The sequence below is a fragment of the Sandarakinorhabdus sp. genome (assembly GCF_051860625.1).
Taxonomy (GTDB): Bacteria; Pseudomonadota; Alphaproteobacteria; order Sphingomonadales; family Sphingomonadaceae; genus Sandarakinorhabdus.
The window spans coordinates 56,854-113,782 of record NZ_JBHYDQ010000007.1; the positions used below are offsets into that span (position 1 = coordinate 56,854).

Here is a 56,929-nt window from a genome sequence, read left to right on the forward strand (position 1 = left end):
GCGGCCGGGCACTTCGCGCACGAAGCGCGGCACGAGATAACCGGCGAGCATGGCCCGCAATTCGGCATCGATGGCACGGGCGCGGGGTTCGTCGACATCATAATGCGCAGCGCCAGCCACGGGATCGGTGAGGTGCATATAGTAAGGCAGCACGCCGCAAGCGAACAGCCGCCGGCAATGCGCGGCGATGGTGGCGGCGTCATCGTTGATGCCAGCCAGCAGGACCGATTGGTTGAGCAACGTCGCGCCCGCTGCACGCAGCCGGGCCATGGCAGCCGCAACGTCGGCAGACAGTTCGTGGGCGTGATTGCTGTGCAGCACGATCACGACGCTGAGCCGTGTGCTGGCAATCAGTTGCAGCAGCGCCTCGGTGACACGGGATGGGATCGCCACCAATGTGCGGCTGTGCAGGCGCAGGGTGGCTATGTGCGGGATGGCGGCAATGGCGGTGACGAGGGCGTCCAGCCGCGCGTCAGGCAGGCTGAGCGGGTCGCCACCCGACAGGATGACTTCCTCGATGGCCGGATCGGCGGCGATGGCCACCAGCGCCTCGGCTTCACGGGCGCGGGTGAGCATGGTGGCGCCATAATCGCTGTGGCGGCGGAAGCAATAACGGCAATGGATCGCGCAGGCACCGCTGGCGATCAGCAGCGCGCGGGAGCGATATTTGCGGAGCAGGCCGGGGGCAGCGCGATAATCGGCTTCCTCCAGCGGATCGGTGAGACGGCCGGGTTGCGGCCGGGCCTCCTGCCCCAGCGCCAGCACTTGCAGCAACAGCGGATCGGCCGGATCGCGCGGCCGGATTTGCGCCAGGAAATGCGGTGGTACCATCACCGGGAAATCGGGATCGGCAATCACGCCGGCCGGGAAATCGGCCGGCGTCAGCCCAAGGTGGGTGAGCAGGCCGGCGGTGCTGATCCGGGCGGCGCGTGCCTGTGCCTGCCAGTCATCGGGAACAGGCAAAAGGATCGTCATAAACTCGCCGGAAAAACGGCGGACGTGGTGGGCGCGACAGGGATTGAACCTGTGACCCCTGCCGTGTGAAAGCAGTGCTCTACCGCTGAGCTACGCGCCCCGACGTCCGCGGGTACACCCTGTCGGGAGCGGCGGATTAGGCGGTTTGGGGGAGACTGTAAAGCCCCCCCTCACCAGATTGATCAGTGCCGCACCGCCGGTTCGATGGCGCCGGCCGCCGGTGGCTGCACGGCCAACGCTTCGGCCTCGTTCCATTCGATGGCGACCAACGGCTTGGTCAACGCCAGCGCCAGCACTTCATCGACGTGGGACACCGGCACGATGGTCAACCCCTGCTTCACATTGTCGGGGATTTCGACCAGATCCTTCTCGTTCTCGGCCGGAATCAGCACGGTGGTGATGCCACCACGCAGGGCTGCCAGCAGCTTTTCCTTCAGGCCGCCAATCGGCAGCACGCGGCCACGCAATGTCACTTCGCCCGTCATCGCCACATCGGCCCGCACCGGCACGCCGGTCAGCGTCGAGATGATCGCTGTCACCATGGCGATGCCCGCTGACGGGCCATCCTTGGGCGTCGCGCCTTCCGGCACGTGGACGTGGATGTCCTTCTTCTCGAACAGGGTCGGGCGGATGCCATAAAGATGGGCGCCGGCGCGCACGAACGACAGTGCCGCCGAAATCGATTCGGTCATCACATCGCCGAGCTTGCCGGTCGTCTTGATCACGCCCTTGCCCGGCGCCGTCACCGCTTCGATGGTCAGCAGGTCGCCGCCCACTTCCGTCCAGGCGAGGCCCGTGACGGCGCCGATCTGGGCTTCCACATCAGCGAGGCCATAGCGGAACTTGCGCACACCGGCGAACTCGGCAAGGTTTTCGGCCGTCACCGTCACGCTGTCCGCTTTGCCTTCCAGGATGCGGCGCAGGGCCTTGCGGGCCAGCTTGGCAATCTCCCGCTCCAGCGTGCGAACACCGGCTTCCCGCGTGTAATAACGCATCAGGTCGCGCAGCGCACTTTCATCGACGCTGAACTCTTCCTTCTTCAGGCCATGGGCTTCGTACTGCTTCTCGATCAGGTGGCGCTGGGCGATTTCCACCTTCTCGTCTTCGGTATAGCCCGACAGGCTGATGATCTCCATGCGATCGAGCAGCGGCTGCGGCATGTTGTAACTGTTGGCCGTGGTGACGAACATCACGTCCGACAGGTCGTAATCGACCTCCAGATAATGGTCGCTGAACGCCTTGTTCTGTTCCGGATCGAGCACCTCAAGCAGCGCCGAGGCCGGATCGCCGCGGAAATCCTGGCCGAGCTTGTCGATTTCATCGAGCAGGAACAGTGGATTCGACGTGCCGGCCTTCTTCAGGCTCTGGATGATCTTGCCCGGCATCGAACCGATATAGGTGCGGCGATGGCCACGGATTTCGGCTTCATCGCGCACGCCGCCCAGGCTGATGCGGATGAATTCACGCCCCGTCGCCTTGGCGATGCTGCGACCCAGGCTGGTCTTTCCGACACCCGGCGGGCCGACGAGGCACAGGATCGGGCCTTTCAGCTTGTTTGTGCGCGCCTGCACGCCGAGATATTCGACGATGCGGTCCTTCACCTTCTCCAGGCCGAAATGGTCGCCATCCAGCACGGCCTGCGCCGCGATGATGTCCTTCTTGATCTTGGACTTCTTGCCCCACGGCAGGCCAAGCAGCGTGTCGAGATAATTGCGCACCACCGTGGCTTCGGCGGATTGCGGCGCCATCGCCTTGAATTTCTTCAGCTCGGCAATCGCCTTTTCGCGCGCATCCTTGGTCAGCTTGCCCTTGGCGATCCGCTCCTCGAACTCGGCGACTTCGTCTTTCTCGTCATCGCCTTCGCCCAGCTCGCGCTGAATCGCCTTCATCTGCTCGTTCAGATAATATTCGCGCTGGGTTTTTTCCATTTGCCGCTTCACGCGGTTGCGGATCTTCTTTTCGACCTGCAACACGCCCATCTCGCCTTCCATGAAGGCGAACAATTTCTCCAGCCGCGCCGCGACATCGGCTTCGGCGAGCAGGCCCTGCTTGTCGGCAATCTTCAGGCCGAGGTTGGCCGCAACCGTGTCGGCAAAGCGGCTGGCTTCCTCGATGGCAGCGATCTGGCCGGAGATTTCCGAGGCGATCTTGCGGTTCAACTTGATGAACTGTTCGAACTGGCCCTGCGCCGAACGCAGCAGCCCGGCGACTTCGGTTTCGCTGCGGATCACATCCTCCAGCTCGGCGATTTGAGCGACCAGATGCGGCCCGCTGGCGTCGAGATCGATCAACCTGGCGCGGCTCTGGCCTTCGACCAGCACCTTGACGGTGCCATCGGGCAGTTTCAGCAATTGCAGCACATTGGCCAGCGTGCCGACGTCATATAGTTCATCGGCGCCGGGATCTTCATCGCCGGGGTTCTTCTGGCTGAGCAGGAACACGGTGCGGCCGGCTTGCATCGCGGCTTCGAGCGCCGCCACGGATTTCTCGCGGCCGACAAACAGCGGCACGATCATCTGCGGGAACACCACGATGTCACGCAAGGGCAGCACAGGCAGGGTCTGGTTGGTCATGATCTCTCCGTTGGGCGGGCAATGGCCCGAACCCGTCTTGCCGTACTGATATGGGAAGCGCCCGCGGCGGGCGCAATGGCATAATCAGCGCAGCCCCATGCCGGGGATACTGCAAGAGCCGTGCCGAATGGGCCAGTGATTTTACGGTGTGTTTGTCGGCTCTGCCACCACACCAGCCGCCAGCAGCGCGGCAATGGCGGCATCATCATAGCCGATGGCGGCAAGAATCTGCCGGCTGTGCTGGCCCAGATGCGGCGCCGGGCCGGGGGTGGCCAAAGCTTCGCCAAAGCGCGCCGGCGGCCGTGCCTGGCGCACGCGGCCGACGCCGGAATCGTGATCGACCGTGATGCAAATGCCGTTGTGCTGCACCTGGTGGTCATCCGGCACGTCGGACAGAGCCACCACCGGGCCGCCGACCGCGCCTTCGCGCACGAAGCCGGCCATCAGTTCGGCCCGCGTGCGCGATGCGATTTCGGCAGCGACTTGCGGCGCCCATTCACGCTGATTCTGCTGGCGCCCGCCCAGCGACTGAAAGCGCGGATCGGTGGCCATATCGTCACGGTTCAGTGATCGGCACAGGGCAATGAACTCACTGGTTTGCAGCGCGCCGATCGCCACCTGGCCATCGGCAGCCTTCCACAGCCGCATCTGTGCGCCATATTCCGGGCTGCGCGGCGGCGCGTCATCCAGAAAGGCATGATTATACATGCCTTCCGGCCAGTTGAAGGCCACCGCCGCATCCAGCATGGCAACTTCGATCCGTTCGCCCGGCGCCCCTGCCCCGGCCAGCGCCCGGCGCAGCAAGGCGGCCGTGATGGCCTGCGCGGCGGTAAGCGCCGTCACCTTGTCTGCCACCAGGTGGCGGACAAGCCCGGGCGTGCCTTCCTTGTCGGTCTGGCTGGCGGCGATGCCGGATACGGCCTGGATCACCGGATCATAGACACGCACATTGCTGTAAGGCCCATCCGGGCCAAAGCCGGTGATGCTGCAATAGATCAGCCGCGGGTTGAGCAGCTGCAATCGCGCCCAATCCAGCCCCAGCCGCGCCAGCACACCGGGGCGGAAATTTTCAACCAGCACATCGGCAGTGCCGACCAGGCGTTCCAGAATCGCCAGCCCCTGCGGTGATTTCAGATCGAGGCACAGGCCCTGCTTGCCGCGGTTGACCGCGATGAACATGGACGACAGATCGGCCTTGCGCGGCCCCAGGGCGCGCACCGGATCGCCGCCGGGACTTTCGACCTTGATGACGTCAGCCCCCTGATCGGCCAGCATCTGGCAGGCCATCGGGCCTGACACGATCTGCGACAGATCTACGATGCGAATTCCGGCCAATGGTCCTGTCATTGGATGCCCTCAATCGTTGATGTCGATGTCGCGCGTGTCCTTCAGGAACAGCAGCATGACGATCAGGCCCATGGTGACCACCGCGATCGTGTACCACAGCCCGGCAAACACATCCCCTGTCGATACGACGATATATTGCGAGATGACCGGCAGGAACCCGCCGAAATAGCCGGTGCCGATATGGTAGGGCACCGACATCGAGGTGTAGCGCACCCGCGCCGGGAACATTTCCACCAGCAGCGCCGCAATGGGGGCATAGGTCCAGCCCGACAGCAGCCCGATCGCCATCACCGCGAGCAGCAATTGCCAGACGATGACCTGATCCGGATCGGCCTTTTCCGGCCAGCCGGCAGCGTTCAACGCATCATTCCACGCCGCCTTGTCGAAACCGGCCACCCGCGCGCCGCCGACATTCAGCGCCAGTTCCGGTGCTTCACGCTTGCTGTACGAAACCCCGCGCTTGGTCAGCCATTCCAGCGCCTGCCCGCAGGTCTGTTCCTGTTTCAGGAAGATGTTGTAATCGCAGGGCGGCAGTTCGACCATGGCCGGCGCCGTGGCCACGGCCTGCGCCAGCGCCGGATTGGCGCCGCGCGCCATCAGGTGAAAGATCGGGAACAGGAAGATCAACGTCAACACAAAGCCCGAGACCAGGATAGCCTTGCGGCCATATTTGTCGGACAAGGCACCGAAGATGACATAGGACGGCGCTGTCGCCAGCACCCCCGCCGCCAGATAGAGCAATGCATCGCGTTCCGGCAGGCGTGCCGTGTTCTGCAGGAAATACAGCGTGCCGAACTGGCTGGTGTAGAAAATCACCGTGAAGCCCGCCGAAATCGCCAGCGCCACCAGCAGCCGGCCCTTGTTGCCCGGCGCGGTCAGCGCATCCTTGAACGGGTTCTTCGATGTGGTGCCAGCCGCCTTCATCTTCTGAAACACCGGGCTTTCCGACAATTTCAGCCGCACCCACAAGGATATGGCCAGCAGGAAGATCGACACCAGGAACGGCACCCGCCAGCCCCAGGCGTTGAACTGTTCTTCCGGAATGATGGCGCGGGTGGACAGCACCACAGCCAGCGTCAGCATGAAGCCGCCGGCTGCCGCCGCCTGAATCCAGCTTGTATAGGCGCCGCGCTTGCCCTTGGGCGCATGTTCGGCGACGTAAATCGCCGCACCGCCATATTCGCCGCCCAGCGCCAGCCCCTGCAGCGTGCGCAGCACCAGCAGCAGGATCGGCGCCAAGATGCCGGCCTGTTCAAAGGTCGGCAGCAGGCCGATGCAGGCTGTCGCGCCGCCCATCATCGCGATGGTGATCAGGAACGTGTATTTACGCCCGACCCGATCGCCGAACCAGCCAAACAGGATCGCGCCCAAGGGCCGGAAGAAGAAGCCGATGGCAAAGGCGAACAAGCTGAACAGCAGTTCGGTGGTCGGGTTGCCGGTGGCAAAAAACAGCTTGCCGAGCAGGCTGGCGAGGATGCCGTAGAGGAAAAAATCATACCATTCGAACACGGTACCGAGCGAACTGGCGACAATCACCAACCGATCCCGTTTCGGATCGATCACGTCCTCAATCACTGCCGACCCTGCGCTCAAGTTCTGGCCTCCCCGCCGTTCCCCGGCTTTCCGCATAGCGGATGCGACGCCAGTTGCAACCGGGTGCGGCGGCAGGCAAGCCGGTGCCATGCGATACGATGCGATCATCATCGGTGGCGGCCACAATGGCCTGGTGACGGCCTGGTATCTGGCCCGCGCCGGCCAGAAGGTGCACATCTGCGAGGCGCGCGCCATCGTCGGCGGCGCCTGTGTCACCGAGGCATTCGCGCCGGGTTTCCGCAACAGCAGTGCCAGCTACACCGTGTCGCTGCTGCAGGAACGGGTGATGGCCGACATGCGCCTGGCCGATCATGGCCTGCGCATCGTGCCGCGGCCGCTTGGCAATTTCCTGCCACTGGCGGGCGATTATCTGAAAATTGGCGCCGGGCAGACGCAAGCCGAGGTGGCGCGCTTTTCCGCCCGCGATGCCGCCGCCCTGCCCGCCTATGAAGCGCGACTGGAACGGCTGGCCGACCAGTTGCGGCGCTTGGCGTTGATGATCCCACCGGGCCGCGGGTTGAAAGGGCTGGCGGCGCTGGCGGTGCAGGGCTGGCCGCTCACCGGGCTGGACGTGGCCGAGCAGCGCGATCTGCTGGCGCTGTTCACGCGGTCTGCCCGCGAATTTCTGGATGGCTGGTTTGAAAGTGACCCGATCAAGGCGGTACTTGGGTTCGACTCCATCGTCGGCCATTTCGCCAGTCCGGGCACGCCGGGATCGGCCTATGTGTTGCTGCACCATGTGTTCGGGCAGACGAACGGCGTGAAGGGCGCCTGGGGCCATGCCATCGGCGGCATGGGCGCGATCACCCAGGCCATGGCCAAGGCGTGTGCGGCGGCCGGCGTGTCCATCGGGCTGGAGCAGCCGGTGGCGAGCGTCAACATTGCCGGCGGTCGCGCTTGCGGTGTGACCTTGGCCGACGGCCGCGTGCTGGAGGCCAGGGTGGTGGCCAGCAATGTCGGCCCGGCGCTGCTGTTCGGGCGGCTGGTGGACCGGGCCGCCCTGCCCGCCGATTTTGCCCGCGCCATGGATGGCTACGCCACCGGATCGGGCACGTTCCGGATGAATGTCGCGCTGTCGAAATTGCCGGATTTTGCTGTGCTGCCGGGGCCGGGCGACCATCACGGCGCCGGCATCATCATGGCGCCATCGCTGGATTACATGGACCGCGCCTACACCGATGCCAAAGCCAACGGCTGGTCGCGCGCACCCATCGTGGAAATGCTGATCCCCTCCACGCTCGACGACACGCTGGCGCCGCCGGGCGCCCATGTCGCCAGCCTGTTCTGCCAGCAGTTCGCGCCGATATTGCCTGATGGCCAAAGCTGGGACGCTGTGCGTGAAACCGTCGCCGATCTGATCATCGACACGGTCACCGCCCATGCCCCCAATTTCAAGGCCAGCATCATCGCCCGGCAAATCCACTCGCCGCTCGATCTCGAACGCAAGTTCGGCCTGGTTGGCGGTGACATTTTCCACGGCCGCATGAGCCTCGATCAACTCTGGGCCGCGCGCCCGGTACTGGGGCACGGCGATCACCGCATGCCGATCCCCGGCCTCTATCTGTGCGGCAGCGGCGCGCATCCCGGCGGCGGCGTCACCGGCGCGCCCGGCCACAATGCGGCGCGGGCGATCCTGCGCGATCGACGCTTTGCACGCTTGCGGGTGTAGGGCAGGCCTCAACAAATGCCGCCGGAACGCCTACCTTGCGGCGATGACGAATCTGCACCCCACCATCGCCTGCGTGACCGCACGCATCATCGAACGCAGCCGCACCAGCCGCCGCCGCTATCTGGATCTGATCGACAGCCAGCGCGACGCCGGGATGAACCGGACCAACCTGTCCTGCTCCAACCTCGCCCACGGCTTTGCGGCAGCGCTTGATGACAAGGGCGTCATCAAGGCCGGCGCCCGCGTGAATATCGGCATCGTCACGGCGTTCAACGACATGCTGTCGGCCCATCAGCCCTATGGCCAATATCCGCCGCAACTGAAATTGTTCGCCCGCGAAGTCGGCGCCACCGCGCAGGTGGCCGGCGGCGTGCCGGCGATGTGCGACGGTGTCACCCAGGGCCAGGTCGGCATGGAATTGTCGTTGTTCAGCCGCGATGCGATCGCGCTGGCCACGGCGGTCGCGCTGTCGCACGGCATGTTCGAGGCGGTTGCCCTGCTCGGCATCTGCGACAAGATCGTGCCGGGCCAGTTGATTGGTGCGCTGCGGTTCGGCCACCTGCCGATGCTGTTCGTGCCGGGCGGGCCGATGCCAACCGGCTTGCCCAACAAGGAGAAACAGCGCATCCGCCAGCTCGCTGCCGAAGGCAAGGCCAGCAAGGCCGAACTGCTGGAGGCCGAAAGCGCCAGCTATCACAGCCCCGGCACCTGCACATTCTATGGCACCGCCAACAGCAACCAGATGATGATGGAGGTGATGGGCCTGCATGTGCCGGGCGCCGCCTTCGTCAATCCCGGCACGGGATTGCGCACCGCGCTCAATCGCGCGGCGATGCACCGGCTCGCGGCGCTGGGCGCATCCGGCGAGCGCGCGCTGGGCGTGTGTGTGGATGAACGCGCCATCGTCAATGCCATCGTCGGCCTGCTGGCGACGGGCGGGTCGACCAACCACGCCATCCATCTGCCGGCCATCGCTCGCGCCGCCGGCATCGCCATCGACTGGCAGGATTTCGACGAATTATCGGCCGCGGTGCCGTTGATCGCGCGCGTCTATCCGGGCGGGGCGGCAGATGTGAACCAGTTTCACGCGGCCGGCGGCATCGGCTTCACGATCCGCACATTGATCGAGGCCGGGCTGTTGCACGGCGAGATCCCGACCGTTGGCGGCGAGACGCTGGCTGACTATGCCCGCGAGCCGGTGCTGGATGGCGACGCGCTGGCCTGGCAGGACGTGCCGGCCAGTCGTGACGAGACGATCCTGCGGCCTGTGAGCGATCCGTTCCGCCCCGATGGCGGCATGCGGCTGGTGCAGGGCAATTTGGGGCGCGCCATCTTCAAGACCAGCGCGGTGGAGGAATCGCGCTGGACAGTCGAGGCGCCGGCGCGGGTGTTTGACGATCAGGACAGCGTGCTGGCCGCCTTCAAGGCTGGCGAACTTGATCGTGACGTGGTGGTGGTGGTGCGCGGCCAGGGTCCGCAAGCCAATGGCATGCCGGAACTGCACAAGCTGACGCCGGCACTGGGCGTGTTGCAGGATCGCGGGTTCAAGGTGGCGTTGGTGACGGATGGCCGCATGTCCGGCGCCTCGGGCAAGGTGCCAGCCGCCATCCATCTGGTGCCGGAGGCCATGGCCGGCGGACCGATCGCGCGGCTGCGCGACGGCGATGTGGTGCGGCTGTGTGCGCGCGATGGCGCGCTGGCGGTTCTGGTGGATGCGGCCGAGTTCGCGAACAGGCCGGCAGCGGTGATCGCACCGGCGGGGGACGGCACGGCACGTGAACTGTTCGCGTTTTTCCGTGCTGGCAGCGATGATGCAGAGGCAGGCGCTTCTGCCATGCTGGCGGCGGCGGGGTTGTAGGACGCAAGCCCCACTCCCAAAACGAAAACGGCCGGGGCGTCGCCGCCCCGGCCGTTCATCCAGCGGGAAAGAAACTTACTTGGCCTGCGCCAGATAGGCGGTCATGCGCTTGGTGGCCAGCGGCGGCAGCTTCACGGCCTTGGCTTCAGCCAGATTGGCCGACGGACCGTTGCCGGCCTGCACCACGGCGACCATGCCCATCGAGGCATGCGGCAGGCACTTGATGCCATAGATGCCGGGCTTGCCGACCTTCAGCACGAATTCCTTGCCCATCGCGCCCTTCTGCTCGGCTTCGCCAGCCGGCAGCATGCCCGGGATCGTCTGGGCATTGTGGCCCGGATTGGTGGCCAGGAACTTCACGGTGTCGCCCGGCGCAGCCTTGATGAAGGCCGGTTCGAACACCATGGCGCCTTCGGCACCCTTGTTCAGCATCTTGACCGTGATTTCCTTGGCGGCGGCCGGAGCAGCGATCACCATGGCGGCAGCAACAAAACCCAGAATCTTCACATCAAATCCCCTTGGTTCGGCGGCCAATTGAAAGGGCAACGCCAGTCTTGTCCAACACGCCGCGCCCAACATGAACGAGCGACGGCGCGGTCTTACGCGTGCTGCGGTTATTGCTCAAGAGGGAGACGATTGTGACACGTTGTCCATGTTCCCTTCTGTGCCAGTCCCGCAGTCAAGCGGGTGAATGCCACCACACAGCTTGCACGAAGCTGAACGGTTACAGGCTGGCAACAATCCCGACAGCCGGATCGATCTGCCCATGCACCAGGCGTGCCCAGGCCGCCGCGACATGATCGGCGTCGGTCACCCGTTCCACCTGCAACCAACCAAGCGTGTCGGCAAAGCCGGCCCAGGCCGCGTTCAACTTCGCTTCGTAACCAGCCTGGCCCCATTGTGCGACCCGTTCCTGACCGACCGTCGGCGCAAAGAATAGTTTCGGCACCGGGCCAGGCAATTTGGCGGCATTGGGCTGCTGCCAGTGGGTGTCGCCCACGATATGGCTTTCGGTCAGGCGGTCGGCCAACAAAGTGTGCACGTCGGTCCGCACGCCGCCATGGCCGGCAAAATCGACATAGGCGATGGCATCGCCAGGCACGCTGCTGATGTCATCATAGCTGAAGACCTCATCATAATAGCCGGTGCCAAGGCAAAAGGCGCGGTTGCTGGCCGACGTCAGGCCGACCACACGCTGGCGTCCCTTAGCGGCCTGGGCGACCCCAAGCGCGGTTTTGGACGACGCCGACGACAAGAGCAGCGTATCGACCGGCCGGGTGGCCAGCAGGCAATCAATCAGAAAGCTGGTGGCATAAAGCGGCCGGAACAGACACTGCAAGGCCTCATCGCCCCACGCCGGGCTGGCCGGGCTGTAGCGGTTGTAGATCGGCGGCAGGCCGGTGCGATGCGGCGCGCCGTCGGTAAAGCCATGGGCCGACATCTGCACGGGCGTGAGCACGGCTTCGCTTGCCATCGGCCAATAGCCGAACCAGCGGCTGCCCACCGCGATGCCATCGGCCTGGCTTTCCACAGCGCGGCCAAAGCCCCACACCGGCACGATGCCGTGCCCCTCGGGGGCCGGGAAGAAGCGCCAGTAACCGAAATCCTCGCCATGCACGGCGTAGGTGACATTGTTGGCGGTCAGCGCGAAATGCTCGATCACGAAGCGCGCCTCGCCAGCGTCGATCGGGCCGGGGTCGGGCAACGCGATGGTATCGGCAAGCGCACCGATGCGGGCGGCAAGTATCGTCATTTTCGGTCCTTACAGATCGGCAAACAACTGCTTGCGCGGCCCCAGATAGCCGAACAGATAGGCGGCCACCTTGCGCATCTGGATCTCCTCCGAACCTTCGGTGATGCGATAGCGGCGGTGGTGGCGATAGATATGCTCGAACGGCTTGTGCCGGCTGTAGCCGATGCCGCCGTGCACCTGCATGGCCCGGTCGGCTGCTTCACACACCAGCCGGTTCGCCCAATAATTGCACATGCTGATCTTGTCAGACAATTGGCTCTCGATGGCTTCGTGCGGCATGTGATCCATGTCCCACGCCGTCTTGTAGATCATCAGCCGCAGCATTTCGCACTGGGTCGCCAGTTCCACCAGCGGGAACTGGATGGCCTGGTTCTTCGACAGTGCCTCACCAAATGGCTTGCGCGTCCGGGCATAGCGCACGCTTTCCTCCACGCAGAAGGTGGCGGCGCCCAGCGATGATGCCGCCTGGCGAATGCGGTTCTGGTGGACGAAGCTCTGCGCCAGCGAAAGTCCCTGGTCAGGAAGTCCAAGCCGCGTGTCGTCCGGCACCCAGACATTGGTGAAGCTGACGCGCGGGTGATCGGTGGGCATGTTGAACGTCCACAGATATTCCTCGATCTTCAGCCCTGGCGTGGTGGTCGGCACCAGGAAACAACTGATGCCACGCGCCGCGCCATTGTTGCCACTGGTGCGGCAGAAGGTGGCGCAATGGGTGGCGACATGCATGCCGGTCGTCCACATCTTCTCGCCATTGATCAGCCAGCCATCCACGCCATCACGGGTTTCCGGCACGGCGCGGGTTTCCATGTGGGTGGCGTCCGATCCGTGGTCAGGCTCGGTCAGGCCAAAGGCGGTGATGCGCTGCCGCGCAAAGCCGCCCAGGATGAACTCCTCCTGCTGGGCCGGCGTGCCAAAGGCTTCGAACATGGCAACGAACGGGAAATTGCCGACGATCGAATGTTCATTCTGCAGATCATTATGCAGCCCCAGGCCCTTTGCAGCGAAATGATCGCGGATCACCGCCATCCACAAATTGCTGCCATCCTTGCCGCCATATTTCTTCGGCGCCGAAAAACGCCAATGCCCGGCCTTGTCGGCGCGGATCGTGGCTTCACGCAGCAGCAATTCCCATTCATGGCGCGGCAGGCCGCCATTTTCGAAATCGGTGCGCGCCCATTCGCGGCGATGATCGAAAAAGCGAATATTGTCGTCCTGGTTCTCCAGCGGCTTGATCTCGGCCGCGATGAACCCATCCAGCTCGGCCAGATAGGCCTTCAGATCTTCGGGCAGTGAAAAATCCATTGGCTTGTCCTCCGATTGCGCGGCTGCACTGTGGGCCCCGGCACCGGCATGCAAAACTGGCGTATTGGGAAGGATCGGCCAGCCGGCCCTTTGCGCCGGACGGCCTGTCCTACAACCATATTTTCGCGGTAAAGGCAGCCTCATGACCGCTTCAGTGCCTTGGCCGCTGCACCGACCGGGTCCGGCATCCGCCGGATATTTCAATGTAATCAAGCGCCAATCCCGCCGGATTCGGCAAATGTGTCAAAACTCGAACCCCCTTGCACCACGCCGCCACCTCGGCGACCATGGCCGCAAGGGGAACCAGCCATGATCATGGACACCAGCCGCCGCAGCGTCATCACCGCCGCCATGGCCGCCCCGCTGTGGGCCGGTTGGGCCGCCCGCGCCGCTGCGCAGGAACGCGATGCCGATACGATCCTCTACAATGGCCGGCTGATCACCATGGACGATTCCAGGCCGCGCGCCGCCGCCATGGCGATCAAGGCCGGGCGCATCATGGCGGTGGGCGATGACAGCGTGCGCGGCCTGGCGGGAAAGGCCACACGGCTGGTCGATCTGAAAGGCGCCTGCGTGGTGCCCGGCTTCATCGATTGCCATAATCACGCCCGCGGCGAGGTGCTGCTGTATGATGTGCTGGTCGGCAATCCGTTCGAGGTGGAGTTCGTCACCATTGCCTCGATCATCGAGAAATTGCGCGCCCGCGCCGCGCAGACCCCGCCCGGCCATTGGGTGGAAGGCTATTTCCACGATGACACCAAACTGAAGGACGGCCGCAGCCTGACCATCGATGATCTCGATCAGGTGAGCAAGGATCACCCGGTTGCCGTGCATCACCGCGGCGGCCACACCGATTTCTACAACAGCAAGGCGTTTGCGCTGGCCGGCATCACGGCAGCGGCGACCAACCCGCCGGGCGGCACCTTCGATCGCTTCCCGGACGGCCGCCTGAATGGCCGCGTGACCGATACCGCGATGCGCGTCGTCCGCAGCGCCGGCCCGGCCACGACCATCGCTGCCGCCGACCGCGCGCAGCGGGCGCGGGCCGGCATCGCCCATATCTCCGAATCCTTCGTGCGCTATGGCCTGACCGGCGTGCATCACCAGGGCGGCGATCTGGCGGCCATCCAGGATGTGCGCGCCGCCGGCAATCTCAAGCACCGGGTCAGCTATGAAGCGCAAGGCGCGTTTGTCGATCAGATGATCGCGGCGGGCCTGAAAACCGGCTTTGGCGATGATTGGGTGCGACTGGGCGCCACCGCCGAACACACCGCCGATGGCAGTTTTTCGGAACGCACCATGGCGCTTTCGACGCCCTATGAAGGCAGCAACCCGCCCTACAGCGGCAACATCACCGAGCCGCAGGATGTACTTGATGCCTGGGTGGACAAGGTGGTCGCCGCCGGCATCCAGCCCAATTGCCATGCCAACGGCGATGTCGCGATCGCCATGGTGCTCAGTGCGTTCGAAAAGGCCGTTGCCCGGCACAAGCCCCGCGATTTGCGGCCCAAGATCACCCATTGCACGCTGGTGAACCCGGATATCCTGAAACGCATGGCGGCGCTGGGCGCGGTGCCGGCGGGCTTTACGACCTATAATTATTACAACAGCGACAAGTTCAAATATTATGGCGAGGCGCGGATGCGCTGGTCGATGGCCTATCGCAGCTTCATCGATTCCGGCATCAAGGCCTGCGCCGGCAGCGATTTTTCGCCCGGCCCGTTCGCGCCGATGATGGGCATTCAGGGCATGGTGACCCGCACCGGCTGGAACGGCGAAACCTGGGGCGCCAACCAACAGGTGAGCGTGATGGAGGCGATCCGCATCAACACGCTGAACGGCGCCTGGGCAGCGAAGGAGGAGGCGATCAAGGGCAGCCTGACCGCCGGCAAATTGGCGGATTATGTCGTGCTGGCCGATGATCCAACCACAATCGCGGCTGACAGGATCAAGGATATCAATATCGTCGAAACCGTCGTGGATGGCCGCAGCCAGTATCGCGCCTGAGCCTCAGCGCACGATGCGCGAGGCTGCCGCCGTCGCGCCAAAGGCACAAAGCGCGGTGCCGGGCAATGTCGCGGAGGTGTTGAGCCGGTTGTTGTAGGTCGCGGTGCCGCCCAAATTGATGCGATTTGGCGGCACCGTCGGGCTGGACGATTGCACGCGAAAAACGATGTTCGTCGCATTTTGGCCCGGCAACGCCGGGTTCAATTGCACATTGGGGACCACAACCCAGAATTGGCCGGCAGCCGGAGCGGTGAATTCGAATGTGCCGGCATGCTGCGACGGCGACGTGATGCGGATGGTGATGGTCGTGACACCGGGGTTCCAGTTGTCGACGCGGACAATCGGATTGCCATCAGGGGTCGCCCAATAGCAAGTGCCGGTGTGACCCGAACCGGCCGAACAGGGGTTGCCCATGGTCACGACGGCCGTGCGCCCCGGAATATTGTTGCTGATCAACGACAAGGACGGATGCGACGGGCACAGGGCCGTCGCCGATGCCGACAGATCGATGCTGTTCATGCCAAGAATGCTGCCGAACACCAACCGGTGGGCATTCCCGTTTGCATCGGCCAGCCGGGTGGTGATGCGCACGGCGTTGCGGTTGCTGGTGCCCGCAGTGAAAGCCCCGGTGGTGGCATTCCAGGTGCCGCCCTGCACGTCGCTGCCAGCCAGCACCGTTCCATAACTGTCTGCCGGCAGATTGAGTCCGGCCACGCGCTGCGCTTCCACTGTGGGGTCGCTGCCGGGATCGAGCTTTCGCGCGCCGGCGGCAGCGGCGGCATCGGCCGCAACTTGCAGTTGCGCTTGCGCCAACCGGATTGACGCGCCGTCGACCGCAAAGCCGACGCCGGCGGTGAGAACCGGCAAGGCCAGGGCAAAGATCGGCGCAATGCTGCCGGCCTTGCCGCTGATGAACTGGCGGAAAGGGCTCATCATGCTTCCTTGACCATGGTGACAACCACCGAAACATTGTCCGGCATGGGTGCCAGCGGCAAGACTGTGGCGCGCTGCGAAGAAAATCTCAGTCTGGCAGTCACGTCTCCGCCGACAACGGCATCGATGGCTTCAGCATCGATGCCATTGCCCCCCGACGCGCCACAATCATCGTTGCCGCCACTGCCATTGCCATTGCCATTCCCGTTGCCGTTGCCATTCCCATTTCCGTTACCTGCCCCGCAGCCGCCCGGGCCATAGCCGCCGGTATCGGCGGAATCGCCATTGCCCTTGCCGCAATCGCGGTCGCCGTCATCGTCGCCTGGTGAAGCACTTGGCTGGGCTGTCACCCAGGGCGGCAAGGCTGCGATCATCATTGCTTCGGCGCCGGCTTCGTCGACACGGCCCACCGCCAGCGCTCTGGCGGCGTTGCGTGCGCCATTCAACGCCACGTTCCAAGTATAAAACAGCACGCCGTACTGCAGCGTGCCGCACATCATCAACAAGAACACCGGCAAAATCAGCGCGAACTCGAACGCTGCCGACGCGCGGCGGTCGCCTACCACGGTCCAGCCGGCTCTTAAGCTACGCAACTTGCTACGCATGGCGGAAACCGCAACCTTTCTGTAACGCCATTGACAGCGACCAGTGGCCGGGAGCCCGGCGAGTCGGGGATAGCTGAAATAGTTTTACAAAAGGTTCCGTTTATTTGACAGTTCACGTGCCAGCACTTGCATGAGATCACGAATTGAGCGTGACTACTCACGACGGCAAATGGAGACGAAATGACTGCTCTGATTACCATCCGCCCGGCACGCGCCAGTGAAGTGGCTGCGCTCGAGATATTGATAGCCGCATCGGCCCGCGCGCTGAGTCAGGGCTTTTATTCGCCCGCGCAAACCGAGGCGGCCATTGCGCATGTATTTGGTGTGGATAGCGAATTGGTAGCCGATGGCACCTACCTCGTTGCTGAAGGCACGGATGGCATCGCCGGCTGTGGCGGCTGGAGCCGACGCGCCACGCTGTTCGGCGGTGATCGTTATGCGGGACGCCAATCGGGTCTGCTCGACCAGGCCGTTGATGCGGCCAAGGTGCGCGCCTTTTTCGTGGCGCCACACGCGGCGCGGCGCGGCGTTGGCGCAGCGTTGCTGCAGGCGTGCGAAACTGCCGCGGCGGCGGCGGGCTTTGCCCGGACCGAGTTGATGGCCACACTGCCGGGGGTGCCGTTCTATGCGGCGCATGGCTATCACGCTGCGCCCACGGTCACGCTTGATTGCGGCAACATCGACGTGCCGTTCGTGCCGATGCACAAACCACTTTTGCTGCGCTGAGTGACGGTTTGACGCACAGACTATTGCGCGAACGCCGCGCCTGACACCTGTTACATTACGGCAACAGGCCAGCCGACAATTTTGCCGGTGCACAAATAGCGTATGTCGTGAAGCGACGGTTGAACGCTTGAAGAGGCAAGCCACAGTCTGGTGCAGGCTTTGGCGGCTGGGTGTGTTGCGTGAAATTCGGCGAATATTGCCAGCGGATGGGCTGCGTGCGTGCAGCCTGAGGCGGTCGGATTGGCTGGAGCGGATGCACCACGGCTTGAGGATCAATCGGCAAGCGAATTTGGAAACCAGGGGACTGACATGATGCAAAACAAAAAAATGGCCCGGACGGGCGACTTCAAGTTGGCTACCTCCGTGCTGGCCATGATGCTGGCTGGCATGGCCGTTCCGGCACTGGCCGCGCAAGCGGATGCCGATGATCAGTCGACCACGGCTGTCGCTGACGAAAACAAGGAAGATTCGACGATCATCGTCACCGGTACCCGCCGGACCGACCGCACCGTCGCCGAAAGCGCCGTGCCGATCGACGTGTTCACCGCCGACGATTTCAAGGCGCAACCCGCGCCGCAGTTGCAGACGATCCTGCAAACGCTGGTTCCGTCCTTCAACCAGCAGCGCAACCTGCTCGGCGACGCTTCGGCCTTCGTGCGTCCGCCGACCCTGCGCGGCCTGCCGGCCGACCAGATCCTGGTGCTGATCAACGGCAAGCGCATGCACCGCTCCGCGCTGGTGCAGGTCGCCGGTGGCGCGCTGAACGCCGGCGCCCAGGGCGCCGATCTTTCGCAGATTTCCAGCCCCGCCGTTGGCCGCATCGAAGTGCTGCGTGACGGTGCCGCCGCGCAATATGGTTCGGATGCCATCGCCGGCGTGATCAACATCGGCCTGCGCCGTGACACCGGTCTTGAATTGACGGCACGCTATGGCCAGTCCTACCGCGGCGACGGCCAGGACACGCAGCTTTCCGCCTTCTACGGCACCAAGCTGGGTGATGATGGCGGGTTCCTGAACGTCACCGGCGAATTCATTGATCAGAACGTGTTTGATCGTTCCGTGAACCGTCCGGCGATCGCGCCGCTGGCGGCGCTGGGCATCACGCCCGATCAGCCGACCGGCAACCGGCTGGGCGGCCCGGAAAACCGCGCCTACCGTGCCACCATCAATACCGAAATCCCGGCCGGTGACGTGACCTTCTATGCCTTTGCCAACTATGGCTGGCAGCGGCAGGGCAATGATTTCAACTATCGTGCCCCCGTCACCACCACCCACGATCCGATCGCGGGCCGTCCGGGTACGACTACCACTAGTCGCGCCATCCCGCCGGTGTTCCTGGATCGCATCGGCTTCGATGCGCAGGGGCGTCCGCAATGGGACGTGAACGGCGCCACCTTCAATCTGTTCAACGACACCCGCTTCCCGACGTTCGGCAACGGCTTCATCCCGTTCTTCGAAGCCACCAACGAAGACATCGGCATCGTCGGTGGTTTGAAGGGCGCGGAATTCGGCATCAAATATGATGTCTCCATGATGTATGGCACCAACCAGATCCGTTATTTCATGAGCGACACGGTGAACGCCTCGCTGGGCCCGGCCACGCCGACCAGCTTCTACATGGGCAAGTTCGTGCAGCGCGAATTCAACCTGAATGCCGATTTCAGCACTGAAGCCGAAATCGGTTTTGCCAAGCCGCTGTTCATTGCCTGGGGTTTTGAAGCTCGCCGCGAAGCCTTCGAAGTCGGCCTTGGCGACCGCGCGTCGTGGGAGGTCGGCCCGTTTGCCTCGCAGCGGCTGTTCCAGTGTACGCTCGCCGGCGCGCCCGTGCGCTGCGGAACCCCGGGCGCATCCGATCCGGCGTTCGTGCGCAACCAAACCGTGCTGCCCGGCTCCAACGGCTTCCAGGGCTTTGGCCCGGCATCGGTGACCGAAGGCGGCCGCAACAACTATTCGGCCTATCTCGATTTCGAAGCCACACCGGTGGAGGGCTTTGATGTCGGCGTTGCCGCGCGTTACGATTATTTCAACGACTTCGGCGACACGTTCAACGGCAAGATCAGTGCGCGCTATGCGTTCAACGAAGCAATCGCCATCCGCGGCGCCGCATCGACCGGCTTCCGCGCGCCGACCCCCGGTCAGCAGTTCACCCAGAACCTGACCACAGGTTTCCCGTTCGGCTCGACGGCGCCCTTGGGCGTGCAGACCGCACGGCCGGACAGCCCGATCGGCCAATTCTACCTTGCCCAGCCGCTGTCGCCGGAAAAGTCGACCAGCTTCTCGGGCGGCCTGGTCTTGCAGCCGGGTGGCGGCTTCAACGTCACCCTGGATTATTACAACGTCAGCGTGCGTGACCGCATCGGCATTTCGGGGCTGATCAACCCGAACATCGTCAATGCCAATGGCCAGACCGACGCACAGTTCCTGTTGTCGCAAGGCATTGCCGAAGCGGCGGAATTGGGTGCGGTGCGTTACTTCACCAACGCCTTCGACACCCGCACGCAGGGTGTCGATCTGGTGATCCAGCACAAGGCAGACACCGGCATCGGTCGTTTCAACACCAGCCTCGCGGTCAACTACAACCGCACCAAGGTGACTGACCGCACGGTGATCAACGGCACGCTGGCCAGCGGGCGGGTGCTCAACAACTTCCGGCCGGTTGACGATGTTCGTGTTGGCAACATCGAAGGCGGCGTGCCGCGCTGGCGCGGGGTGCTGTCCACCAACTATCGCAACGGGATCTTCGATGCGACGGGGCGGGTGAACTATTTCGGCAGCTTCACCAGCTTCTTCGATCCGATCACCGGCGGGATTGGTCCGACGCCGAGCGTGGGGGTAAACACGCTGGCCGAAGCCCAGGCCCTCTATCCCAACCCCTTCTCCAGGCGGTTTGGCGCTTAGGCCAGCATCGACCTTGAAGTGGGTGTGACCTTCCAGGAGCGCTTCCGCATCGCGGTGGGTGCGCAGAACCTGCTGGGCACCTTCCCGGCCCGTGAAACCCGCAACATCTTCCCGGCGACGGGCGGCGCGGCCAACGGTTCGATCTACAACGATTTTGCACCGATTGGTCAGTTGGGCGGCTTCTGGTACCTGCGCGGTTCGGCTCGCTTCTAACCACGCCAGGGCAGCATTATCGCTTGCCAAGCACGGGCGGCAGGGCAATCCTGCCGCCCGTTGCCGTTTCAACCAACCGGAGGATCACCCCATGAAATATTTCACCCTCGCTGCGGCCGGTCTGGCCCTGGCGTTGACCGCGCCCGCCGCTGCCCAGAATGTCGAGAAGATCGGCCCGCCCGGCGGCCGCATCCTCACCGCTGCCAAGGTGAAGGCCACTGCCGAAACCCTGTATCTGTCGGGCACGCTGGCATCGCCGACCACGGAAGGCGGCAAGGAATATGGTGACACCAAGACCCAGACCATCTCCACGCTGAAGAACATCAAGGCGCGACTGGAAGCCGCCGGTTACACGATGAAGGATATCGTGCGGATGGACGCCTATCTGGTGGCGGCGCCCGGCATGGACGGCAAGATGGACTTCGCCGGCTTCAACGCCGGCTTTGCCGAGTTCTTCGGCACCGCCGAAAACCCGACCACCGTCACCCGCACCACCATGCAAATCGCCGCGCTGGCCGGCCCGCAGTTCCTGGTCGAATTGACGGTAATCGCCGCCAAATAAGCAACAACCAACGGGGCTGCCGGCACCACCGGCGGCCCCGTTTCGTTACAGCAGCACGCGTTCCGGCTGGGGCAGTTCGGCCAGCACGGTATCGGCATCGATGCGCATCAACGGCTTGATATGGCCATCGCGCAGATCATACACCCAGCCGTGCAGCGTCAATGGCTTGCCGGCTGCAAAGGCCGACTGCACCGGTTCCGTGCCGGCCAGATGCAGCAACTGGTCGCGCACATTGACCTCCACGAGCCGGTTGACCCGCTCTTCACCCGGCGGCAGCGCCTCGATTTCGGCGCGGTGATCGTTCAGCACCTGATAGGCATGGTCCAGCCAATCGGCGATCGGGCCTTCCACCGTGCCATCCAGCGCGGCCTGGATCCCGCCACAGCCATAATGGCCACAGATCACCACATGGGCGATTTCCAGCACGTTCACCGCATAATGCAGCACGGCCATCAGGTTGCGATCGGTGGGATAGACCAGATTGGCGATATTGCGGTGCACGAACAGGCCGCCGGGCAGCGCCTGGGTCATCTGGTCCGGCGCCACCCGGCTGTCGGAACAGCCGATCCACAGGAACGCCGGGCGCTGCAGATTGACATTGCGTTGAAAAAACTCGGGGTTTTCATGCAGCATCTCGGCCGCCCACGCCCGGTTCGACAACAGAAGCTGATCAATTTCCTTCATGCCAAATAGTCCTCAGGTCGCGCGGGCGCGGGTGGTCGGGGCATTGATCAAACTGGCGGCGCGATGGCTGTGATCGGGGCGCACCCGCACTTCGATATTGCGGAAGGCGGCCCCGCGCACGAACCCGTTGATGATGTCGATGCAATCCAGATCGACATAGGATGTGGCGGAAAGATCGATCAGCACGGTGCTGCCATCCGGTACGCGCCCCAGCGCCTCCTGCAGCGCCGGCTTGTGCATGAAATACAGGTTGCGCCGCGCCCGCACCATTTCGGTGCCGCCATATTCGACATAGGTGACGATATTGCCGGTCGAGCGCCAGATCACGAAGCCCATGCCCACCGCCAGGCCGATGCCGATGCCGACCAACAGATCGGTGAGCAGGATGGCGACGACGGTGATCACGAACGGGATGAACTGGCTGATGCCCTGCTTGTAACGCTGCACGAACAGCGCCGGTTTGGCCAGTTTATAGCCGGTGGCGATCAGGATTGCCGCCAGCGCCGACAGCGGGATCAGATTGAGGATGCCCGGAATGATCGCCAGCCCCAGCAGCAGCCATATGCCGTGCAGGATCGTGGACAATTTCGAATCGGCACCGGATTCCACATTCGCCGAGGATCGCACGATCACCGAGGTGACTGGCAGGCCGCCGAGCAGCCCCGATGTCATGTTGCCGATCCCCTGTGCCATCAGTTCGCGGTTCTTGTCGGTAATGCGGCGCTTGGGATCGATCTCGTCGACGGCCTTGACCGACAGCAGGGATTCCAGGCTGGCCACGATCGCCAGTGTCAGCGCCGTTGTCCACACGGCACCATTGGTGATGGCGCCAAAATCCGGCAGACGAATCTGATCGACCAGATCGAACGGCGTCGCCGACACCGGCACCTGCACCAGATGGCTGGCCTCTATGGCAAAATCCGGCGCGAACTGGCGGAACAATTCATTGGCTGCGACCGAGAACAGCACCACGACCAGCGGGCCGGGGATCAGTTTCAGCGGGCCGTCCTTGGGCTTGGCCTTGTCCCACCAGAACAGGAAGGCCAGGCTGACGGCGGCGATGATCGCCGCGCCCCACAGAAAATCCTCGTTGATGACCCGGATCAGCGTTGTGAACGTGTTCTCCCCATCCGGCTGGAAGAAACGCATATCGCCTTCGGGATCACCATCATAGCCCAGGGCGTGCGGGACCTGTTTCAGGATCAGGATCAGGCCGATCGCCGCCAGCATGCCGGTGATCACGGCGCCGGGCACGAATTCGGCAATCACCCCGCCGCGGGTCACGGCAAACAGCAATTGCAACACCCCGGCAAGCACCACCGCCATCAGAAAGGCTTCGAAACTGGGCAGGTTGGTGATCGCGGCCAGCACGATCGTGGTCAGGCCGGCCGCCGGCCCGGATACGGACAGCGGTGAGCGACTGAGTGCGCCAACCACGATGCCGCCAACGATGCCGGCAACCATGCCCGACATCAGCGGCGCACCCGAAGCCAGCGCAACGCCCAGGCACAGGGGCAGCGCCACCAGCGCCACCACGATCGAGGCGGGCACGTCCTGCCGCCAACTGGCGAACATGCTGCTGGTCTGCTGCATCCGGGTGCATTCCTAATGTCTGATCATGTTCGCGCGGGCGAAGGAGAAATGTGACTAACATTGCAGGCTGGCGATGTCACGGCATCTCCTCCATGCTTTTGTGCGGCTTGCACTGGCCGGCGCCACACGGCACACAGGCAGGCATGACCAACGCTCCGCTTCAGGCCGTCATCATCCCCGTCACGCCGCTGCAGCAGAATTGCACCTTGTTGTGGTGCACCAAGACGATGCGCGGCGCCTTCACCGATCCGGGCGGCGATCTCGATCGGCTGATGCACGAAGCCACCAGCCGCGGCGTCACCATCGAAAAGCTGCTCGTCACCCACGGCCACATCGATCATTGCGGGCTGACCGCAGTGCTGGCGCGGCAATTGTCCGTGCCGATCGAAGGCCCACACCGCGACGACAAATTCTGGATCGACATGAACCCGGCGCAGGGCGCGGCCTATGGCGTGCCCGGTGCCGAAGCCTTCACGCCGGATCGCTGGCTGGACGATGGCGACCAGGTGACGGTGGGTGATCTGGTGTTCGATGTCTATCACTGCCCCGGCCATACGCCCGGCCATGTCGTGTTCCACCATGCCCCATCCAATCTGGCCATTGTCGGCGATGTGCTGTTCCAGGGCAGCATCGGCCGCACCGATTTTCCGCGTGGCAATTTCAATGATCTGGTCGCGTCGATCACCGGCAAATTATGGCCGCTGGGCAATGCCACGGCGTTCGTGCCCGGCCATGGCCCGATGAGCACCTTTGGCCGCGAGCGCCAGGCCAACGCCTTTGTTTCGGACCGGATGCTGGCCTGATTCCCAACAATTGTGCTTTACAAGGTGATCAAAGTTACCCTTTTGCAGATCTATTGGCACGTTTATCCGCCAATTCGTGCCAATAGTTTACCCGCCGCTGCCGCGTGCTGGCCAGTATAACGCCAATTTCGGCGTGTAGGACAGGCCGCGTCTCAGATGAAGTCGGTGGGGCCGGACCGTGGGGCGAGGCCGAGCCACAGCGCCCAGAGCGACAGCGCCAATATCAGCAGCCAGCTCGCCAGGGCGCCAACCGCGCGGAATGGATTGGGTGACGGCCGCATCATGCCGATGGCATGAGCGATGCGCGCCACCACCAACAGGCCGCCGGCGCCCCACAACAGCGGCGAGCCATGGCCGGAAGCCAGTTCGACCGCAGCCATCAGGATCAGGATCAGCGGGACATGTTCGGTGAAATTGGCATGGGCGCGGATGCGTTGCAGCATCTGCGCGTCGCCGCCGTCACCGATCATGATCTTGCCCGACACGCGGCGGGCGACCACCCCCCAGGTCAGCCCGAGGAAGATCAGCCCGCAACAGCCGGCGGTGATCATGGTGACCAGCAACATCAGGCCGCTTTCTTGGCCGCTTCGGGCACGAAACGCTGCACCAATTTATAGCTGCGATCATACCATTTCGAGGCGGGATAATTATTGCCCAGCACGGCGGCCGCCTTCACCGCTTCTTCCGGGATGCCCATCGCCAGATAGGATTCGACCAGCCGGTGCAGGGCTTCGGGCGTGTGACTGGTCGTGTCGAAATTGTCGATCACGTTGCGGAAACGGGTGATTGCCGCTAGCTGCAGGCCCTGGCCCTGATAGAAACGGCCGATTTCCATTTCCTTGCCGGCCAGGTGATCGCGGGCCAGATCGATCTTCAGCCGGGCATCGGCAGCGAAATCGGTGTTGGGATAGCGGCGGACCAGTTCGCCCAGCGCATCGAGCGCCTGCTGGGTGATCTTCTGATCCTTGTTCACCGGCATGATCTGATTGTAATAGCTCAAGGCGACCATGTAATAGGCATAGGGTGCCTCGCGGCTGCCGGGGTGCAGCGACAGGAAGCGCTGTGCGGCACCAATGGCTTCCTGATAGTCGCCTGACACATAATAGGAAAAGGATGACATCAACTGCGCGCGGCGCGCCCACACACTATAGGGGTGCTGCCGTTCGACTTCATCGAATTGCGCTGCCGCGAGCCGATACTGGCGCTTGTCCAGCGTCTGGCGGGCGGCGCTGTACAGGGTTTCGACATCCTGCGCGATATAGCGCTGGTCTTTCTTGGCCTTGCCGCCGCCGCCATTGGCACAGGCCGACAGCAGCGCCAGAGCGGAGAGCGACAGGAGAGCGGCGCGGGGGAAACGGGGCATGATGGCCTCCTAGCAGGATGGCCGGGCCGGGGAAAGATGGGAGCGGCGGCGCAGCGATGCGATCAGAAATCCTGTGGTCGCCGCCTGATCACCAGATTGCGGATTTCCGTCATGTCCTCCATCGCGAAGCGCACGCCTTCGCGGCCCAGGCCGCTGTCCTTCACGCCGCCATAGGGCATGTTGTCGACGCGGTAGCTCGGCACATCGTTGATCACGACGCCGCCGACATCGAGCGTGTCCCAGGCCTTGAGCATGTGGAACAGGTCGCGGGTGAAGATGCCGGCCTGCAGGCCGAACTTGCTGTCGTTGACCATGTCCAGCGCTTCGTCGAACGCGTGGAAACGCGCGAAGAACGCCACCGGGCCAAAGGCTTCCTCGGTGTTCAGCTTGGCGCTGCGTGGCACATCTTCCAGCAGCGTGGCGGCGAGCATGGCGCCTTCGCGCTGGCCGCCGCACAGCAGTTTGGCGCCGCCGGCCACCGCTTCCTGAATCCAGTTGTCCAGCCGGGTGGCTTCCTTCACGTCGATCATCGGGCCGACGAAGGTGGCTTCCTCGCGCGGGTCGCCGGCGATGAGTTTGGCAGTGCGCTCGACCAGCTTGGCCTTGAACGCGTCGTACACCGCATCATGCACCAGGATGCGCTGCACGCCGATGCACGACTGGCCGGACTGATAGAAGGCGCCGAACACGGTGCGATCGGCGGCATCATCGAGATCGGCATCGGGCATGATGATGACTGCGGCGTTCCCGCCAAGCTCCAGCACGACCTTCTTCTTGCCGGCGCGTGCCTTCAGATCCCAGCCGACATCGGGCGAGCCGGTGAAGCTGAGCAGTTTCAGCCGATCATCGGTGGTGAACAGGTCCGCGCCATCGCGGTGCGCCGGCAGGATGGCGAAGGCACCGGGCGGCAGATCGGTTTCGGCCAGCACTTCGCCGATGATGATGGCGCCCAGCGGCGTGCGGCTGGCCGGCTTCATCACGAACGGGCAGCCGACCGCAATCGCCGGCGCGATCTTGTGCGCGGCGAGGTTGAGCGGGAAGTTGAACGGCGACACGAAGCTGCACGGCCCGATCGGCACGCGTTTCCACATGCCCTGATACCCCTTCGCACGCGGCGAGATATCAAGCGGCTGCACTTCGCCGGTCATCCGCACGCTTTCTTCGGCGGCGATGCGGAACGTGTCGATCAGCCGGCCGACTTCGCCGCGCGCATCCCGGATCGGCTTGCCCGCCTCGATGCACAGCGCATAGGCCAGTTCCTCGAAGCGTTCGGTGAAGCGGGTGACGCAGTGGGCGAGCACGGCCTGGCGTTCATAGCTGGCCATGCGCGCCATCGGTTCGGCGGCGGCCACGGCCGCGGCAATGGCGCGATCGATGGTAGCAGCATCGGCCATGGCGACACGGGTGGCGGGCTTGCCGGTATATTTGTCGGTGACGACCAGATCGGTGTTGGGCTGTTCGGCGCGGTTGGCGACATACAGCGGATAAACATCTCTCAGCGTCATGGCCCGTTTCCCCCGATGTTGGCCGCCCACCCGGCCCTGAACATTTCAAACTGTCAGCACGACCTTGCCCAGCGCCTTGCGGTCCATCATCCAGCGGATGGCCTGGGCGCCTTCGGCCAGCGGGAAATGCCGCGAGACGTGCGGCCGCAATTTCCCTTCGGCGTACCAACGCAGCAATTCTTCCATGTTTTCGCGGTGCAGCGCCGGTTCGGCCTGGGTGAAGGCGCCCCAGAACACGCCGACGATGCTGGCGCCCTTGATCAGCGGCAGGTTGAGCGGCAGCGCCGGGATGGCGCCGGCGGCAAAGCCGACCACCAGATAGCGGCCGTTCCAGGCGATGCCGCGAAATGCCGGCTCGGCAAAGCGATCCCCGACCGGATCATAGATCACGTCCGCCCCGCGCCCGCCGGTCAATTGCTTGATGCGGTCCTTCAGGTCTTCGGTGGCGTAGTTGATGACCTCGTCAGCGCCCATCTGGCGGCACAGGTCCAGCTTTTCATCCGACGAGGCCGCCGCGATGACCTTGGCGCCCATCACCTTGCCGAGTTCCACCGCCGTCAGGCCGACGCCGCCGGCGGCGCCGAGCACCAGCAGCGTTTCGCCGGGCTGCAGATTGGCGCGCTGTTTCAGGGCGTGATGGCTGGTGCCATAGGTCATGGTGAAGCCGGCGGCGATGTCGAACGGCATGTCCGGCGCCATCTTCACCACCTGGCCGCGATTGGCGATCACGGCCTCGGCCATGGCGCCATGGCCGGTCATCGCGATCACGAATTCGCCGATCGCGATATCGGTGATGCCTTCGCCGATGGCACTGACGATGCCGGCACATTCACCACCCGGGCTGAATGGCAGGGATGGTTTGAACTGATAGAGATTCTGGATGATCAGCGTGTCCGGAAAATTGACGCCGACGGCCTTGACGCTGATCCGCACCTGGCCCTTGCCGGGTTCGGGCAGCGCGACATCGGCGACCACCAGTTTTTCCGGGAGCCCATGTTCCACGCACAATACAGCCTTCATTCCACTCTCCCCGTCATGTCTTGTCTTCAGCATAGCGGCGGCTCACGCCAGCGCCAATCCTGCCATTATCGATTCGCCCAGCAGCCGGAATTCGGCTTCGCGCGGGGAGCCCTGCCGCCAGACCAGGGCAAGCGTGCGCGAGGCATCGCCCGACACGGGCCGCGCAATCAGATTGGTGCCGGCCAGGATGCCGGCATCCAGCGCCAGTTTCGGCACCAATGTCTGCCCCAGCCCGCCGGCCACCATCTGGACCAGCGTGATCAGGCTGGTGCCGCGGTGGGCGGGATCGGCGCGCAGTTCAGGCCGGCCGCAGGCGGACAGCGCCTGGTCCTTCAGGCAATGCCCATCCTCCAGCAGCAGCAGGGAATCGGAATCGATCGAATCGGGCGCCACGGCCGGCGGCGGATCGGGCAGATCGCCCGGCGCAAACACCAGGAAGAACGGGTCTTCGAACAAGGGCATCACGGCAAGGCCCGGCGTGTCCCACGGCAGCGCCAGCAGCACGGCATCGAGCATGCCACGGCTGAGCGCCTCGGTGGCCGGGCCGCTCATGTCTTCGCGCAAATGCAGTTTCAGATCGGGATAATCGCTGCGGATATGTGCCGTCACGCGCGGCAGCAGATAGGGCGCGACAGTGGGAATCACGCCCAGCCGCAATGGCCCGGCCAGCGGCTTGTCCCCGCCCACCGTCAGCCCGACCAGTTCATCGGTTTCGCGCAGCACGGCATAGGCCTTGGCCACCACGCGTTCGCCCATCGGCGTGAAGCGCACGACGCGGCGGTTGCGCTCCACCAGCCGCACGCCGAGCAGCGATTCAAGCTCGGCCAGGCCAGCCGACAGGGTAGACTGGGTGACGAAGCAGGTTTCCGCCGCGCGGCCGAAGTGGCCGTGGATGTGCAGCGCGGTGAGATACTGCAATTGTTTCAAGGTGGGCTGATAGGCTGTCATTGATGTAATCGATTTGTAACAGAGATATTATCGATTGGATTTCTATCTCTTGACGGCGCATCTAGCAAGCCGTCGGCAGCGCTGCGGTGCTGCTGAAGCGATTTTCACCTCCGCAACCAAAGGATATATCTCATGGCGCTCACTGTTGGCGATACCGTTCCGTCGTTCGTTCTGCCGGTGCAGCAGGGCGTTGCTGCCCTGCCGGCTGGCGAAACCCTGGACATCACCACGGCCTATCCGGGCAAGTGGAAGATCCTGTTTTACTGGCCGAAGGATTTCACCTTCGTCTGCCCGACCGAGATCATCGGCTATGGCGATCTGCTTGGTGATTTTGCCGATCGCGATGCCGTGCTGATCGGCGCATCGACCGACACCGATTTCGTGCACTTCGCCTGGCGCAAGAGCGACGAGCGCCTGGCCGCCTGCGAATTCCCGTGGCTGGCCGACAACAACAAGCTGCTGGCCAATGCGCTGGGCATCGTGGTGCCGGACGCCGGTGTCGCCCTGCGCGCCACCTTCATCATCGATCCGGAAAATGTCATCCAGCACATCACGGTCAACGGCCTGAACGTCGGCCGCAACCCGGCCGAAACGCTGCGCATCCTGGACGCGCTGCAGACCGACGAGCTGTGCCCGTGCAACTGGACCGAAGGCCAGGACGTGCTGAAGCCGGCCGCGTGAACCGCAGCCGGGCGTGTGGATAGCGCAGCGCGCTATCCACACGCCCGGCAAGGTCGGCCGGGCGGGCGCGGCGCGCACTTGCGCCGCGAACCGCTACGACGTCAGCCGCGGCTTTGCCGCGGCCCCTTCCCCTTTTTCCACCGAAAGCCCTCGCCTGGACTGGCAGAGGGGAAAGGAAGAATGATGAACTTTTCCGAACTCGCCAAGACCTTGCCGGATTATGCCAAGGATCTGCGGCTGAACGTCTCCAGCTTGTTGACCGAGCAATTGCTCAGCGATCAGCAGAAGTGGGGCACCATCGTGGCCGTTGCCCATGCCTGCGCGCACAAGCCGTTGATCGAGGCGGCCGAAGCCGAAGCGGCGACCAAGCTGACGCCCGAAGCGCTGAACGCTGCCAAGGCCGCCGCCAGCATCATGGCGATGAACAATATCTATTATCGCTTCACCTACATGGCGTCGCGGCCGGATTACAAGACGATGCCGGCGAAGCTGCGCATGAACGTGATCGGCGCGCCGGGCATCGAGAAGGCCGATTTCGAGCTGTACAGCCTGGCGGTGTCGGCAGTGAACGGCTGCGGCATGTGCATCGACGCGCATGACAAGGTGCTGGCCCAGCATGGCGTGGGTGCTGACAAGATCCAGGCCGCCGTGCGCATCGCGGCGGTGGTGCATGCGGTGGCGAGGACACTTCAGGCGCTGTAACGCCGCCAGCAGGCAACGCAGGCGCTGTAACGCCGCCAGCAAACAACTCGGCGCTCTGAACGCATTGATGAAAAACATGTAAGGCCGGTCACCCGCACAGGGTGGCTGGCCTTTTCCTTCATTTGCGGCTAAGCGACGCTCAAATCCATGGCTTATCTGCAGCCATGGGGAGGTGCCCATGGGACTCATCGCCTTTCTCGACTCGGTGAAGCAGCGCGATCCGGCGCCGCGTTCGCGATGGGAGATCCTCACCTATCCCGGCGTCTGGGCGCTGGGCTTTCACCGCATTGCCCATGGCCTGTTCCGCGCGCGTTTCTTCTTCCTGGCGCGACTGGTCAATCATGTCAGCCGGCTGCTGACCGCCATCGATATCCATCCCGGCGCCCGCATCGGCCGCAACTTCTTCATCGATCACGGCTTTGTGGTGATCGGCGAGACGGCGGAGATCGGTGACAATGTCACCATCTATCAGTGCGTGACGCTGGGCGGCACCGATCCGGCCGGCGGTGCGGGCGGCAAGCGCCACCCGACCATCCTGGATGGCAGCATCATCGGGTCCGGCGCGCAGGTGCTGGGGCCGATCACAATTGGTGCCAATGCCCGTGTGGGGGCCAATGCCGTGGTGACGCGCGATGTGCCGGCGGGCGCGACGATGGTCGGCATCCCGGCGCGCCCGGTGGTGGTGGCGGCCGAGGATTATGTGAAGCCGTTCATGCCCTATGGAACGCCATGTGCGCAGAAATTCGATCCCGAAACCCAGAAGCTGGAACTGCTGCGTTGCGAGATCGAGGTGCTGAAATCGCGGCTGGACGAATTGACCCGCGAGGAAGCGCACCGGAAGGCCGGTTGACCTGCATCGCCCGTCGCGCCACATTTGCGGCGTGAGCAATATCATCCCGCTTCCGGCGACCCCCGGTGTTCGCCAGATTGCCTTCACCCGTATCGAGCTTGATCGCATCATGTCGCTGTATGGCCGCATGGTCGCGGCCGGGCTGTGGCGCGATTATGCGCTGGAACTGGGCGCCAAGCAGGCCAGTTTTTCCGCCTTCCGCCGTGCCGCCGAGAATCCCGAAGCGCGGCTGGTGAAGGACCCGGCGCTGCGCAATCGCCAGGGCGAATGGGTGCTGTATGGCGAAGGCGGCGTCGTGCTGAAGCGCGGCCATGAACTGGCTGGCGTGCTGGCGGTGCTGGAGCGCCGGCTGGTGAAAGCCATCGAAGCCTGAGCGTTCAGGTGACGACCAGCGGCAGCCGCGCCCGCCAATCCGCCGGCAATATCCGCAGCAACAACAGTCGCGCCGGTCGCCACGCGGCCGACAGCAGTACCAGCACCAGCCCGATGATCAGCAGCCCCAGGCTGGACCCGATCGAGAAATCGCCGCCCTGCCCCACCAGCGCCTGCACGGCATAGATCGCATAGCCCAACGCCGAAACGATCAGCGCCCGGCGATCGATGGCCAGCGCCACCAGCGTGAGCAGCGCAAAGGCCAGCACGGTGATGATCGCCGCCACCGGCCCGCCGGCGCTGTCGGCCAGGCCCGTGCCGCTGAACAGCGGGTGCACCAGCATCGGCGATGCCAGCAGGTGCAGCCAGAACGCCACATCGGACCGGCGGGTGACGCGGGCCGGATCGTGGCTGTCGAACCACATGGCCAGCGTGAACACAGCGGCGCCGCACAGCAGGAACAGGAACGGGGTCAGATCGACGCCGACCAGACCGAATGCCGGGCCGAACAGGCCGCCGCCGGTGCCGACCACGGCCAGAGACGCCGCCGCCGCGCCGGCCGCGACAGTGATCGGCACGCGGAACCGCCACCAATGCACAGCGGCCGCGCCAACCCCGCACAGGCAGGCCGCAACCAGCGCCGCGGTCGGCACGCCGGTGGTGACCATCGTCTGCACGCCGGCCAGGAGGGACAATGCCGCCGCCAGCACCGCGCCGACAAAGCTGAGCAACAACAGGATGCTGGGCAAGGCCATGCGCCGCCGCCGCGTGAAATATTCGGCCAGGCCCCAGCTGAGGGCGGCGATGGCCAGCGCTGCGACCAGTTGCGACGTCAGGCTGGCGATGGTGGCCACCGCCACCAGCAGCAAGCCGATCGCGATGGCGGCAAAGATATCGTTGAACCCGGTCAGCAGCCGGAATTGTTCCTCGTCCGCGCCGGCGGTGCCGCGCCGCAGATCGCGGGTGAACAGGACCAGGCGTTCGCGGGTGGCCGCATCCAATATGCCGGCGGCCACCGCTGCATCCAGGTCGCGTTCCTCGATCAGCGCGCGCCGCCGAGCGCCATCTGCGCCTGCGCGCTGCCATTGTCGGGCACGACTTCACCAGTGCGATCGCTGATTTCGGCAAAGCGCGCTGCCACGGTTTCGGCGGTCATTTCGTCCGCCGACAAATGGATGCCGCGAGTCAGCGTGACATAGGCGCGCTCGATACCGCCGCCGCCGGCATTGAGCACGACGTTGGTCGGTGCTTCTTCCGACACCAGATAGACCGACGCCGGCACCACGGTTTCCGGGCCCATCTTTTCCAGCATGGCCGGCGGCATCAGATCCTCGGTCATGCGGGTCGCGGCCAGCGGCGCGATGGTGTTGACGTGCACATTGTACTTGGCGCCTTCCAGCGCCAGCGTCTTCATCAGGCCGACCAGCGCCAGTTTCGCAGCGCCATAATTGGCCTGGCCGAAATTGCCATAGAGGCCAGTGGACGAGGTGGTCATCAGAATGCGGCCATAGCCCTGTTCGCGCATCAGTTCCCACACCGCCTTGGTGCAATTGACGCTGCCCATCAGGTGGACGTCGATCACGGTGCGGAATTCGTCCAGCGTCATCTTGATGAACGTCTTGTCGCGCAGGATGCCGGCATTGTTGATGAGGATATCGACCCGGCCCCAGCGTTCCTTGACGTTGGCGACCATCTTTTCGACCGCCGCCATGTCGGTGACGCTGGCGCCATTGGCCATGGCTTCGCCGCCCATGGCGGTGATTTCATCCACGACCGTCTGCGCGGCCGACAGCGACGCGCCGGAGCCATCACGGGCACCGCCCAGATCATTGACCACCACCTTGGCGCCGCGGCGCGCCAGATCGAGCGCATAAGCGCGGCCCAGGCCGCCACCCGCACCGGTGACAATGGCAACACGCCCTTCGAAGGAAAGCGACATCGGTTTCTTACCCCTGAAAATTCGGTTCGCCTGGTTTCGGCAAAGCCGCCATGCCAGGCCTGTTGTTCATACGGCCGGCGCACGCAAAGCGATGCCCGGCTGATCGCGCTTTAGCCGGGCCGGGGCGGCCTGCAAAGCGAAACCGGTTTGCGCCAGGTCAGGCGGCCTGCATCGCCGGGGCGCCGTCCAGCGAATAGCCGGCCGAACGCACGGTGCGAATCATGTCGGGCAGTTCCTCGCCGGTCGGCCCGGCATTGACCGCCTTGCGCAGCCGGCGGATGTGCACATCCACGGTGCGCTGTTCGACATAGACATCGCGGCCCCACACCGCATCGAGCAGCTGTTCGCGACTGAACACCCGGCCGGGATGTTCCAGAAAATGCCGCAGCAGGCGAAATTCGGTGGGGCCCAACTGCACGGTGCGGCCATCGCGCGTCACCCGGTGGGCAGTGGTGTCCATGGCGATGCCGGCAAATTCCAGTTGCCCGCCGGACAGCGCGGGCCGCAGGCGGCGCAGCACGGCACGGATGCGGGCGATGAGTTCGCGGGGGGAAAACGGCTTGGTCATGTAATCATCGGCGCCGGTTTCCAGACCGCGGATGCGATCGGCTTCGTCACCGCGCGCGGTGAGCATGACGATCGGCAGATTGGCGGTGGACGGCGCGCGACGCAGGCGGCGGCAAACCTCGATGCCCGAAAGATTGGCGATCATCCAATCGAGGATCACCAGATCGGGCTTTTCTTCCTCGGCCAGGGTCAGGGCTTCTTCGCCGTCGCCGGTGCGCACGACATCAAAGCCTTCTTTTTCGAGATTATAGGTCACCAGCTCGATCAGGCTGGCGTCATCTTCGACGAGGAGGATCTTGGCGCGCATCGGTCAGTCTCCCGGAGGGCAGGTTCAGGCAGGGTCTGGGCTGTAAACGGTGGCGGAAAAATCATTCTTCGGCCGTTCGGCGGGGCGTTGGCCGGTCACGGAAAAATGCACCATCTCGGCCACCGACGTGGCGTGATCGCCGATGCGTTCGAGGTTCTTGGCCACGAACAGCAGGTGCGTCGACGGGGTGATATAGTGCGGATTTTCCATCATGAAGGTGAGCAGCGAACGAAACAGCGAGTTGTAGAATTCGTCCACCTGCTGATCGCGGGACAGCATCGCCACCGCCTTCACTGCATCGCGATCCACGAACGCATCCAGCGTGTCGCGGATGATTTCGATGACGATGCGGGCCATTTCCGGGATGATCACGGCGGGGCCGACCGGCTGCGACTGCGCGACGACGGTGGTGCGCTTGGCGATATTCTTGGCATAATCGCCGATGCGTTCCAGCACGCCGGCGATCTTCAGCGCCGCCACGATCTCGCGCAAATCATCGGCCAGCGGCGCGCGCAAGGCGATGATGCGCACCGCCAGCACTTCCGCCTCGGCTTCCAGCTGATCGAGCCGCTTGTCGGCTTCGATCACCACGCGCGCCGCATCGATGTTGCGATTGACCAGCGCGTCGACGGCATCGGCGATCTGGGTTTCGCACAGGCCGCCCATGCGCGTGATCACCGCCCGCAACTGGGCGATGTCTTCGTCAAAGCTCTTGACGGTATGGGCGGTGACTTCAGGCATTATCGGTTCCTCATGGTCGGCTGGCGGGGCATCAGCCGTAACGACCGGTGATATAATCCTTGGTGCGGGTTTGCTGCGGGTTGGTGAAGATCGCCGGGGTGTCATCATACTCCACCAACGTTCCCAAATGGAAAAAAGCCGTCTTCTGGCTGACGCGGGCGGCCTGCTGCATGTTGTGGGTGACGATCACGATGGCATAACGACCGCGCAGTTCATCGATCAGTTCCTCGATGCGCGCGGTGGCAATCGGATCGAGCGCCGAGCAGGGCTCGTCCATCAGGATGACTTCGGGATCGACGGCGATGGCGCGGGCGATGCACAGGCGCTGCTGCTGCCCGCCCGACATGGCGGTGCCGCTGGTCTCCAGCCGGTCCTTCACTTCGTCCCACAGGCCGGCGCGGCGCAGGGCGCTTTCGACGATATTGTCCATATCGGCCTTGACGCGGGCGAGGCCATGGATGCGCGGGCCATAAGCGACATTTTCATAGATGGACTTGGGAAACGGATTGGGTTTCTGGAACACCATGCCGACGCGGGCGCGCAACTGCACGACATCCATGACCGGCGCATAGATATCCTGGCCATCCAGTTCGATCTGGCCTTCGACCCGCGCCGTGTCGACCGTGTCGTTCATGCGATTGAGGCAGCGCAGGAAGGTGGACTTGCCGCACCCCGATGGCCCGATGAAGGCGGTGACATGTTCGGCGGACACATCGATGGACACGCCTTTGATGGCGTGGGTCTGGCCATAATAGACGTGGACGTCGCGTGCCGTCATTTTCGGCACGCTGTTATGCCCGATTGCAGGATTCTGGTTCACCAGCGCCTCTCGAAACGGTTGCGAAGATAGATGGCCACGCTGTTCATCAGGATCAGGATGATCAGCAGCACCATGATGGCGGCGGACGTTTTCTCGACAAAGCCGCGCTGCACATCGTCCGACCACAGGAACACCTGCATCGGCAGCACGGTGGCCGGCGCGGCCAGGCCCTGCGGCGTGTCGGTGACGAAGGCGCGCATGCCGATCAGCAGCAGCGGCGCGGTTTCGCCCAGCGCGCGGGCGACGCCGATGATGGTGCCGGTCATGATGCCGGGCAGCGCCAGCGGCACGACATGCTGGAACACCACCTGGATCGGCGAAGCGCCGATGCCGAGCGCAGCATCGCGGATCGACGGCGGCACCGACTGGATGGCGACGCGCGAGGCGATGACGATGACCGGCATGATCATCAAGGCCAGGGTAATGCCACCAACCAGCGGCGAAGATCGCGGCATGCCGGCGTAATTCAGGAAAAACGCCAGGCCGAGCAGGCCGAAGATGATCGAGGGCACGGCAGCGAGATTGTTGATCGACAGTTCGATGATGTCGGCCAGGCGCCCGCGCGGGGCGAATTCCTCCAGCCAGGCGGCCGACAGCACGCCCAGCGGGAAGGCAATCGCAACGGTGACGAACAGCGTGAACAACGACCCCAGCGCCGCGCCGCCGATGCCGGCCAATTCCGGCTCGGTGGAATCGGCATTGCCGATGAAGGCCTGATTGAACACGGTGCGCAGCCGGCCATCCTTTTCCAGCCAGCGCCAATCCTCCACCTCGCGATCGGTGACGCCGCGGCTGTCGGCCGGGGCATCCAGATCATATTTGCCCTTGGCGAGCAGATCGATGCCGGAACGGACCGGCACCCAAAGTGTTTCCTTGCGGCCGAGCAGGGTCGGATCGGCCATCACCCGATCGCGCAGGGCCAGCCAGGCGGCATCGGACAGCGTGTCGGATGCGGGGCCAAGTTGTTCCGCGGCCTGATTCATCAGGGCGATATAGTCGGCGCGGGCCAGCACGGCCGGGCCATCGGGGCCGCGTGCCGTGGCCGGATCGACCCCCAGCGTGGCGGCGTCGAACATCACTTCCACGCGGGCTTCCGTGCGCAGGAAACCGGTCCAGCCGTCGCGGACGATGGTGAACAGCAGGAACGCCAGGAAGGAGAAGGCAACCAGCAGCGCGCCGGCGCCGAGGCGGCGGAAATTGCGCTCGGCACGATAGCGCGCGGCGATGCGGCCCTGCATTTCGCGCGAGGTCCAGTCGGTCGGCTGCCGTTCCAGCGGCACGGCTCCGCCAGACGCATTGGGGGGGGCGGCAAGCGTCGCCATTATTCGTAAGCCTCCCGATAGCGTTTCACGACGGCCAGCGCGTAGATGTTGAGCACCAGGGTCATGCAGAACAGCACAAGGCCGAGCGCGAACGCGGACAATGTCTTGGCACTGTCGAATTCCTGGTCACCGGTCAGCAGCGCGACGATCTGCGTGGTGACAGTGGTGACGCTGCTGAACGGATTGGCGGTGAGGTTGGCAGCCAGACCCGCCGCCATCACCACGATCATGGTTTCACCAATGGCGCGCGACACCGCCAGCAGCACACCGCCGACGATGCCGGGCAGTGCGGCCGGCACCAGCACCTTCTTGACGGTTTCCGACATGGTGGCGCCCATCGCCAGGCTGCCGTCGCGCATCGCCCGCGGCACCGCGGTGAGCGCATCGTCGGCCATCGAAGAGACGAACGGGATGATCATGATGCCCATCACCAGGCCGGCAGCGAGCGCGCTGTCGGCCGACGCATCGGTCATGCCGATCGCCACGGCGAACTGGCGCACCAGCGGCGCGATGGTGAGCGCGGCGAAGAAGCCATAGACCACGGTCGGCACCCCGGCGAGCAGCTCCAGCACTGGCTTCAGCCAGCGGCGCAAGCCCGGTGCGGCATATTGGGTGAGATAGATGGCCGACAACAGCCCCAACGGGATCGCCACCAGCATCGCGATGATCGCGCCGATGAAGATCGTGCCCCAGAACAATGGCACCGCGCCGAACGACCCCGTCGAGCCAACCTGATCGGCGCGCAGTGCGGTCTGTGGGCTCCATTGCAGGCCGGTGAGGAATTCGACCGGGGAGACCATGCCGAAAAAGCGGATGGATTCAAAGATCAACGACAACACGATGCCGAAGGTGGTGAGAATGGCCACCACCGATGCCAGCAGCAGCACGCCCTGCACCTGCGCCTCGACAGCAGTGCGGGCGCGGAAATCCGGGCGGATCCGGCTGTAACCCCACAGGCCGCCAGCGCACAGCAGCGCCACTGCCAGCGCGCCGGCCAGCAGTTCGCCATTGGCCACGGCATTGGCATAAATCGGCGCCAGTTTCGGCGCGACCGGGTTGAAGGCCTGCGGCAGATCGCCGGTCACCAGGCCACGCACCTCGTTCATCAGCGCGGATTGCGCCAATTTGTCCGCCGGCTGCTGATCGACCGGCAAGGCCGCAATCACCTGCGCAACCACGACGCGGTCCCCGAAAATGCCCCAGCCGGCCAGCACGATCAGCGCTGGCGCCAGTGCCAGCACTGCCACATAAGCCCCATGATAGACCGGGCGGCTGTGCACGGCGCCGAACTTGCCGCCGGTTGCAACGACCATCTTCCCGGCCCGCGCCCGCGCCGCCAGATAGGCGAGACCGGCCAGCCCGAGCACCAGCAACAGGGCAATCAGCAGCCTCATGACACGCTGGCCTCATCCATGTGGGTCAAATCGCGCGCCACGGCTTCGCCTTCGCGGCGCACGGCTTCCGGTGCCGCCACAAGCCCCTTGCGCGCCAGATAGCCCTTGCGGCCCCAGGTCGATTCCCGCGCATATTCGGCCAGGAATTCACGCATGCCACGCACCGCCGGCACATGCTGCGCCTTGACGTAAAGATAAAGCGGGCGGGCGGCGGGGAACACGCCGTTGGCGATATTTTCGTAGGTGGCGTGCACGCCGTTCAGCGGCACATCCTTCACCCGGTCGCTGTTTTCCTCCACGAACGAGAAGCCGAACACGCCGAGCGCCTTGGGATTGGCGGCGATTTTCTGGACGATCAGATTGTCATTCTCGCCGCCTTCGATGAAGGCACCATCCTCGCGCACCCGCTCACAAATTTGCTTGTGGGCGTTTTCGTCGGTCTTCTTCAGCGCCTGCATCGCCGGTTCGGTGTCACAGCCTTTCAGCATGTAGAGTTCGTTGAAACTGTCGCGCGTGCCCGATGTCGGCGGCGGGCCGATCACTTCGATGCGCAAATCGGGCAAGGCCGGATTGACATCAGACCAGAGCCTGGCCTGATTGGGGCCCTTGCCGAACGGATCGGCAGCAAGCGCCAGATAGACATCGCGCTCGGTCAAACCCGGAAAATTGGCGCGGCGGGCCTGCGCCACCACCAGGCCATCGATGCCGACCTGCAATTCGATGATGCCTTCCACGCCATGCTTGCGGCAGTCCGCGATCTCGCTGGGCTTGATGCGGCGTGAGGCGTTGGCCGCATCGGGGAATTGCACACCCAGCCCGGCGCACATCAGTTTCAGGCCGCCGCCGGTGCCGGTCGATTCCACGATCGGCGCTGGAAATTGCGGCCATTTGCGCTTGAACTGTTCGGCAACTGCCGTGGTGAACGGATAGACGGTGGACGAGCCGACGACGCGGATCTGCGTGCGGCTGCCGCCCGAGCAGGCCGCCAGGCCCACAGCCACCAGCCCGGCCAGCCCAAGGGCGGCGGCGTGGAAAGCGCGGCGACGATGCAGCAAGTTCAACCTCATCATGGCGCTGGCACGAATCACCGACATGATGATCCCCCGATATCCAGTGTCGCCTAGCCGGCGCTGGTGAGGGACTTATGACGTTATCATGACAAAATTGTTACGCCGCAGGCTTGGCTCACGCGGGTCACGCCAGCGGCAGCGTGAAACTCACCCGGGTCCCCTCGCCCAGCCGGCTGTCGATCTCCAGCCGGCCGCGGTGGCGTTCGACGATATGCTTGACGATGGCCAGCCCCAGCCCGGTGCCGCCCAGGGTGCGGCTGCGCTGCGAATCGACGCGATAAAAACGCTCGGTCAGCCGCGGCAAATGTTCGGGCGCGATGCCGTCGCCTTCATCGGACACGCTGATCCTGACGCCCGGATCGCGCCCGGCGGCACCCGGATCAGCGCTGAGGGCGACGCGGATCGGCGTGCCACGGCGGCCATATTTCAGTGCGTTCGACACGAGATTGTGCAGCACCTGCAGCACCTGGTCGCGATCGGCGATCACGCGCGGCAGTTCCGGCGGCTCCGCGATGAGCAACTGGCGCTGATCGGTATCGAGCCGGATCGCCAGCGTGCGGCCGACTTCGGCGGCGATGCCGCGCAGCTCCAGCGCCTGGGTGGGGCGGATGAACTTGTCGAGCTCGATACGCGACAGGCTCATGAGGTCGTCGATCAGGCGGCGCATGCGGTCGGCTTCCTGCGCCATGATCGCCAGAAAGCGTTGCCGCGCCGGTTCATCCTCGGCCGCCGGGCCTTGCAGGGTTTCGATGAAGCCGGTCAGCGTGGCCAGCGGCGTGCGCAGTTCGTGGCTGGCATTGGCGACGAAATCGACGCGCATCCGCTCGGTCACCTTGGCCTGGGTGACATCATCGAGCAGCACCAGGCAGCGACCATTTTGGCCATCGGCGCCATCGCCGACCACCCGCAACCGAAAGCTGCGGTTGGCATTGCCGATACCGCTGATTTCAGTGTCATTCACGACATTGCCGGCCGTCACGGCTTCGACCGCATCGAGCAGCACCGGATGGCGGACCGTCAAGCGCAGATCGCTGCCCACGACGCGTTCACCCAGCAACGCCCGCGCCGGGCCGTTGGCGGCGGCCACCCACGCGCCTTGGGTGATCAGCACGGCATCGTTCAGGCTGTCGATGTGGATACGGTCCGGCGGCGGCGGCGGCGGGGGTGGCGGCGGCGGGGGCTCGGCCTTCGGCTTTGGCACGGCATCGGGATCGGGCCGTGTCAGGCGCCCAAGCACCAGGCCGACCAGCAGCGCTGCCAGGGCCAGCAGCAGCATCTCGCCGGTCGGGCTCATGCAGCCAACTCCGCCATCCCCGCCAGCACCGGCAGCAGCGCATCATAATGATCGATCACCGCATCGGCACCCAGATCGCGCGCCGGCGTGTCGCTGAAACCGAAGCTGACCAGGATGATCGGCAGGCCGGCATTGCGCGCGGCCCCCACATCGGTGGCCGAATCGCCGACAAACACCGCGCTGGCGACATCGCCGCCACAGGCGGCCAGCGTGGCATGCACATGCCCGGCATCAGGTTTCGGTTTGGGCACCGAATCAAATCCGACGATGGCAGCAAAGCGCGCGCGCCAGCCCAGCGCATCGATCAGGGCGGTGGCCAGCGCCACCGGCTTGTTGGTGCAGATCGCCAGCCGGCAGCCCGCCGCCGCCAGCGCATCGAGCGCGGCCTCAACGCCATCGAAGGGCCGCGAGGCATCGGCGATATGCGCCGCATAATATTCAAGGAACAGCGGCACACCGGATTCGACCAGTTCGGGCGGGGCGGGGCCGGTCGCGGCCAGGCCGCGGCTGATCAGTGCGCGGGCGCCATGGCCGACCAGATGGCGCACGTCGTCGATGGGCAACGGCGGGCGGCCGAGCGAGGACAGCACATGGTTCATCGCCGCCGCCAGATCAGGCGCGGTGTCGACCAATGTGCCGTCCAGATCGAACAGGATGGTGCGGGGCAAAATCACGAAGGGTGAGCCGTGCCAGATAATCGTTGCGGATATGCGACACCGGGATGCGCTTCACCCTGGGGCTTGGCAAGCCAGCCGAACGGCCGTTCCGTCACTTTTCAAGCCGGGATGCCTGTGGCAGGGCAGCGCACGTGACTGCCGAACCGCCTTCGCCCGCCCAAGCGCCTTTCGCTGCTGTCATCCTGGCGGCCGGGATGGGCACGCGCATGAAATCGGCGCGGCACAAGGTGCTGCACGCCATCGCCGGCAAGCCGATGCTGCGCCACCTGATGGACAGTCTGGCGACGCTGGCGCCGGCGCGCACCGTGGTGGTGGTTGGCGCGTTGAAGGAACAGGTTGCGGCCGAAGTGCAGGGCCGCGCCGATGTGGTGGAACAATCGCCGCAGCGCGGCACCGGCCATGCCGTGCAGCAGGCGCAGGCCGCCCTGGCGGGGTTCGATGGCAAGATACTGGTGCTGTATGGCGATGCGCCGCTGGTGCCGGCAGCGACGATGGCGCGGTTGCTCGCGGCGCTGCGGGATGATGTGGCGGTGGCGGTGCTCGGCTTTCGGCCACCGGATGCGGGCGCCTATGGCCGCATCATCGCGGCGGGCGGCCGCATTGCGAAAATGGTCGAATATAAGGACGCCACGCCGGCCGAACGGGCCGAGACACTGTGCAATTCCGGCCTCATGGCGGTGCATGCCCGCGATCTGTTCGCGCTGCTGGCGCGCGTGACCAACGACAATGCGGCAGGCGAATATTATCTGCCCGATGTGGTTGGCCTGGCGCTGGTCGATGGCCGGGCCTGCACGGTGATCGAAACCCACGCCGACGAGGTGGCCGGGGCCAACAGCCGGGCGGAACTGGCGCAATTGGAGGCGATTTTCCAACGCCGCCGCCGCGCCGAACTGATGGCGGCCGGCGTGTCGATGCAGGCACCCGAAACCGTGTTCCTGTGTGCCGACACGCAGATTGCCGCCGATGTCGAGATCGAGCCGTTCGTGGTGTTCGGCCCCGGCGTGACCATCGCGGGCGGCAGCCGCATCCGCGCCCACAGCCATATCGAAGGGGCAAGCATCGGCGCCGATTGCGAGATCGGCCCGTTTGCGCGGCTGCGGCCCGGCACGAAGCTGGGCGATGGCGTGAAGATCGGCAATTTCGTCGAGACCAAGAATGCAGTCATGGGGGACGGCGCCAAGGCCAGCCATCTGAGCTACCTTGGTGATGCCAGCATCGGCGCGGCGGCGAACATTGGCGCCGGCACCATCACCTGCAATTATGATGGTTTCTTCAAATATCGCACCAATATTGGCGCCGGCGCGTTCATCGGATCGAACAGCGCGCTGGTGGCGCCGGTGACGATCGGCGATGGCGCCATCGTGGCGGCCGGCAGCACCATCACCCGCGATGTCGCTGGCGATGCGCTGGCGCTGGTGCGGCCGGCGCAGGTCGAAAAATCCGGCTGGGCCGTGCGCTTCCGCGCTGCTGCGGCTGCAAAGAAGGGCAAGAACTGATGTGCGGCATCATCGGCATCGTGTCTGCAGAGCCCGTCGCCGACCGGCTGGTCGATGGCCTGAAACGGCTGGAATATCGCGGGTATGACAGCGCCGGCATTGCCACCATCCACGACAATGTGATGGACCGCCGCCGCAGCCCCGGCAAATTGGTCAATCTGGCGCGCGAACTGGCCCTCAACCCCCTGCCCGGCCAGGTCGGCATCGCCCACACGCGCTGGGCCACCCACGGCGCGCCGACCACCGACAATGCCCACCCGCATGCCACCGAGCATGTCTGCCTGGTGCACAATGGCATCATCGAGAATTTCAAGCAGTTGCGCAGCGAGGTGATGGCCGCGGGCTGCACGCTCACCTCCGATACCGATACCGAAGTGGTGGCGCATCTGCTGGAACTGGCGCTGGCGCGTGGAGCTTCGCCCGATGCGGCGGTGGCCGAGACGCTGAAGCGCCTGCACGGCGCCTTCAGCTTTGCGATCCTGTTCAAGGATCATCCCGGCACCATCTATGGCGCGCGGCGCGGTTCGCCGCTGGTGGTGGGCTTGGGCGCGGGCGAGATGTTCCTGGGTTCGGACGCGCTCGGGCTGGCGCCGTTCACCAACCGCATTGCCTATCTGGAGGAAGGCGACTGGCTGCGCATGTCGGCCGATGGCGTGACGATTTTCGATGCCAGCGACCAGCCGGTGGAACGCGCGTTCATCACCTCGTCAGCCAGCGCCGCGGTGATCGAGAAGGGCAACCACCGCCATTATATGGAAAAGGAAATCCACGAGCAGCCGATCGTGGTCGCGCAGACGTTGGGCGCCTATCTCGATCCGCTCGCCGAAACCGTGGCGCTGCCCGATCTGCCGTTCGATCTCGCCGGCGTGAAGCGCGTGCAGATCGTGGCCTGCGGCACGGCGTTGCTGGCGGGCCATGTGGCCAGTTACTGGATCGAAGCCCAAGCGCGCGTGCCGGTGAGCATCGAGAATGCATCGGAATATCGCTATCGCGACCCGGTCTACGAAGACGGCGGCCTGTGCCTGTTCATCAGCCAATCGGGCGAAACCGCCGACACGCTGGCCGCGCTGCGCCATGCCCTGGCCGGCGGGCAGATGGTGGCGGCGGTCGTCAATGTCGCCACATCGACGATGGCGCGCGAGACGCAGTTGTTGCTGCCCACCCATGCCGGGCCGGAAGTGGGCGTGGCCAGCACCAAGGCCTTCACCTGCCAGCTGGCGGTGCTCGCGGCCTTTGCCATCGCGCTGGGCAAGGCCAAGGGCCGCGTTTCGGCCGCCGAGGAGGCCCGGCTGGTGCAATTGCTGACCGAAGTGCCGGCGGCGATGAACGCGGCGCTGCAATCGGAAGATGCCATCGCCGCGTTGGCGCCCAGCTTGGCCAAGGCGCGCGACATTCTTTATATCGGGCGCGGCCCGGATTATCCGATGGCGCTGGAAGGCGCGCTGAAGCTGAAGGAAATCAGCTATATCCATGCCGAGGGCTATGCCGCCGGCGAGCTGAAGCACGGCCCGATCGCGCTGATCGATGAACATGTGCCGGTGATCGTCATCGCGCCGTCCGGGCCGCGGTTCGAAAAGACCGTGTCGAATATGCAGGAGGTGATGGCGCGCGGCGGCCAGGTCGTGTTGCTCAGTGATGCCGACGGGATCGCCGCCCACGGCCAGGGCACAGCGGCAGCGATCACCATGCCAACGGTCGACCCGTTCATCAGCCCGCTGATCAGCGCCATTCCGGTGCAGTTGCTGGCCTATCATGTCGCGGTGGCCAAGGGCACGGATGTGGATCAGCCGCGCAACCTCGCCAAATCGGTGACGGTCGAATAGGGTCAGGCGTTTGGCAAGGACCTTTGTGGACCGACCATGAAGATGGGGAATTGCGCCGCCTGCCCGGCGCTGATCGCATTGTTCCGCGGTCTGGTTGGACGTCACACGGCGCGCTGCGGGGCCGTGTGGGAAGCGCTGACCCGCACTGGCACCGCCTTGTACGCGGGCGTGTGCGCGTGGAGATCATGGTGGCCCAGCGGCACCAGCGGCGTGGCTTCGGGGAAATAGGCGGCGCAACTGCCACGCGGGATATCATAGGGGATCACCCGCAGGCCGCGCACCACGCGGCTGTGGCCGTCGTCGATCGCCGTGGTCAGATCGACCAGATCATCCGCCGCCACGCCCAGTGCCGTCGCATCCGCGCCGTTCATGAACACCACCATGCGGGTGCCGTTCACGCCGCGAAAGCGATCATGATAGCCATAGATGCTGGTGTTGAACTGATCGTTGCTGCGCACGGTGGTGAGCTGCAAGACGCCCGCCTCGCCATAGCTTTCGCCGGTGCCGCCGAACATGGCGGTGGGCAGCAGAAAATTCGCCTTGCCGCTGCGGGTGTTCCACTTGCGCTCCCGCGCGGCCACCGGCCGTTCGATGCCGCCGGGGGTGAACATGCGGTCGTTGAGGCCGGCAAAGGTCGCCGGCCAAGTCCGTTCGATGGCCTTTCTGATCAGCGCATAGTCGCCGGTCCAATCCGTCCACGGCACCTTGGGATTTTCGGGCAGGGCCGCGGTGGCGATGGCGGCGATGATCGCCGGTTCGGACATCAGCTCGGGTGACGCCGGCGCCACCCGGCCGCGAGAACCGTGGAACTGCGCCAGGCTGCTTTCGATCGACACGGCCTGGGGGCCTGTCGCCTGCTCGTCGATCTCGATGCGGCCGAGGCAGGGCAGCAGATAGGCAATCTCGCCATGGACGATGTGGCTGCGGTTGAGCTTGGTGGCGATGGCCACGGTCAGCCGCAGCTTGCGCCAGGCATCCTCCACGCGCGGAATATCGGGCGCGGCACGGGTGAAATTGCCGCCAAGCGCGATGAAGGCTTTCACACGGCCATCGATCATCGCTTCGCACCCCGTTACCGTGGTGTAGCCTTCGTGGCGCGGTGGCTCGAAATCATACAGCTCCTTGAGTTTGTCGAGCGGCGCCAGTTCGGGCTTTTCGGTGACGCCGACGGTGCGCTGGCCCTGGACATTGCTGTGGCCGCGCACCGGGCAGATGCCGGTGCCCGATTTGCCGATATTGCCGCGCAGCAGCAGCAGATTGACCAGCATCTGCACGGTTTCGGTGCCATGCACCTGTTGGGTGAGGCCCATGCCATAAATGCCCATTGCCTTGTCGGCGGCGGCATATTGTTCGGCAACGCGTTCCAGCGCCGGGCGGGTGAGCGCCGACACACGTTCGATCTCACCCCAGTCGGCGGCACGGCAATAGTCGGCAAAGGCTTCGAAGCCTTGAGTATGCTCGGCGATGAAATCGTGATCGAGCACGCGGCGGGCCTTTGCTGCGGCGGCGCCGGCCTTGATGCTGAAGCCGCCGTCATCCTCGGTCCTGGCCAGCAGCGCCTCGCGATCCGTCGGGCCGGCCTTACCGATTTCGGCGCAGGCATCGTCCATCGCCACCAGCGCCTTGCAGATGCCGGTGATCGCCGCGATGTCGCCGCCCACCGCCACCTGCAGGATCGTGTCGGAAATCACCGTCTCGTCGCCGCTCAGCATCTGGCTGGGCGATTGCGGGTTCTTGAAGCGTTCCAGCCCGCGTTCCCGCAACGGATTGACGCTGATGATGGTGGCGCCGCGCTGCTTGGCGGCCTGGAACTGGTGCAGCATCCGCGGCGAATTGGTCGCCACATTATGCCCGAAATACAGCATCAGATCGGTGGTCTCGAAATCCTGCAGGGTGACGGTGCCGACCGACACGCCAATGCTTTCGGGCAGGGCGACACTGGTCGATTCATGGCACATGTTGGAACTGTCGGGCAGGTTGTTGGTGCCATAGAGCCGCGCCAGCAACTGGAACATGTAGCTGGCCTCCAGGCTGGCGCGGCCACTGACATAGAAGATCGTCTGATCGGGGTCGTCCTGCAGGGCGCGCAGTTCGTGGCCGATCTCGGCAAACGCCGTCCCCCAACTGACGGGGACATATTTGTCGCTGGTCACATCCCAGCGCATCGGCATGGTCAGGCGGCCGGCTTCCTCCAGATCATGGTCGAGCCACCCGGCCAGTTCGGCCATCGTGTATTTCTCGAAAAATGCCTCGTCGGTGCGTTTGCGGGTGATCTCCCAGGCGGTGGCCTTGGCGCCATTCTCGCAATATTCGAAGGGCAGCGGCTCGGCCGGCTTGCCCCAGGCGCACGACACGCACATGAACCCGTCTGGCTTGTTCTGGTGGCGCATGGTCAGCAGCATGTCGGGCACATTCTCGCCGATGGCGACCTTGCCCACGGCCTTCAGCGAGCCGAAGCCGCCGGCCGGGCCGTCATAATCCTCAATCGTTGGATCGTCCTTGGGGCCGCTCATCGCCAATTCTCCCGTTCGTGGATGAATGTCGGGCCGCCGCTCATGCGCGTGGCCGCAGATAGGCCAGCCAATAGGCAGCGCCGACCGCGAAGCCGCCGATGATGTTGCCGATGGTGACCGGCAGCAGATTGGCCAGCAAGCCGGCCGGCGTGATGGCGGCATAATCCGCAGCCCTGACGCCGGCATCCGCCCAGAACGCCGGATCGGCGAACTGCTGCACCGCCCAGCCAAAGGGAATGATGAACATGTTGGCCACGGAATGTTCGAGGCCCAGCGCCACGAAGGCCGCGACGGGCGGGATGATGACCAGCAACTTGTCGGCCGCAGTCTTGGCACCATTGGCCATCCACACCGCCAGGCAGACCAGCATGTTGGCCAATATGCCGCTGGCCAGCGCCGGCGCGAACGCCAGCCGCACCTTGGCATCGGCCATGTCCAGCGCCGCCACGCCCACCGCACCGTCGCCCGCCAGATGAACCGCAGCGGCCAGAGCGATGGCGGCCAGCAGCAGCGAGCCCAGGAGATTGCCGACATACACCAGGAAGAGCGCGCGCAGCATGGCCGGCAGCCGCACGGTCTGCTGTGCCCAGGCGATGATCAGCAGCGTGTTGCCGGTGAACAATTCGGCACCAGAGATCAGCACGAGGATGAGGCCAAGCGAGAAGGCGAGGCCAGCGAGCAATTGCGCGGCCCCAAAGGCGATCTGTCCGTCTGCCCCCGCCAACGCCACCATCGCGGCGAGGCTGCCGAAGCCGATGTAGAGGCCGGCCAGCAGCGACAATGGAAGCATTGCACCAAGGGCGAGCGCGGACTTGGTTTCGCCGCTGTCGGCGGTCGCACGGGCGATGCTTTCGGGCGACAGTATCTCGCCGTCAGCGGACATCAGCTGTATTGGCCAAAGTTGGCGGGTTCTGGCATCCGTTACCCCTGCGCCTGGCCGCCGGTTGACGAGCCCTGTGCTTGCACAACCGGGCCAGGCCAGCCCGGTTCCAGAGCCAGTGCGCGGCCATCGCACTGGCGCAGCAGCAGCACAGGCACGCCGGTGAGCAGCATCGACACCAGCCCGGTGACCGCCGAAATTCGGGCCAGCCAGCCGAGCAATGGCCGTTCGCCATCGCGAGGTGCGCGCGACATCGCCCGCACCCACCACAACAGGCCAAGGCAGGCCGCAATCCAGATGGCTGCCAACAGCACACGCTGCAGATCGAGCGGTCCGATGGCGACGGCCGACCAGCCGTGCGCGCAGGCGAGGCCGTGCACAGCATACAGCAGCGAAAAGCCGATGGCCCAGAAGCCGAGCCCGGCAATGATCCTCAATAAGGCTGTCATGCCAGCAGCACCGGCAGCTTGGTGACCAGCAGCACGATCACCGCGACCACTGCGGCATAATCCTGCCACATCGCGGCGATGCGCACATCGGCGGTGCGCTTGTTGGACACATAACCTGCCCGTGATCGCGCGAAGGCAAAGGCCGTCATCAGCAAGGCCAAGGCGACATGCAATATGGCATAGCTGAACAGCATGGCCACGGTGGCGGCATAGGCGTGGCTAGTGGGCGGCGGCAGCGCGGTGAAGGCTTCGTACGCCAGCAGGGCCAGCGCGATGGCCTGCAGCGCCATACCGATGCCCAGCCTGACCTGCCGGCTGGCCTCGGCCGGCTGTAACAGGCCAGCGCGGCGGATGGCCAGGCTGCTGCCCGCCAGCGCCAGTGTGGCCATAATGGCACCGGTGACGCCTGGCGACATCAGTTGCGGCGGCGGCCAGCCGCTGGCGATGGTCCACAGATAGGCATAGCCGAACAGCAGCGTGGCAAATAAAGTGGCATCGGCGGTGATCGCAAACAGACTGGCCCAATGGCCGGGCGACCCGGCGGTTTCGCCCTGGGTCGGCAAGACGATATCGCACCCCGCGTCCTGCGGCCCGACATCATCCCGGTGGCCCAGCGTCCACGCCCAGCGCCAGCCACACACCGCGACGGCGGCCAGAAACAGCGGTGCCAGCCAATAGACGCCGCCCAGGATCGACAGGAAGAAGCCGCCGGCCAGCATCGCCGTCCACAGTGGCAGCAGGCTGTTGCCCGGCAGCAGGATGATCTGGTCGGGCGTGCCGCTGATCATGTCCACACCCAGGGTTTCGCGCCAGCCATTGCGCGGCTGGGCCAGATGAAATTCGCCGCGGGCGATGCGCAGCGGCAGATCGGGATCGGATTCCAGCGGATCATGATCGCGGATCGGCGGCAGGCTGGCGAAATTATAGCTGGGCGGCGGCAGCAGCATCGCCCATTCCAGCGTGGGCGCCCGCCACGGATTGCGCCGGGTGCGATGGCCGAGAAAGATCTGCAGCGCGACGTCGATGATGAACAGCGCAAAGCCGAAGGCCATGATGAAACTGCCGAACGAGGCCAGCAGGTTGTACAGCGTCCAGCCCATGGTGTCGGGATAGCTGTAGATGCGCCGCGGTTGGCCGAGCAGGCCGACCATGTGCATCATGAAGAAGGTGAGATTGAAACCGACGAAGATCAGCCAAAAGGTCGCGGTGCCCAGCCGCTCGGCCGGCTGCCGCCCGGTGAAGTGCGGCAACCAATAGGCGGCGCCGGCCAGCATCGGAAAGATGAAGCCGCCCACCAGCACATAATGAAGATGCGCGGTGACAAAGGCGGTATCGTGCGCCTGCCAGTTGAACGGCACCATCGCCAGCATCACGCCGGTCAGCCCGCCGATGATGAACACCACGAAGAAGCCGAAGATATACAGCATCGGCCGCTTCAGCTGCGGCCGGCCGGACGCGATCGTGCCGATCCAGGCAAAGATCTGGATGGCGGTCGGGATGGCAACCAGCGCCGAGGCCGCGGAGAAAAACCCCAGCGCCATGTGCGGGATGCCAGTGGTGAACATGTGGTGCACCCACAGCCCGAAGCTGAGGAAGGCCAGCGCCAGGATCGCCGCGATGATCCAGCCATATCCCAGGATGCGGGCGCGGGCCATCACCGGGATCACGGTGGATACGATGCCGGCAGCCGGCAGGAAGATGATGTAGACCTCCGGATGGCCGAACAGCCAGAACATATGCTGCCACAGCAGGGGATCGCCGCCGCGCGTCGCATCGAAGAAGGGCCAGCCAAAGGCCCGCTCCACCTCCAGCAGAATTGATCCGATGATCAGCGGCGGAAAGCCGACCAGCATCATCAGCGCAGTGACCAGCAGATACCAGGCAAACAGCGGCATGTGATCGAGGCGCATGCCGGCGGTGCGCACCTTCAGCACCGACACCATGATCTCGATGGCTGCCGCCATCGCCGACACTTCGACGAAGGTGACGCCGATCAGCCAGATATCGGCGTTGATGCCGGGCGTGTAGATTTTCGACGAAAGCGGCGTGTACATGAACCAGCCGCCATCCGGCGCGACGCCCAGCAGCATGGCGATGATCAGGATCATGCCGCCGAACAGATAGCACCAATAGCCAAAGGCCGACAGGCGCGGGAAGGCCATGTCACGACTGCCGAGCAGCTTGGGCAGCATGTAGAAGGCCAGGCCCTCGATCATCGGGATGGCAAACAGGAACATCATGATGCTGCCGTGCATCGTGAAGATCTGATTATAGACCGCCGGCCCGACAAAGGCGCTGCCCGGCGTGGCCAGTTGCGCGCGGATCAGCATGGCCAGCACGCCGCCGATGCAAAAGAACGCAAAGGCGGTGATGATGAAGCGCCGGCCGATATCGGTGTGGTTGACGCTGGCCAACGCGCCGCGCCAGCCCGGCCCGCGATCCCAGATGGCATGCAGTGCGCGATGGCGGCTGAGCGCGGTCATGGTGTTGGCGCCATCAGCCGGGCCCAGGATGCCGGATCATGCGCCACCACCACAAAGCGGTTGTTGGTGTGGCCGATGCCGCAGAATTCGGCGCATTGGCCGGCATAGCGCCCCGGACGCGGCGCCAGCAGGCGCAGGCGGTTGGTCTTGCCGGGGATGGCATCCATCTTGCCGGCCAGCACCGGCACCCAGAAGCTGTGGATCACATCATCGGAGCGGATCAGCACATCCACCGGCCGCCCGGCGGGAATGTGCATCACGCTTATGCTCTCCAGCGGCGGGGCGCCCGCGCGGGCATGGCGAAACCGCCATTCCCATTGCCGGCCAGTGGCTTCGATGCTGATGCCGTCACGCGCTGGCAGCGCCTGCAGCGCTTCGCCTACCATCAGACCATAGGACAGCAAGGCGAGCAGCACGACCGATGGGAAGGCGATGCCGAGGCCCTTGATCCATATCCCGACCGACACGCCGCGATAGCGGGTGGCGCGAAACGCCGCCACGAACAGCCCCATGGTGCCAAGGAAAATCACCGTCGCACCGATCAGCATCACCCACCACAGGGTGGCGATCGTCGCTGCCGCCGGCCCTTCCGGTGCCAAGGTGGACATTGGCCCAGCACAGCCGGCGAGGGCGAAGGTGCAACCGATTGCCAGCAGCGCGCGTTGACCGGACATCACAGGAGCCCCCCATGCCCGATGCCATTCCCGAGCCCATCCCCCGGCAGCTTGTCGATCCGGTGCAGGCTCATCCGGATTTTCACCGCACCGAATCCAGGATCGCCGTGGCCGGCCATCCGATCCACGCCATGCTGGTGGCCTTTCCGATTGCCATGGCCTTCTCGGCGTTCGGCGCCGACGCGCTTTACTGGCTGACTGGGGATATCTTCTGGGCCCGAGCCGGCTTGTGGGCCACGGGCGTGGCCTTTGTGTTCGGGCTGCTGGCGGGCTTGTCGGGCACCGCCGAGTTGTTGCTGGTGCCCGGCATCCGCCGCCGCGCCGCCAGCTGGACGCATTTCATCTTCGCGGTGATGCTGTTGTCGGTACTGGGCGCCAACTGGGGGCTGCGATTGTACGGTTTTGAACAGGCCGTCCTGCCGTGGGGCATATTGGTGTCGGCGCTGGCCGTCGGCGCGACGGCGCTGACCGGCTGGCACGGCGGCAAGCTGGTGTTCGATTATCACATCGGCACCGCTTCGAAAGGCGATTGAAGGCCGAGCGGTTGCTGCAGCCAGTCGGGCAACAGCGTCAGCGGCACGTCGGGCTTGGCCAGCACCAGCAGCAGGATGATCGCCATCAGCAGCACCGCCGCCACCAGCCGCGGGATCGCCAGATTGAGCTGCGCCTCGCCCGGCGCTTCGCCGATGGCGATGATGGCATGGCCGGTCAGGCCGTGCAGCCCGACCAGAAAGCCGACCATCACCAGCTTGGCGAACATCCACGGCACATACAGGCCGCGAAGGAAAATCAGCGCGGTGCCGGCTGTGACAGCGATCACCGCCGCCGGGGTGATGACCGCAATATAGCCATTCTGCAGGGTCAGCCGCAGCCGCGTATAGTCCGACTGCGCCAGATTGCGGTGATCGCCCGCCAGCAACAGCGGCAGCGCCAGCAGCCCGGCGCACCAGATGATCAACGTGGTGATATGGATGGTCTTCAGGGCCAGCACGAGCGTCATGCAGCCATCGTCCGCCAACTGCGCCGCGCCAGCCATGCCGCCGCCACCAGATAGGGCAGCATGCCGGGCACCCACATCAACAGGCCGGCCAGTTGCTGATCGGCCAGCGGCCCCATGCCCCAGGCGATGGTGGTGGCCAAGTGGGGCGCGTACAGCGGCGCTGGTGCAAACACCAGCAACGCGCCGAGCAGCCCCATCTGCACCGTGGCGGCGAGCACCGCCATCAAGCCCACCGCCGGCTCCGTGGTTGCAGCCACAGCGCGCCAGAACATCATGGCTGACCCGAGCAAAGTGAGCTGCATCAGCCAGTAGACGCCCGTGTCGGCCAGCGCGATTTCATAGAGGCTGGGCACATGCCAGCTCCAGAACAGCAAGGTCGCCAACAGCAGCGGCAGCGCCGGCGAGCCCACCCGTCGGCGAGGCCATGCCAGGGCCAGCAGCGGCGCCGCCACCGCAACCAGCAGCAGATGATGCAACACCCGCGCCGAAAACAGCGCAGAGGTGAGCGCACACAGCGGCGACAGGAACAGCACGGCCAGCACCACCACGCCCGCCAGCAGGGGACGCCGCCGCGCCCCGTCTGCCGGCACGGCGAACCCGGCGGCGAGCACCAGCGCCAGGCCCGCCATGACCACGGGATCGAAATTCCATTGCGACAGCCAATCGAGCGGCGAAGGCGGCGGACCGCAGTAAGGACCCATTGATAAACCCGCCTCGCGCTGTGGGTGTCAGCCGAACCAACGCCGGGTACGGAAAATCGTTCCGCATGGAACCAACGTCAGGGCCGGCGCGTTCAGCAGCGGTGACCGGCGGGAGAATGTCTTGGCGCCTGAAATAGCCTTCCTGCGCATCGAGCCGCGCGGCGCTCCGCAACCGGTGATGCGTGCCATTGCCGAGGAAGTGCCGATCGCGATCGAGGTGAACGGCATCGGCTATGCCGTGCTGATGGCGACGCCGGCCGATTTGCCTGATCTTGCCTATGGTTTCGCGCTGGCGGAGCGATTGATCGATGGTGCTGATGATCTGATCGATGCCTGGACCCATGCCACGCCGCAGGGCATCATCCTGCGGCTGCTGCTGGCCCCGCATCTGGCCCCGCGCATCCTGGACCGTGTTCGCCACCGCACCGGCGAATCGTCGTGCGGATTGTGCGGCATCGAAAATCTCGAACAGGCACTGCGGCCATTGCCGGTCGTCACGGCCGCGTCACGGGCCACCGACGCAACGATCTTTCGCGCGCTCGCTGCGTTGCGCGATCATCAGCCGTTGAATGCCGCAACCGGGGCCGTGCATGCTGCTGCCGCGTGCGCCGTTGACGGCAGCATCCGGCTGGTGCGGGAGGATGTCGGACGCCACAACGGCTTCGACAAGTTGATCGGCGCCATGCTGCGGGCCGGCATGGCGTGGGATGGCGGCTTTGCCTTGTTGTCGTCGCGCTGCTCGTTCGAACTGGTGGAAAAGGCCGTGCTGGCCGGCTGCCCGTTGCTGGTGACGATTTCCGCACCGACCAGCCTGGCGGTGGCGCGCGCGGCAGAGGCCGGCCTGGCGCTGCGTGTGCTGGCCCGCGCCGATGCGATGCTGGCAACGACAGTGCCCATTGCTGGCCGGTCGGCATGACGCGTGTGCTGGGGGCAATATTGGCCGGCGGGCAGTCGCGGCGGTTCGGCAGCGACAAGGCGTTGGCGCTGTATCATGGCCTGGAATTGATCTGCCACGTCATCAACCGGCTGCAGCCGCAATGCGATGCGCTGCTGATCTGCGGCCGGCGGTTTGATGATCTTGATATGGCAGATGATCGTCCCGAACCGGGGTTGGGCCCGCTCGGCGGTCTGGCGGCGGCGCTGCATGCCGGGCGGGAACGGCAGTTCGATATGGTGGTGTCGGTGCCGTGCGACACGCCGGACATTCCGGAGGATCTGGTGGTTCAGCTCGGTGCGGCGCCGGCCTTTCTGATCGACCTGCCGGTGATCGGGGCCTGGCCGTGCGCATTGTCATCGGCGCTTGATGCGCATCTGGCTGGAACCGACCGCCGGTCCATGCAGGCCTGGGCGCGCCGCTGCGGCGCCGCCCCCCGGCATCTGGCGCAGCGCCTCGCCAATCTCAACACGCACGCCGACCTGATGGCCTGTTCTGCCCATGACGATTGAGGGCCGGGTGAGTGTCGACGCAGCGCTGGCGCTGATCCGCGCGGCGGTCCGGCCGTTGGGCAGCGAGATGATCGCCGTCGCCCACGCACAGGGCAGGATCACCGCGGCCCCGGTGCTGGCCGGCGCCGATACGCCCCGATTTCGGGCAGCGGCCATGGATGGCTATGCGTTCGCCAGCCGGGACGTGGCGGGTGCCACTGCGGATCGCCCGGCGTGGCTGACGATCGGGGCCATGGTGCCGGCCGGCACGTCGCCGCCTGCGCTTTGCTGCGGGGCAGCCGTCCCGATCGCCACCGGCGCGCCGGCGCCGCTGGGTGCCGATGTCGTGATCACCCGGGAATGTGCCGTGCTGGTCGAAGGCCGGCTTTGCCTTGCAGGGCCGGTGGCGTCGGGGCAACATGTGCGCGCCATCGGCGAAGACGGCCGGGCCGGCGCGCCGCTGCTGCCGGCGGGTGTTGCCATCGCCCCCGATGCGGTCGGCGTGTTGCTGGCCTTTGGCGTTCATCACGTCTGCGTTGCGCGACAACCGCGTCTGGGGCTGCTGACCACCGGCAGCGAGCTAAGGCCGGATGGCGGCGCGCTTGGCCCTGGGCTTTTGACCGACAGCAACGGGCCGATGATTGCCGCCTGCGCGCAGGCCGCCCGGATCGATTGCGATTTCATCGGCCGGGCAGCCGACTGTCCCTTGGCCTTCGATGCGGTGCTGGATGCGGCCATGGCATCAGCATCTGCCGACATCATGCTTTCCACTGGCGGCGTTTCCATTGGCGCCTTCGATCTGGTGCGCAGCCGGCTGGAGGCGCGCGGCTGCACCATCCTGTTTCACGGCGTCGCCATGCGGCCGGGCAAGCCGTTGCTGTTCGCTCTGCTGCCCGATGGCCGCCCCTATTTCGGGCTGCCCGGCACGCCGCTGGCGGCGCTGGTGGCGTTTCGATTTTTCGTTGGTGCCGCGCTGCGCCAGATGGTCGGACTGCCGCCTGAGACAGGGGACATCGTCCACACCAACGAAAGCGGGCGCCCGGGCACAAGCCTGTTCCTGCGGGGACGCAAACCGGCACACGGCGAGCCGGCAATCGTCGATACGGCCCTGGATCAGCGCGCCCACATCCTGCGTTCGCTGCTGTCGGCAGATTGCTGGCTGAGGATCGACTGCACATCGCCAGCCCCGCCCGTGGCCCGGTGCTACCCCCGGCAACTGACGCTCGATCAACGATAGCGCCAGGATTTCAACATCCGCAGCGCTGGAGCCGCCGCCAAACCCGGCACGGCATATACCACAGAGCGGCATGGCCTGTTCGACCAGTGTCTTCGGCCTGCCGGCTGGCTATGGCGTCGCCGCGCCCCTACAGTATCGGTTGCGGTTTTCTTTGGGCCAATCAGCAAAGGGGGCGATCATGAACGGCCAGACAGTTTTGATCATCGGCGCAAGTGGGGTCATCGGCGAGGCCGCGGTCGAGCGGTTCGCCGCCGATGGCTATCATGTGCTGGCTGTTTCGCGGCGCGCCCCGCACGTGCCGCCGGGCACGGCATGCGAGCATATTGCCCTCGATCTGCTCGATGCGTCGGCATGCCAGGCCGCAGCGCCGCGGTTCGCCGGGGTCACCCACGTTGTCTATGCCGCGTTGTTCGAAAAGCCCGGGCTGGTCGCCGGCTGGACCGAGCCGGATCAGATGGACACCAACCTGGCGATGATGCGCAACCTGATGGAGCCGCTGCTCGCCAGCGCGCAAGGCCTGCGCCATGTCAGCGCCTTTCAGGGCACCAAAGCCTATGGTGCCCATCTGCATCCGCTCAGCGT

General features: G+C 65.0%; 52 protein-coding genes and 1 tRNA gene (2 of these 53 running past the window's edge). 19 read left to right on the plus strand and 34 right to left on the minus strand.

Going from position 1 to position 56,929, the window contains the following annotated elements:
• The 5 genes from epmB to ACTIEZ_RS08210 form a co-directional block, all read right to left on the minus strand.
• Window positions 1–975, minus strand: partial view of an EF-P beta-lysylation protein EpmB gene (epmB, locus tag ACTIEZ_RS08190; RefSeq protein ID WP_439546179.1) — the 5' portion only. The gene continues 30 nt to the left of window position 1, outside the view; only the first 975 of its 1,005 coding nucleotides appear in the window; its start codon is at window positions 973–975; its stop codon lies beyond the left edge, outside the window.
• A gap of 25 nt (window positions 976–1,000) precedes the next feature.
• A tRNA-Val gene (locus tag ACTIEZ_RS08195) sits at window positions 1,001–1,075 on the minus strand.
• An 82-nt stretch (window positions 1,076–1,157) separates the two neighbouring features.
• Window positions 1,158–3,548 (minus strand): endopeptidase La, encoded by a 2,391-nt coding sequence (gene lon / locus ACTIEZ_RS08200; RefSeq protein ID WP_439546180.1) that lies wholly within the window; start codon window positions 3,546–3,548, stop codon window positions 1,158–1,160.
• Window positions 3,549–3,689: 141 nt separating this feature from the next.
• The gene (locus ACTIEZ_RS08205) at window positions 3,690–4,895 is read right to left on the minus strand and encodes a CaiB/BaiF CoA transferase family protein (protein ID WP_439546181.1); all 1,206 of its coding nucleotides are present in this window, start codon (window positions 4,893–4,895) and stop codon (window positions 3,690–3,692) included.
• 9 nt (window positions 4,896–4,904) lie between these two features.
• A complete protein-coding gene (locus ACTIEZ_RS08210) occupies window positions 4,905–6,524 on the minus strand; it encodes an MFS transporter (protein ID WP_439546182.1) in 1,620 nt (539 codons plus the stop codon).
• A gap of 52 nt (window positions 6,525–6,576) precedes the next feature.
• On the opposite strand from ACTIEZ_RS08210, the gene ACTIEZ_RS08215 reads away from it, so the two are divergent.
• On the plus strand, window positions 6,577–8,157 hold the full coding sequence (locus ACTIEZ_RS08215) for a phytoene desaturase family protein (protein WP_439546183.1): 1,581 nt from the start codon (window positions 6,577–6,579) through the stop codon (window positions 8,155–8,157).
• Window positions 8,158–8,200: 43 nt separating this feature from the next.
• Window positions 8,201–10,015: a phosphogluconate dehydratase gene (gene edd / locus ACTIEZ_RS08220; protein WP_439546184.1), complete on the plus strand. Its 1,815-nt coding sequence runs from the start codon at window positions 8,201–8,203 to the stop codon at window positions 10,013–10,015.
• 75 nt (window positions 10,016–10,090) lie between these two features.
• Here edd and ACTIEZ_RS08225 read toward each other — a convergent pair whose 3' ends face one another.
• The 3 genes from ACTIEZ_RS08225 to ACTIEZ_RS08235 form a co-directional block, all read right to left on the minus strand.
• Window positions 10,091–10,492 carry a pseudoazurin gene (locus ACTIEZ_RS08225; protein ID WP_439546291.1) on the minus strand — a complete coding sequence of 134 codons (402 nt, stop codon included), beginning with the start codon at window positions 10,490–10,492 and terminating at the stop codon, window positions 10,091–10,093.
• Between the two features lie 247 nt (window positions 10,493–10,739).
• Entirely contained in the window at window positions 10,740–11,768 is a 1,029-nt protein-coding gene (locus ACTIEZ_RS08230) for a DUF2855 family protein (protein ID WP_439546185.1), read from the minus strand.
• A gap of 9 nt (window positions 11,769–11,777) precedes the next feature.
• Entirely contained in the window at window positions 11,778–13,070 is a 1,293-nt protein-coding gene (locus ACTIEZ_RS08235) for an acyl-CoA dehydrogenase family protein (protein ID WP_439546186.1), read from the minus strand.
• Window positions 13,071–13,379: 309 nt separating this feature from the next.
• Between ACTIEZ_RS08235 and ACTIEZ_RS08240 the strand changes: the two genes are divergently transcribed.
• Complete coding sequence (locus tag ACTIEZ_RS08240; RefSeq protein ID WP_439546187.1) at window positions 13,380–15,077, plus strand: amidohydrolase; 1,698 nt, start codon at window positions 13,380–13,382, stop codon at window positions 15,075–15,077.
• 3 nt (window positions 15,078–15,080) lie between these two features.
• On the opposite strand, the gene ACTIEZ_RS08245 is transcribed toward ACTIEZ_RS08240, so the two are convergent.
• Both ACTIEZ_RS08245 and ACTIEZ_RS08250 read right to left on the minus strand, forming a co-directional pair.
• Window positions 15,081–16,010 (minus strand): pilus assembly protein TadG-related protein, encoded by a 930-nt coding sequence (locus ACTIEZ_RS08245; RefSeq protein WP_439546188.1) that lies wholly within the window; start codon window positions 16,008–16,010, stop codon window positions 15,081–15,083.
• The gene (locus tag ACTIEZ_RS08250; RefSeq protein ID WP_439546189.1) at window positions 16,010–16,615 is read right to left on the minus strand and encodes a TadE/TadG family type IV pilus assembly protein; all 606 of its coding nucleotides are present in this window, start codon (window positions 16,613–16,615) and stop codon (window positions 16,010–16,012) included. The genes ACTIEZ_RS08245 and ACTIEZ_RS08250 overlap by 1 nt, the downstream gene beginning before the upstream one ends.
• Before the next feature lie 180 nt (window positions 16,616–16,795).
• On the opposite strand from ACTIEZ_RS08250, the gene ACTIEZ_RS08255 reads away from it, so the two are divergent.
• The 4 genes from ACTIEZ_RS08255 (at window position 16,796) to ACTIEZ_RS08270 (ending at window position 21,014) form a co-directional block, all read left to right on the plus strand.
• On the plus strand, window positions 16,796–17,341 hold the full coding sequence (locus ACTIEZ_RS08255; protein WP_439546190.1) for a GNAT family N-acetyltransferase: 546 nt from the start codon (window positions 16,796–16,798) through the stop codon (window positions 17,339–17,341).
• A 327-nt stretch (window positions 17,342–17,668) separates the two neighbouring features.
• Window positions 17,669–20,239, plus strand: coding sequence for a TonB-dependent receptor plug domain-containing protein (locus ACTIEZ_RS08260; protein WP_439546191.1), 2,571 nt, complete (start codon window positions 17,669–17,671; stop codon window positions 20,237–20,239).
• A 24-nt stretch (window positions 20,240–20,263) separates the two neighbouring features.
• Window positions 20,264–20,452 carry a hypothetical protein gene (locus ACTIEZ_RS08265; RefSeq protein WP_439546192.1) on the plus strand — a complete coding sequence of 63 codons (189 nt, stop codon included), beginning with the start codon at window positions 20,264–20,266 and terminating at the stop codon, window positions 20,450–20,452.
• Between the two features lie 91 nt (window positions 20,453–20,543).
• Window positions 20,544–21,014, plus strand: coding sequence for a Rid family hydrolase (locus ACTIEZ_RS08270; protein ID WP_439546193.1), 471 nt, complete (start codon window positions 20,544–20,546; stop codon window positions 21,012–21,014).
• Window positions 21,015–21,059: 45 nt separating this feature from the next.
• Here the strand turns inward: ACTIEZ_RS08270 and ACTIEZ_RS08275 are convergent, their stop codons facing one another.
• Both ACTIEZ_RS08275 and ACTIEZ_RS08280 read right to left on the minus strand, forming a co-directional pair.
• Entirely contained in the window at window positions 21,060–21,698 is a 639-nt protein-coding gene (locus ACTIEZ_RS08275) for a carbonic anhydrase (protein ID WP_439546194.1), read from the minus strand.
• 12 nt (window positions 21,699–21,710) lie between these two features.
• Entirely contained in the window at window positions 21,711–23,291 is a 1,581-nt protein-coding gene (locus ACTIEZ_RS08280) for a SulP family inorganic anion transporter (RefSeq protein ID WP_439546195.1), read from the minus strand.
• A gap of 143 nt (window positions 23,292–23,434) precedes the next feature.
• Here ACTIEZ_RS08280 and ACTIEZ_RS08285 point away from each other — a divergent pair, with 143 nt between their 5' ends.
• Window positions 23,435–24,094: an MBL fold metallo-hydrolase gene (locus ACTIEZ_RS08285; protein ID WP_439546196.1), complete on the plus strand. Its 660-nt coding sequence runs from the start codon at window positions 23,435–23,437 to the stop codon at window positions 24,092–24,094.
• Window positions 24,095–24,246: 152 nt separating this feature from the next.
• On the opposite strand, the gene ACTIEZ_RS08290 is transcribed toward ACTIEZ_RS08285, so the two are convergent.
• From ACTIEZ_RS08290 to ACTIEZ_RS08310, 5 genes are all read right to left on the minus strand, one after another.
• Window positions 24,247–24,660: an MAPEG family protein gene (locus ACTIEZ_RS08290; protein WP_439546197.1), complete on the minus strand. Its 414-nt coding sequence runs from the start codon at window positions 24,658–24,660 to the stop codon at window positions 24,247–24,249.
• Window positions 24,660–25,457 carry an outer membrane protein assembly factor BamD gene (locus ACTIEZ_RS08295; RefSeq protein WP_439546198.1) on the minus strand — a complete coding sequence of 266 codons (798 nt, stop codon included), beginning with the start codon at window positions 25,455–25,457 and terminating at the stop codon, window positions 24,660–24,662. The genes ACTIEZ_RS08290 and ACTIEZ_RS08295 overlap by 1 nt, the downstream gene beginning before the upstream one ends.
• 62 nt (window positions 25,458–25,519) lie before the next feature.
• Window positions 25,520–26,962, minus strand: coding sequence for an aldehyde dehydrogenase family protein (locus tag ACTIEZ_RS08300; RefSeq protein WP_439546199.1), 1,443 nt, complete (start codon window positions 26,960–26,962; stop codon window positions 25,520–25,522).
• Between the two features lie 45 nt (window positions 26,963–27,007).
• Window positions 27,008–27,982, minus strand: coding sequence for an NADPH:quinone oxidoreductase family protein (locus tag ACTIEZ_RS08305; protein WP_439546200.1), 975 nt, complete (start codon window positions 27,980–27,982; stop codon window positions 27,008–27,010).
• A gap of 42 nt (window positions 27,983–28,024) precedes the next feature.
• Window positions 28,025–28,930 carry a hydrogen peroxide-inducible genes activator gene (locus tag ACTIEZ_RS08310; protein WP_439546201.1) on the minus strand — a complete coding sequence of 302 codons (906 nt, stop codon included), beginning with the start codon at window positions 28,928–28,930 and terminating at the stop codon, window positions 28,025–28,027.
• 132 nt (window positions 28,931–29,062) lie between these two features.
• Here ACTIEZ_RS08310 and ACTIEZ_RS08315 point away from each other — a divergent pair, with 132 nt between their 5' ends.
• From ACTIEZ_RS08315 to ACTIEZ_RS08330, 4 genes are all read left to right on the plus strand, one after another.
• Window positions 29,063–29,611 (plus strand): peroxiredoxin, encoded by a 549-nt coding sequence (locus ACTIEZ_RS08315; RefSeq protein ID WP_439546202.1) that lies wholly within the window; start codon window positions 29,063–29,065, stop codon window positions 29,609–29,611.
• Window positions 29,612–29,794: 183 nt separating this feature from the next.
• A complete protein-coding gene (locus ACTIEZ_RS08320) occupies window positions 29,795–30,313 on the plus strand; it encodes a carboxymuconolactone decarboxylase family protein (RefSeq protein ID WP_439546292.1) in 519 nt (172 codons plus the stop codon).
• Window positions 30,314–30,491: 178 nt separating this feature from the next.
• Window positions 30,492–31,163 carry a serine O-acetyltransferase EpsC gene (gene epsC / locus ACTIEZ_RS08325; RefSeq protein ID WP_439546203.1) on the plus strand — a complete coding sequence of 224 codons (672 nt, stop codon included), beginning with the start codon at window positions 30,492–30,494 and terminating at the stop codon, window positions 31,161–31,163.
• Window positions 31,164–31,194: 31 nt separating this feature from the next.
• Complete coding sequence (locus ACTIEZ_RS08330; RefSeq protein ID WP_439546204.1) at window positions 31,195–31,536, plus strand: DUF2794 domain-containing protein; 342 nt, start codon at window positions 31,195–31,197, stop codon at window positions 31,534–31,536.
• Window positions 31,537–31,540: 4 nt separating this feature from the next.
• Here ACTIEZ_RS08330 and ACTIEZ_RS08335 read toward each other — a convergent pair whose 3' ends face one another.
• The 10 genes from ACTIEZ_RS08335 to gph all read right to left on the minus strand — a co-directional run bounded on the left by ACTIEZ_RS08335 (window position 31,541) and on the right by gph (window position 41,663).
• Window positions 31,541–32,551 (minus strand): hypothetical protein, encoded by a 1,011-nt coding sequence (locus tag ACTIEZ_RS08335; protein WP_439546205.1) that lies wholly within the window; start codon window positions 32,549–32,551, stop codon window positions 31,541–31,543.
• A 26-nt stretch (window positions 32,552–32,577) separates the two neighbouring features.
• Window positions 32,578–33,474, minus strand: coding sequence for an SDR family oxidoreductase (locus ACTIEZ_RS08340; protein ID WP_439546206.1), 897 nt, complete (start codon window positions 33,472–33,474; stop codon window positions 32,578–32,580).
• Between the two features lie 157 nt (window positions 33,475–33,631).
• Complete coding sequence (gene phoB, locus ACTIEZ_RS08345; protein ID WP_439546207.1) at window positions 33,632–34,348, minus strand: phosphate regulon transcriptional regulator PhoB; 717 nt, start codon at window positions 34,346–34,348, stop codon at window positions 33,632–33,634.
• A gap of 24 nt (window positions 34,349–34,372) precedes the next feature.
• Entirely contained in the window at window positions 34,373–35,089 is a 717-nt protein-coding gene (gene phoU, locus ACTIEZ_RS08350; RefSeq protein ID WP_439546208.1) for a phosphate signaling complex protein PhoU, read from the minus strand.
• A 31-nt stretch (window positions 35,090–35,120) separates the two neighbouring features.
• Window positions 35,121–35,867, minus strand: a complete 747-nt coding sequence (gene pstB, locus ACTIEZ_RS08355; protein ID WP_439546209.1) for a phosphate ABC transporter ATP-binding protein PstB — start codon at window positions 35,865–35,867, stop codon at window positions 35,121–35,123.
• A 38-nt stretch (window positions 35,868–35,905) separates the two neighbouring features.
• Window positions 35,906–37,231: a phosphate ABC transporter permease PstA gene (gene pstA, locus ACTIEZ_RS08360; RefSeq protein WP_439546210.1), complete on the minus strand. Its 1,326-nt coding sequence runs from the start codon at window positions 37,229–37,231 to the stop codon at window positions 35,906–35,908.
• Window positions 37,231–38,625, minus strand: a complete 1,395-nt coding sequence (pstC, locus tag ACTIEZ_RS08365) for a phosphate ABC transporter permease subunit PstC (RefSeq protein ID WP_439546211.1) — start codon at window positions 38,623–38,625, stop codon at window positions 37,231–37,233. Before pstC ends, pstA begins: the two co-directional genes overlap by 1 nt.
• Window positions 38,622–39,692 (minus strand): substrate-binding domain-containing protein, encoded by a 1,071-nt coding sequence (locus tag ACTIEZ_RS08370; RefSeq protein ID WP_439546293.1) that lies wholly within the window; start codon window positions 39,690–39,692, stop codon window positions 38,622–38,624. The genes pstC and ACTIEZ_RS08370 overlap by 4 nt, the downstream gene beginning before the upstream one ends.
• Before the next feature lie 127 nt (window positions 39,693–39,819).
• Window positions 39,820–40,989 carry a sensor histidine kinase gene (locus ACTIEZ_RS08375; RefSeq protein ID WP_439546212.1) on the minus strand — a complete coding sequence of 390 codons (1,170 nt, stop codon included), beginning with the start codon at window positions 40,987–40,989 and terminating at the stop codon, window positions 39,820–39,822.
• Complete coding sequence (gph, locus tag ACTIEZ_RS08380; RefSeq protein WP_439546213.1) at window positions 40,986–41,663, minus strand: phosphoglycolate phosphatase; 678 nt, start codon at window positions 41,661–41,663, stop codon at window positions 40,986–40,988. The genes ACTIEZ_RS08375 and gph overlap by 4 nt, the downstream gene beginning before the upstream one ends.
• Window positions 41,664–41,797: 134 nt before the next feature.
• On the opposite strand from gph, the gene glmU reads away from it, so the two are divergent.
• Both glmU and glmS read left to right on the plus strand, forming a co-directional pair.
• Window positions 41,798–43,162 (plus strand): bifunctional UDP-N-acetylglucosamine diphosphorylase/glucosamine-1-phosphate N-acetyltransferase GlmU, encoded by a 1,365-nt coding sequence (gene glmU, locus ACTIEZ_RS08385; RefSeq protein WP_439546214.1) that lies wholly within the window; start codon window positions 41,798–41,800, stop codon window positions 43,160–43,162.
• Window positions 43,162–44,985 carry a glutamine--fructose-6-phosphate transaminase (isomerizing) gene (gene glmS / locus ACTIEZ_RS08390; RefSeq protein WP_439546215.1) on the plus strand — a complete coding sequence of 608 codons (1,824 nt, stop codon included), beginning with the start codon at window positions 43,162–43,164 and terminating at the stop codon, window positions 44,983–44,985. Before glmU ends, glmS begins: the two co-directional genes overlap by 1 nt.
• Before the next feature lie 101 nt (window positions 44,986–45,086).
• Here the strand turns inward: glmS and ACTIEZ_RS08395 are convergent, their stop codons facing one another.
• Genes ACTIEZ_RS08395 through ACTIEZ_RS08415 form a run of 5 tightly spaced genes read right to left on the minus strand, consistent with a single transcriptional unit; the run spans window position 45,087 to window position 51,918 of the window.
• The gene (locus tag ACTIEZ_RS08395; RefSeq protein WP_439546216.1) at window positions 45,087–47,498 is read right to left on the minus strand and encodes an FdhF/YdeP family oxidoreductase; all 2,412 of its coding nucleotides are present in this window, start codon (window positions 47,496–47,498) and stop codon (window positions 45,087–45,089) included.
• A gap of 40 nt (window positions 47,499–47,538) precedes the next feature.
• Window positions 47,539–48,381, minus strand: coding sequence for a formate/nitrite transporter family protein (locus ACTIEZ_RS08400; RefSeq protein ID WP_439546217.1), 843 nt, complete (start codon window positions 48,379–48,381; stop codon window positions 47,539–47,541).
• 38 nt (window positions 48,382–48,419) lie between these two features.
• Window positions 48,420–48,827 (minus strand): hypothetical protein, encoded by a 408-nt coding sequence (locus ACTIEZ_RS08405; protein WP_439546218.1) that lies wholly within the window; start codon window positions 48,825–48,827, stop codon window positions 48,420–48,422.
• Complete coding sequence (gene ctaD / locus ACTIEZ_RS08410; RefSeq protein WP_439546219.1) at window positions 48,824–51,310, minus strand: cytochrome c oxidase subunit I; 2,487 nt, start codon at window positions 51,308–51,310, stop codon at window positions 48,824–48,826. Before ctaD ends, ACTIEZ_RS08405 begins: the two co-directional genes overlap by 4 nt.
• Window positions 51,307–51,918, minus strand: coding sequence for a cytochrome c oxidase subunit II (locus ACTIEZ_RS08415; RefSeq protein WP_439546220.1), 612 nt, complete (start codon window positions 51,916–51,918; stop codon window positions 51,307–51,309). Before ACTIEZ_RS08415 ends, ctaD begins: the two co-directional genes overlap by 4 nt.
• 80 nt (window positions 51,919–51,998) lie before the next feature.
• On the opposite strand from ACTIEZ_RS08415, the gene ACTIEZ_RS08420 reads away from it, so the two are divergent.
• Window positions 51,999–52,517: a DUF2231 domain-containing protein gene (locus ACTIEZ_RS08420; protein WP_439546221.1), complete on the plus strand. Its 519-nt coding sequence runs from the start codon at window positions 51,999–52,001 to the stop codon at window positions 52,515–52,517.
• Here the strand turns inward: ACTIEZ_RS08420 and ACTIEZ_RS08425 are convergent.
• On the minus strand, window positions 52,487–52,984 hold the full coding sequence (locus ACTIEZ_RS08425) for a CopD family protein (protein ID WP_439546222.1): 498 nt from the start codon (window positions 52,982–52,984) through the stop codon (window positions 52,487–52,489). The two genes, ACTIEZ_RS08420 and ACTIEZ_RS08425, sit on opposite strands and share 31 nt — an antisense overlap.
• Complete coding sequence (locus ACTIEZ_RS08430; RefSeq protein WP_439546223.1) at window positions 52,981–53,685, minus strand: cytochrome c oxidase assembly protein; 705 nt, start codon at window positions 53,683–53,685, stop codon at window positions 52,981–52,983. The genes ACTIEZ_RS08425 and ACTIEZ_RS08430 overlap by 4 nt, the downstream gene beginning before the upstream one ends.
• 178 nt (window positions 53,686–53,863) lie before the next feature.
• Here ACTIEZ_RS08430 and fdhD point away from each other — a divergent pair, with 178 nt between their 5' ends.
• The 4 genes from fdhD to ACTIEZ_RS08450 form a co-directional block, all read left to right on the plus strand.
• Window positions 53,864–54,601 (plus strand): formate dehydrogenase accessory sulfurtransferase FdhD, encoded by a 738-nt coding sequence (gene fdhD, locus ACTIEZ_RS08435; RefSeq protein ID WP_439546294.1) that lies wholly within the window; start codon window positions 53,864–53,866, stop codon window positions 54,599–54,601.
• Entirely contained in the window at window positions 54,598–55,131 is a 534-nt protein-coding gene (gene mobA / locus ACTIEZ_RS08440) for a molybdenum cofactor guanylyltransferase (protein WP_439546224.1), read from the plus strand. Before fdhD ends, mobA begins: the two co-directional genes overlap by 4 nt.
• Window positions 55,121–56,347, plus strand: coding sequence for a molybdopterin molybdotransferase MoeA (locus tag ACTIEZ_RS08445; protein ID WP_439546225.1), 1,227 nt, complete (start codon window positions 55,121–55,123; stop codon window positions 56,345–56,347). The genes mobA and ACTIEZ_RS08445 overlap by 11 nt, the downstream gene beginning before the upstream one ends.
• 178 nt (window positions 56,348–56,525) lie before the next feature.
• Window positions 56,526–56,929, plus strand: partial view of an NAD-dependent epimerase/dehydratase family protein gene (locus ACTIEZ_RS08450; protein WP_439546226.1) — the beginning only. The gene runs 697 nt beyond the window's last position; only the first 404 of its 1,101 coding nucleotides appear in the window; it begins with the start codon at window positions 56,526–56,528; the stop codon falls past the right edge of the window.

Coding starts and splice junctions, on each gene's coding strand:
- ACTIEZ_RS08310 (WP_439546201.1), bottom strand. CDS start 28,930: ATGACAGCCTATCAGCCCACCTTGAAACAATTGCAGTATCTCACCGCG.
- ACTIEZ_RS08260 (WP_439546191.1), top strand. CDS start 17,669: ATGGCCCGGACGGGCGACTTCAAGTTGGCTACCTCCGTGCTGGCCATG.
- pstB (WP_439546209.1), bottom strand. CDS start 35,867: ATGACGGCACGCGACGTCCACGTCTATTATGGCCAGACCCACGCCATC.
- ACTIEZ_RS08240 (WP_439546187.1), top strand. CDS start 13,380: ATGATCATGGACACCAGCCGCCGCAGCGTCATCACCGCCGCCATGGCC.
- ACTIEZ_RS08400 (WP_439546217.1), bottom strand. CDS start 48,381: ATGTCCGCTGACGGCGAGATACTGTCGCCCGAAAGCATCGCCCGTGCG.
- ACTIEZ_RS08320 (WP_439546292.1), top strand. CDS start 29,795: ATGAACTTTTCCGAACTCGCCAAGACCTTGCCGGATTATGCCAAGGAT.
- ACTIEZ_RS08395 (WP_439546216.1), bottom strand. CDS start 47,498: ATGAGCGGCCCCAAGGACGATCCAACGATTGAGGATTATGACGGCCCG.
- pstC (WP_439546211.1), bottom strand. CDS start 38,625: ATGAGGCTGCTGATTGCCCTGTTGCTGGTGCTCGGGCTGGCCGGTCTC.
- ACTIEZ_RS08300 (WP_439546199.1), bottom strand. CDS start 26,962: ATGACGCTGAGAGATGTTTATCCGCTGTATGTCGCCAACCGCGCCGAA.
- phoU (WP_439546208.1), bottom strand. CDS start 35,089: ATGCCTGAAGTCACCGCCCATACCGTCAAGAGCTTTGACGAAGACATC.
- ACTIEZ_RS08280 (WP_439546195.1), bottom strand. CDS start 23,291: ATGCAGCAGACCAGCAGCATGTTCGCCAGTTGGCGGCAGGACGTGCCC.
- ACTIEZ_RS08275 (WP_439546194.1), bottom strand. CDS start 21,698: ATGAAGGAAATTGATCAGCTTCTGTTGTCGAACCGGGCGTGGGCGGCC.
- ACTIEZ_RS08340 (WP_439546206.1), bottom strand. CDS start 33,474: ATGTCGCTTTCCTTCGAAGGGCGTGTTGCCATTGTCACCGGTGCGGGT.
- ACTIEZ_RS08375 (WP_439546212.1), bottom strand. CDS start 40,989: ATGAGCCCGACCGGCGAGATGCTGCTGCTGGCCCTGGCAGCGCTGCTG.
- ACTIEZ_RS08250 (WP_439546189.1), bottom strand. CDS start 16,615: ATGCGTAGCAAGTTGCGTAGCTTAAGAGCCGGCTGGACCGTGGTAGGC.
- ACTIEZ_RS08295 (WP_439546198.1), bottom strand. CDS start 25,457: ATGCCCCGTTTCCCCCGCGCCGCTCTCCTGTCGCTCTCCGCTCTGGCG.
- ACTIEZ_RS08285 (WP_439546196.1), top strand. CDS start 23,435: ATGACCAACGCTCCGCTTCAGGCCGTCATCATCCCCGTCACGCCGCTG.
- ACTIEZ_RS08245 (WP_439546188.1), bottom strand. CDS start 16,010: ATGAGCCCTTTCCGCCAGTTCATCAGCGGCAAGGCCGGCAGCATTGCG.
- ACTIEZ_RS08370 (WP_439546293.1), bottom strand. CDS start 39,692: ATGAGGTTGAACTTGCTGCATCGTCGCCGCGCTTTCCACGCCGCCGCC.
- ctaD (WP_439546219.1), bottom strand. CDS start 51,310: ATGACCGCGCTCAGCCGCCATCGCGCACTGCATGCCATCTGGGATCGC.
- ACTIEZ_RS08230 (WP_439546185.1), bottom strand. CDS start 11,768: ATGACGATACTTGCCGCCCGCATCGGTGCGCTTGCCGATACCATCGCG.
- ACTIEZ_RS08415 (WP_439546220.1), bottom strand. CDS start 51,918: ATGTCCACCTTGGCACCGGAAGGGCCGGCGGCAGCGACGATCGCCACC.
- ACTIEZ_RS08315 (WP_439546202.1), top strand. CDS start 29,063: ATGGCGCTCACTGTTGGCGATACCGTTCCGTCGTTCGTTCTGCCGGTG.
- phoB (WP_439546207.1), bottom strand. CDS start 34,348: ATGCGCGCCAAGATCCTCCTCGTCGAAGATGACGCCAGCCTGATCGAG.
- ACTIEZ_RS08235 (WP_439546186.1), bottom strand. CDS start 13,070: ATGGATTTTTCACTGCCCGAAGATCTGAAGGCCTATCTGGCCGAGCTG.
- ACTIEZ_RS08225 (WP_439546291.1), bottom strand. CDS start 10,492: ATGGTGATCGCTGCTCCGGCCGCCGCCAAGGAAATCACGGTCAAGATG.
- ACTIEZ_RS08270 (WP_439546193.1), top strand. CDS start 20,544: ATGAAATATTTCACCCTCGCTGCGGCCGGTCTGGCCCTGGCGTTGACC.
- ACTIEZ_RS08425 (WP_439546222.1), bottom strand. CDS start 52,984: ATGACGCTCGTGCTGGCCCTGAAGACCATCCATATCACCACGTTGATC.
- pstA (WP_439546210.1), bottom strand. CDS start 37,231: ATGGCGACGCTTGCCGCCCCCCCCAATGCGTCTGGCGGAGCCGTGCCG.
- fdhD (WP_439546294.1), top strand. CDS start 53,864: ATGCGTGCCATTGCCGAGGAAGTGCCGATCGCGATCGAGGTGAACGGC.
- edd (WP_439546184.1), top strand. CDS start 8,201: ATGACGAATCTGCACCCCACCATCGCCTGCGTGACCGCACGCATCATC.
- ACTIEZ_RS08215 (WP_439546183.1), top strand. CDS start 6,577: ATGCGATACGATGCGATCATCATCGGTGGCGGCCACAATGGCCTGGTG.
- ACTIEZ_RS08255 (WP_439546190.1), top strand. CDS start 16,796: ATGACTGCTCTGATTACCATCCGCCCGGCACGCGCCAGTGAAGTGGCT.
- ACTIEZ_RS08205 (WP_439546181.1), bottom strand. CDS start 4,895: ATGACAGGACCATTGGCCGGAATTCGCATCGTAGATCTGTCGCAGATC.
- ACTIEZ_RS08290 (WP_439546197.1), bottom strand. CDS start 24,660: ATGTTGCTGGTCACCATGATCACCGCCGGCTGTTGCGGGCTGATCTTC.
- ACTIEZ_RS08405 (WP_439546218.1), bottom strand. CDS start 48,827: ATGACAGCCTTATTGAGGATCATTGCCGGGCTCGGCTTCTGGGCCATC.
- ACTIEZ_RS08430 (WP_439546223.1), bottom strand. CDS start 53,685: ATGGGTCCTTACTGCGGTCCGCCGCCTTCGCCGCTCGATTGGCTGTCG.
- ACTIEZ_RS08420 (WP_439546221.1), top strand. CDS start 51,999: ATGCCCGATGCCATTCCCGAGCCCATCCCCCGGCAGCTTGTCGATCCG.
- ACTIEZ_RS08305 (WP_439546200.1), bottom strand. CDS start 27,982: ATGAAGGCTGTATTGTGCGTGGAACATGGGCTCCCGGAAAAACTGGTG.
- glmS (WP_439546215.1), top strand. CDS start 43,162: ATGTGCGGCATCATCGGCATCGTGTCTGCAGAGCCCGTCGCCGACCGG.
- lon (WP_439546180.1), bottom strand. CDS start 3,548: ATGACCAACCAGACCCTGCCTGTGCTGCCCTTGCGTGACATCGTGGTG.
- mobA (WP_439546224.1), top strand. CDS start 54,598: ATGACGCGTGTGCTGGGGGCAATATTGGCCGGCGGGCAGTCGCGGCGG.
- epsC (WP_439546203.1), top strand. CDS start 30,492: ATGGGACTCATCGCCTTTCTCGACTCGGTGAAGCAGCGCGATCCGGCG.
- ACTIEZ_RS08445 (WP_439546225.1), top strand. CDS start 55,121: ATGACGATTGAGGGCCGGGTGAGTGTCGACGCAGCGCTGGCGCTGATC.
- ACTIEZ_RS08210 (WP_439546182.1), bottom strand. CDS start 6,524: ATGCGGAAAGCCGGGGAACGGCGGGGAGGCCAGAACTTGAGCGCAGGG.